Source organism: Pseudomonas rhodesiae (assembly GCF_013285305.1).
Classification (GTDB): domain Bacteria; phylum Pseudomonadota; class Gammaproteobacteria; order Pseudomonadales; family Pseudomonadaceae; genus Aquipseudomonas; species Aquipseudomonas rhodesiae.
On the sequence record NZ_CP054205.1, the window covers coordinates 575522 to 632630 of the forward strand.

Here is a 57109-nt window from a genome sequence, read left to right on the forward strand (position 1 = left end):
GAGGAACCGAGGGAATTTAAAGCGTATCGCCACTGCGCTTATCCAAAACGTACAGCCTGGAAGTTGCCGCAATGGTGCGGGGATGGCGGGTAAAAAACAATGGCACGATGAAATCACCGCCTATCAAATGACGGTATTTTTCGTCAGTAAATTGGCAGTTTTCCGCTCGTCTGAAAGGGTGGTGAATTTTTGATCAAAATAATGACACTCCATCGGGGCTGACACAGAATGCAGCCAATAAACACGCCAATAAGAACACGTACGGGAAGCCTTGATGGGCCGACCTTCCACGTCTTCCGATGGCGTTGCGAAGGAGCCCGGCCATGAGCCGCACCGATGATCTATTTGCCCTGTTCGGCAACAGCGTTTCTCGTGACCCGAAGGGCAAAAACGCCCGTTTACACTTTTTCGGCAGCATTCCATTTGATGATGGCACCCGGGTAAACCGTGAGGATGGTTCGCTCGTTCATCCTCATGGGGCTCAGGGCAATCAAGCATCCGCGCGTGCCGCTCCCGCCTCGCTGCGCGCCACCGTGGTGGCTGTGGTTTCGATCAACGGCGGCGTGGGCCGTAGCACGCTGGTCACGGCATTGAGCAGCGGGTTGCAACGCTTGGGCGAGTCGGTGGTGGCCGTGGATCTGGACCCGCAGAATGCGCTGCGCCAGCACTTCGGCGTCGATCATCAGCGGCCCGGCGTGGGGCGCAGCAGTTTGCTCAACGCGCCGTGGGCCGGCGCCTTGCAAACGGGGTTCGCCGGTTCCCAGGTGATCCCATTCGGCGACACCGACAGCCGCCAGAAGGAGGGCCTGCAACGCTGGCTTACGCGCGAGCCCACTTGGTTGGCCGAGCACCTGTCGGTCATGGGGCTGAGCGAAGCTCACACGGTGATCATCGATACCCCCGCGGGTAACAACGTTTATCTGCATCAAGCCCTGAACGTGGCCCATATTGTGTTGGTCATTGCTCAACCTAACGCCGCCTGCCTCGGCACCCAGGACCAGTTGGACGCACTGCTGGCGCCCTACCTTGAGCGTGCGCGCCCGCCCCGTTGCCACTTCGTGATCAATCAAGTAGATGACCAATCGGCGTTTAACCGGGAAATGCTGGAAGCCTTTACGCTGCGTCGCCAGGCTGACGCGTTGGCGGTCGTACATGACGACGCGCTGATCAGCCAAGCCCTGGCGTTTGCCACCGACCCGCTGGATAACGTGGCGTCCAGCCAGGCAGGTGCGGATATCAATGAGCTTTGCCGGCTATTGATTGCGCGTAAGCGAACCGCGTAAAGCGCGGTTTAGAGGCTAATCGTCATAGGCTTATGCACAATCGGATGGATGCGCCATTAAGAAACACTCTTTTTGTGGAGCGGTTCTCATCTGGGCTTAACTGCCTGTTTTACGTGCATTTTATTTTGTGAACAAAAAATGAACAGCTCGGGTTTTGGCCTGCGAGCTAGATGATTAAAGGCTTTGTAAAGAAACCATCAACAGAGTTATCCACAGGCTGCGCTGCGTCAATTTGCCTCTTAATCGCGCTCGGCAAGCACCATCAAGTTGCGCGGCGTCAGTGCGGCGTCGCAGAAGCTGCCCAGTTCAACGCGGTAGCCTTGTTCGGTCAGAAACAGCGCACGATCCAGCACCAGCCATATCTCCAGCGGTCGCCGAAACAGACCACGCACCAGTTCCAGGTTTCTCACCTCGGCCAAGCGAGCCCAGCCATAGGCCTCCAGCGCGGCCCAATCCTGCTCGCCTGTGGATAAACCTTTCAGGTTTGCCAATGCTCGGCAGTAGTCGGCGAACGGTACGCTCAACCACGCAGTGGGCAGTGAAGGGGTGGGCAGGTACTCGTCGCAACCCCGTAGCTGCCGTTGCAGTTGATCGAAGCCCAGACGGCGGGCCATGGATGTGTCCCGCTGCTGGCGTACGCGTCTGCCGGCAGTGACGGTTTCGCTGAGCGGCAGGCCGAGGTCTTCGATCGATAACTGTAGCGTTGAAGCGCGGCCCACCTCGGACAATGGTTGGTACGCCGGTGCGCTGATGCGGTTGTAACAGCAGGGCGCCAGGGCCAGCTGTTTGCAGCCTTGTGCACTGGCCAGTTGCAGCAGGCGCACATGCAGGTCACCACAGGCGTGCAGGGCGACGGGGGTGTGTTCGGCGCTGAGGGTGAGGTCCGCCGTGACGTCTTGCAGGCGATGGGCCGCGGCCAAGCCATGGTGGTCGCTCAGGGCCTGGCCTGCGGCGATCAGTGCCGGGTCGTATTCGAGGCAGGTCAGCTGTTGCCCGGTTTGCAGCAGCCGGCGGCCCAGGTGGCCCTTACCGGCACACCAATCCAGCCAGTGTGTAGGGGCTTGCGCAAACGACAGGGCGGCACCGAAGGCTTCGATTTGCTGCCACTTGCGGCCCGGTACATCGACATTCAAGCGATGGCGCGCGGGCGGCAGGGGCTGCGTCGGCAACTTATCCACAGCACTGAGCTGGCGCGCCTGTGCGGCAAGTTGTGCAAAAGGCGCGGGTGCCGGGAGATCATAGGGGGCGTTGTGGCTGGCTTCGGCGTCATCCAGCGAGCGCTGGCGCAACCAGTGTGCCAGCTCTGGATGTCGTGATTCCCAGGCCAATTGGCGATGAGTGAAGGGCCGTGGTTTCCACAGCCCTTGGTGCTCGATCAGAAAGGCATCCAGTGCCTGGAAGTGCGCCTTAACGTCCCTGGCAGGCATCGACGCGCAGCCAGCGTTCCAGCAGTTTGAAGCCGCGCACCAGGATGTAGGCCATCAACAGGTAGAACAGGCCGGCGGCGAAGAAGATCTCCACCGGCAGGTAGGTTCGGGCAATGATGGTTCGCGCCATGCCGGTCAGTTCCAGCAGGGTCACCGTACTGGCCAGGGCGCTGGCCTTGAGCATCAGGATCACTTCGTTGCTGTACGCCGGCAAGCCGATGCGCGAGGCGCGGGGCAGGACGATATAGAACAGCGTCTTGGGCTTGGACATGCCCAGGGCGCGGGCGGCTTCGATTTCGCCCGGTGGGATGGCCTGGATCGCCCCGCGCAGGATCTCCGCGATATAGGCGGCGGTGTGCAGGGTCATGGTGGCGGTGGCGCACCAGAACGGATCGCGCAGGTATGGCCACATAAAGCTGCTGCGCACCGCGTCGAATTGCGCCAGGCCGTAGTAGACCAGGAACAGCTGCACCAGCAGCGGCGTACCGCGGAAGAAGAAAATATAGGCATAGGGCAGGGCGCTTACGTACCAGCGGCGCGACGAGCGGGCGATGCCCAGCGGGATTGCCAGCAGCAGCCCGGCAATGACCGCAATGGCCACCAGTTCCAGGGTGAGGATGGCGCCCTGGGCCAATTTGGGCAGCCACTTGATGATCACGGCCCAGTTCAGGCCCAGGTCGAAATGCGCCAGCCAGCTGTAGTCGCCGCTCATTGGGTGCTCCTCGCAAAGCCGCGGGCGGCGCGTTTTTCCAGGAAGTGCAGGGTGGTCATCGCCAGGACGGTGAGCCCCAGGTACATGAACGCCGCAACCATAAAGAAGGTGAACGGTTGTTTGGTCACCGTGACGCCGATCTGCGCGTGGCGCATGATTTCTTCCAGGCCGATCACCGACACCAGCGCGGTGTCTTTCATCAGGATCATAAACAGGTTGCCCAGACCCGGCAGGGCGATGCGCCACATCTGCGGCATGATCAGGCGGGTGAAGATCCGAAACTTCGAAAGCCCCAGTGCCACGCCCGCTTCGCGGTGGCCTTTGGGAATGGCGAGGATCGCGCCGCGGAATACTTCCGTGGCGTAGGCGCCGAAGCACAGGCCCAGGGCAATGACCCCGGCGGCAAAGGCGCTGAGAGACAGGTCGGGGTTACCGAAAAACTCACCCAGGGCACGCATCATGTTGACCGTGCCGAAGTAAATCAGCAGTACCCACAGCAGTTCCGGGATACCACGGACCACGGTGGAGTAAGCACCGCCAAGCCATTGCAGCGGCTTGTACGGGGATGTTTTGGCCAGGGCGCCGGCCAGGCCGAGCAGCAGCCCCAGGCACAGGGCCGTGAGGGCCAGTTTGACGGTCATCAGCGCGCCGGCGGCGAGCGCGGGGCCGAATCCGTAAAGGTCGAAATTCATGGTTTAGTCGTTTCGCAAGGTAAAGCTCAGGACCGACGCGCTCGGGGGAGCGCGCCGGGCAGGCGTTCAGGTCATTCGATGCTGAACGGGAAGTACTTGTCGTTGATTTTCTTGTAGGTGCCGTCAGCCTTGATCTCTGCCAGGGCTTTGTTCAGGCGCTCGCGCAGTGGGTCGCCTTTGCGTACGGCGATACCGATCTTGTCGCTCTCGACAACCGGGTCACCCTTGAACTCGAAGGCCGAACCGTCTTTGCTCTTGAGCCATTCGTACTGCACGTACTTGTCGGCGAGGATCCCGTCGAGGCGGTTGGACGTCAGGTCAAGGTAGGCGTTTTCCTGGGTGTCGTAGAGCTTGGCTTCGGTATCTGGCAGCTTGTCTTCCAGGTAGGTACCGGCCAACGTCGCGCGTTGTGCGCCGATGACCTTACCCTTCAGGTAGCCGGCGTCGGTCTTGAAGTCTGTGGTGGTCTTGGGCGCGATGAACTGCAGCTTGTTGGAGTAGTACGGATCGGTGAAGTCGACGGCCTGCTTGCGTTCGTCGGTGATCGACAGCGAGGACACCAGGAAGTCGAATTTCTTGGCGTTCAGGGCCGGGATGATGCCGTCCCAGTCGGACGTCACCACTTCGCACTCGACTTTCATCTTGGCGCACAGCGCGTCGCCGATGTCTTTGTCGAAGCCGACCACTTGGCCACTGGCGTCTTTATTGTTGAACGGCGGGTAGGCCGCTTCGATCCCCATTTTCAATTTTTCGGCGGCAACGGCCGAGGCGCTGAACGCCATCGTGACGGCGGCGGCCAAAAGGAACTTTTTATAGTTCTGCATGCATGTTGCTCCGTTAGCGGTTGCTGGACATGAATTGTTTGCAGCGCGCCGAAAGCGGGTTTTCAAATACCTGCTGTGGCGATCCTTGCTCCTCGATCAGGCCTTGGTGAAGGAACACCACCTCACTGGACACCTGACGGGCAAAGCCCATTTCGTGGGTGACCAGCAGCATGGTGCGACCTTCTTCGGCCAGCGCGCGGATCACACTAAGTACTTCCTGAACCATTTCCGGGTCAAGGGCGGAAGTGGGCTCGTCGAACAGGATGACTTTGGGCTGCATCGCCAGGGTGCGGGCGATGGCGGCGCGTTGTTGCTGGCCGCCGGACAATTGTGCCGGGTAGGCGTGGCGCTTATCGGCGATGCCGACCTTGGCCAGCAGCGCTTCGGCCACTTCGATGGCTTCGGCCTTGCTCTGGCCGAGCACACGGCGGGGCGCCTCGATGATGTTGTCGAGGATGCTCATGTGCGGCCACAGATTAAAGTTTTGAAACACAAAACCGATTTCGCTGCGCAGGCGGTTGATCTGCTTGCCGTCGGCGGCCATCAGCTCGCCGTTCTTCGCGGCTTTGAGTTTGAGTTCTTCACCCGCCACCAGGATCTGGCCCTGATGAGGGTTCTCCAGCAGGTTGATGCAGCGCAGGAAAGTCGACTTGCCGGAACCGGAGGAACCCAGGATCGAGATCACATCGCCGTCGCGAGCGGTCAGCGAGATACCTTTGAGTACCTCCAGCTCACCATAACGTTTATGCAAGTTGCGGATTTCAAGCGCGGGCGTGGCCTCGGCCATGGGGGGTCCTCATTGTGTTCTGCGTGCCTGCTGTTGGGCCGCCTTCCTGGCGAGGCGCCAAGCTAGCATAGCGTCCGGATGGCAGCCAACAGCGCGGCGGGCGGTAAGCGGGCGGCATGCGGCAGGGTGTCGCATCGGCACAGCGACGTGTCGCGCCGTCAACAACCGAACAAGCGTTTGAACCCGGAAAGCCGCAGGCTTCGCGTCAAAAAGGGCGCGATGGTGCCAGCTTTGGCCAGGTGTTGGAAGGGTTAAACGGGCAAACGGTCGCTATCGGCGCTTTTATGGGGCGTTACTTATTTTGTGTGTGTGTTTTTGGTGCGCGTATTGGCCTGAATAGTGAGTCGCACGGTAACGCTATAGCGGAATGCCATTGTTCTCAATGACTTGCGTGCGCTGTGGAAAAGTCCTACAGCCCGCGTCAATCGCGGCTCTGTAACATTTTGGCGCAAATCTTGCGTAAAAAATAAAGAACGCCCTGTTGGTTTCTTTTCACGAGGAGGATCCCAGGTCGGGCGGACCGTTTTCGCAATTCCTCGCAAAGGTGTGTCAATGAGTAGTACGCAAAGCTCCAATGACCTCGAACAGGGGCTCAAACCGCGTCACGTCACCATGCTGTCGATTGCCGGTGTTATCGGCGCCGGTCTGTTTGTCGGCTCCGGCCACGCGATCGCTGCTGCCGGCCCTGCGGTGCTGCTGGCTTATGCCGCTGCGGGTACGTTGGTGGTGCTGGTGATGCGCATGCTGGCCGAAATGGCGGTGGCTTCACCGGATACCGGTTCGTTCTCCACTTACGCCGACCGTGCGATTGGCCACTGGGCCGGCTTTACCATCGGCTGGCTGTACTGGTGGTTCTGGGTGCTGGTGATTCCATTGGAAGCCAACGCTGCCGCCACTATCCTGCATGCCTGGTTCCCCGATGTGGCGATCTGGGTGTTCACGCTGGTGATCACACTGCTGCTGACCGCCACCAACCTGTTCAGTGTGAAGAACTACGGCGAGTTCGAGTTCTGGTTCGCGCTGATCAAAGTTGTGGCCATCGTTGGGTTTGTGATCCTCGGCCTGGCGGCGATTTTCGGTTTCCTGCCGACCAGTCAGGTCAGCGGCGTTTCGCACCTGTTCGACACCCAAGGCTTTATGCCGAACGGCATGGGCGCAGTGTTGGCTGCGATCCTGACCACCATGTTCTCGTTTATGGGCACCGAAATCGTCACCATCGCCGCGGCCGAGTCGAAGAACCCAGGCCAGCAGATCACCAAGGCCACCAATTCGGTGATCTGGCGTATCGGCTTGTTCTACCTGTTGTCGATTTTCATCGTCGTCTCCCTGGTGCCATGGAATGATCCGACCCTGGCGGCGGTAGGTTCCTACCAGACCGTGCTGGAACGCATGGGCATTCCGAATGCCAAGCTGATCGTCGACCTGGTGGTCCTGGTGGCCGTGACCAGCTGCTTGAACTCGGCGCTGTACACCGCGTCGCGCATGCTGTTTTCCCTCGGGCGTCGCGGCGATGCCCCGGCTGTGTCCAAGCGCACCAACAAAAGCGGCACGCCTTACTGGGCGGTGATGCTGTCCACTGGCGCAGCGTTCCTGGCGGTGTTCGCCAACTACGTGGCCCCGGCGGCAGTGTTCGAATTCCTGCTGGCCAGCTCCGGTGCAATCGCACTGCTGGTGTATCTGGTGATCGCGGTGTCGCAACTGCGCATGCGTCAGAAACGCACAGCGGCGGGCGAGAAGATTGTCTTCAAGATGTGGCTGTTCCCCGGCCTGACCTACGCGGTGATGGTGTTCATCGTGGGTACGTTGACCATCATGCTGTTCCAGGAAGCGCATCGCGTGGAGATCATCGCGACGGGCATCCTGAGCCTGCTGGTAGTGGCGGCGGGGTTGATGGTGTCGAGCCGGCGCAAGGCTCAGAGAGTAGGGGCGGCGGTGCTTAACTGACCGCCATTCCAATGTTGGGAGGGGACAGGCCCCTCCCATTTTTTGTCAGTCTTGCGAGTTGGTAAGGGCTTGGGAGGCGGCAACGTAGTCCGCTTGAAACTGCGGCGATTCGATCCACGCCAATGCGGCGGCTTCATCGTCGCTGTCCGTGGCCCACTGCCGATATTCGATCAGTGCCGCCAGGATAAAGTCGGTAGCCTCTTCTTCGCCTTCCTGCTCAAGTACCAGCGCGAGCAGCGGGTGGGCCAGGAATGCGGCGCACAGCGCTTGCTGACTGATCTCGCCGGCAACGCGCATCTCCACGAACAGCTCTGTTAAATCCACCGACTCCAAATCGATACGGCTGTCATCGCCGGCGAACGCATCCGGCTTAGTCGCGACCGCGCGCTGGGTGCGGTTCTGCTTGGCCTTGGCCTTGGCCCGATGGGCACGTTTTTGCTGCTTGTTCGGCGAGGCCATGGGCTCACGTCCTTGGGGTCAGGATCTGGGTTGGGTATTGAAGCGCAGGTTGGCGCAAATCCCAAGGGTATCCGCCATTAATTGGCTGACATGTTCTCGCCGTTCCAGCCGCTCGCCTGGTAATCACGCCAGTAGATGCTTAGGCTTGCGCTTTTGCGTTCCACCAGGGCGTTTCCATGACCCACGACACCCTCGAACATCACCAGATCCCTATCTACTTCGTCACCGTCCTCCTGGCTATCGGCTTCGGCCTGCTTGCGCCTTCGTGGGGGCACGGCCTGGCTGTGTGGATCACACCGGCCATCGCGGTGCTGATGTACGCGATGTTCCTGCAAATTCCGTTTCTGGACCTGCGCGAAGGTTTGAGCCACAAGCGCTTTATGGCGGCCTTACTGCTGGCTAATTTCATCCTGGTGCCCTTGCTGGTGTGGGGGCTGACCCTTGGCTTGGCGGAGCGTCCGGCGCTGCTGGTGGGGGCTTTGCTGGTGTTGCTGACGCCGTGCATCGATTACGTGGTGGTGTTTACCCATATCGGTAAGGGCGATTCACGCTTGATGCTCGCGGCGACGCCGGTGCTGCTTTTGCTGCAGTTGCTGTTGTTGCCGCTGTACTTGGGGCTGATGCTAGGGGCGCAATCCGGCGTAGTTATTGATGCGCAGCCGTTTGTGCAGGCATTTGTGCTGCTGATTGTGGTGCCGATGGTGGCGGCGGTGGCGACCACGTTTGTGGCGCGCAGGTCGGCAGTCGTCGGCGCTTGGAACGCGGCTTGGGCCTGGCTGCCGGTGCCGGCGATGGCGCTGGTACTGTTTGTGGTGATCGGTTCGCAGATCACGTCGGTGGTGCGCGATTTCAGCCTGTTGCTGCCGGTCATTCCGGCCTATGTAGGTTTCCTGTTGCTGGCGCCGCTGACGGGCGCCTTGGCCGCGCGGCTGTTCGCGTTGCCGAGTGCGCCCGCGCGGGCGGTGACGTTCAGCGCGTCGACGCGCAATTCGCTGGTGGTGCTGCCGCTGGCGTTGGCATTGCCCGAGGAGGTACGTGGGCTGGCCGCGACGGCGGTCATCCTGCAAACCCTGGTGGAGCTGGTCGGCGAGTTGATCTACGTGCGCCTGGTGCCCGCACTGGTATGGCGTGGTGGGCGCTGAAGGGTGAAATATTGAGGGTTGTTCAGGCGCTATTCAGCAGGGCGACCGGCACCATAGGTCGGCGCTTTCTACCTGACAGGTCAAACGATGGACCACCGCAACCGCTTTCGCCTGGAGTCCCTGGGCATTTTTCTGTTCGCCCTGATGCTGTTTACGCTGGGCATCTGGGACCAGCAGCCGCAGGGATTTGACGGGCGCTGGGCGCTGTTCCTGCAAGAAATGTATCGCCACGGCGCCAGTCTTTTTCCTACGACGTACGGCCAGCCTTACGCGGACTATCCTGGCACCGCGACCTTCTTCAGTTACCTGTTTGCCCGTCTGTTCGGCGCGCCCAATCATCTGGCCAACGTGCTGCCCACTGCGCTGGCTTCCGCCGGTATCGTAGCGCTGATGTATCGCTTGCTGGCCCCTACGAGTCGTCAGTGGGGGCTGCTCAGTGTGCTGCTGACATTGCTTACCACTCAATTGCTCGAAAAGTCCCGTTCGGTATGTCTGGATCAGATGGTGGCGTTGCTGTGTGTAGGTAGTTTCTATCTGCTGCACACGGGAGAGCGCTTGGGTTCACGATTCAGGCAACTGGCGGTCTTCCCGCTATTCGTGCTGGGCTTTGCGATACGCGGGCCGCTGGGGTTGATCGAGGTCTGCGGTGTGGTGTGCGTGTATTGGGCGTTGGGCAAGCCGGGCGAGCGGGTCAGGCAGGTGCTCGTCCATGGGGTCATCGGGTTGATACTGCTGGCGGCGTGCTGGTGGCTGCTGATGGAGCTCGCACGTTTGAGTGGGGGCGATGGGTTTGCCGCCGAGGTATTCAGAATGCAGGTGGGCGGGCGCCTGGATGAAAGCGGCGAGCCGTTCTATTTCTACTTCCAGTTGAGTTTGTACCGCTACTTCCCCGTGGTGCCCCTGGCGCTGGCAACGTTGTTTGCGTTGCGTCATCGCTGGTCTGCGCGCTGGGCGAATGATGATATGCAGCTCGTGGTGCGATTAGGCGCCTGCGGTTTGATGATCCTGCTCGGGTTGTCGGTGCCGCACTTCAAGCGGGCGTATTACATCCTGCCGATGGTACCGATGTTCGCCGCTGTCGCCGCCTACGGGCTACTCCAGGCGCAAGGCTGGCTGATCGGCGTGCGCCGCTGCTATGAGGTGCTTGTCGCGGCGCTGCCGACCTTGTGTGTGGTTGTGGTGTTTGTGTGTCGACACGCATGGAAGAAGCACGGCTACTGGCCAGACGTCTCATTGCCGTTGCTGATCGGCGCGCTGCTGGTGCTGCAAGTGGCCGCGCTGATCAGTTGGCGTCGGCCGCTGCGCCTGGTGTGGCTCAGTCTGATTGCGTTGCTGGGGCAATGGTTACTGCTGGTGAGCGTGGTGGAGCCGGCTAAAGATCTGCAATTCGATACACGCCATTTTGTCGGCCAGGTCGAGGCGTTGCGTGCCGCGCGTCCGGGGCCGTTGGTGTTCGTCAATCTAGGGCGGGACACCTGGGCGGTGCGCTACATGATGAACCTGGATCACGATGAACAGCCGCTGTTCGTCGGTCGTGATCAAGTACAGCGCCTGGCCACGTTACCGCGTCCAGCCTGGGTGATCGTCGCGCGCAAGGAAACCGCGCTGTTGAAGCAAACACCGTTGGAGCATCTGGCTCCGGCGTTCAATGGGCGGTTGAATGACAATCCGCTGATGGTGTTTTTGCTGGAGTGAGGTGAGTTTTTTGTCTCGCGGGAAAGCCTCGAAGGAGTGGGGCTAATGGAACGGTTCGTTGCTTCGAACAGGCCTGGGGGCGTCAAATCCCAGGCAATAAAAAACCCGCACTAGGCGGGTTTCTTATGTGTTTCAGATGATATTTGCACCACCTGAAACTAATGAGTGGTGCCCAGAGACGGAATCGAACCGCCGACACGGGGATTTTCAATCCCCTGCTCTACCGACTGAGCTATCTGGGCAACGGGGCGCATTAAACGGGTTTTTCAGGGGGTCGTCAAGCAAGTTTTCAAAAAATATTTAATTATTACCGTCGCTTACGTTCCGACCCCGGTTTTTGATCAGTTATTGAGCAGGTGGTACGTAGCCTTCGGCCTTGGCGTAATCCTCGCCGGAAAAGAACTTATCCATTTCGCCTTGCAGGTATTTGCGGTCTTCGGCGTTCATCATGTTCAGGCGTTTTTCGTTGATCAGCAGGGTCTGGTGCTTCTGCCAATCGGCCCAGGCCTTGGCGGAGACGTTTTCGTAGATGTCCTGGCCCTTGGCGCCCGGATACGGAGGGCGTTCCAGGGCGGGCAATTGTTCTTTGTACTTGCGGCACATTACGGTGCGGGTCATGACGACTCTCCTGCGTTCAATACATCGGCCGCGCGTTTGAGCAGTTTTTTCACCGGGGCGGCGAGGCCCAGGCGCGGCGGGGTGGCGAGGTTATACCAGAGCCAGTCGGCCTCGGCCACGTGATGGGCGGATTCCTGCACTTGGACCAGCCAGGGTTCGATGGCCAGTTGGAAGTGGCTGAAGGTGTGGATCAGCCCCGGCAGTTCCTGTTGCGTGCCCAGCTCAAGGGCATGCTGGTGGGCGAGGTGTTCCAGGTCTTGCAACTCGTCCAGTTCCGGCAGGCTCCACAGGCCGCCCCACAGACCGGTGGACGGGCGGCGGTAAAGCAGAATCGCGCCCTCGGCATTGGCCAGCATCGGCATCAACGTACGCTTTTGCGGAATGCTCTTGCGTGGCTTCGGAATCGGGTAGCGCGTCTCCAGGCCAAGCATGTGCGCCTCGCAGCTTTTTTCCAGCGGGCACAACAGGCAGCTGGGTTTGCTGCGGGTGCAGAGGGTGGCGCCCATGTCCATCATGGCCTGGGTGTAGGCGTTGACCCGGTCATGGGGCGTGAAGCGTTCGGCGGTGGCCCACAGCTGCTTGGCCACCTTGGGTTCGCCTGGGTAGCCCTCTTGCGCGGTAAACCTTGCCAGCACGCGCTTGACGTTGCCGTCGAGGATCGGTGCACGCAGGCCCATGCTCAGGCTGGCGATCGCGCCGGCGGTGGACAGGCCGATGCCGGGTAGCTCGGTGAGTTTTTCCACGTTCCGCGGAAACTCGCCGCCGTACTCGGCGACCACGATTTTCGCGGTTTTTTGCAGGTTGCGTGCGCGGGTGTAGTAACCCAGGCCGGTCCACAGGTGCAGCACCTCGTCTTCCGGCGCGGCGGCCAGGGCTTCGACCGTCGGCAGGGACGCCATGAACCGGTCGAAGTAATTGAGCACGGTGCTCACCTGGGTCTGCTGCAACATGATCTCCGAGACCCACACCCGGTAGGGCGTGATGCCCTGTTGCCAGGGCAGGTCATGGCGACCGTGGCGGTCGTACCAATCCAGCACCGCCGTTGAAAACTGCTCGTCTCTCATCGTTTGAACAGGCCTTTGAGCGCGTCTTTGAGTTGCGGGTTGACCTTATCGAGTTTCTCTTCGAGCTTCTCGTTGAGACGGTTGCCGGCGGCCTTGATAGCGACCTGACCGAGGCCGTCCTTGTCCAGGCGACACGCCTTGGCGCCCAACTCCAGCGGGCCACGGCAGCGCAGCGGTACTTCGATGCCCTGGAAGTTGGCACCCACTTCGCAGGCCGGGTCCGGCACTTCGCGCTGGTCGCCTTCGACAATGATGCCCACGCGGTAATCCATACCCAGCACCCGCAGGTCAACATCGCCGTTGCCATTGACCGTCAGGCCCGGGATGCGCACTTTCAGGTCCGGATTGTTGGCCACGCCATTACGGAAGGTCAGGTTGCCTTTGAGTTCCTGGAAAGGCGTGTCCTTGCCGCGTTGTTCGCCGCTCAAGGTCTTGCGATTGAGCAAGGCGATGCCGGTGCACAGTTGCTGTTCAAGGTTGGCGTTGAGCAGCACACCGTTGTTGATCACAAAGCTGGCGGTACCGTTGAGGCTGTCGATCAGGGCTTTCTGGCTGTTGCCGCGACCGGTGAGGTTGCTGTCGAGCGTCACCTGGCCTTTGACCGGCGGCGTTTGCCCCTGGGCTTGCAGGATGCGTTCGACAGGCACTTGCTTGATGCGGCTTTGCAGCGCCAGTACCGGAATGTCCTGGCGTACATCCAGATTGCCGTTGGCCTGGAAGGAGCCGTTATAGAGCCCGCCACTCAAGGTTTCGAGCTTGAGCTGGCCATCGATGCCGGATGCTTTGAGCACTGCATTCTGGATCGGCAGCTTGCTCAGGGTCAGTTGGCCGAAGGCGAGGTCGGCATTGACGTCGAGGGTGCGCAGGCGCGTCAGCGGCAGCAGTTTGTCGGTGCTCCAGGCGCCTTTGGTCGGAGCCTCCGGCAGTGGTGTGGTGCCGCCGGCGGCCATCGCGCCGGCTTCGCTGTTCTGGACTTCGGCCTGGCGTGCGGCGCTGGCGCCTTTGGCGGATTCGGATTTGGCCGGCAGGTAATTGTCGGCGTTGAAGGTGTCGCCTTTGAGTTGGACACGCAGCGACTGCTTGGCGAAGTCGTCCACGGCGACGCGACCGGTGAAGGTGCTGCCGTCGAGTTTCAGGTTCAGGTCTTCCAAGGCCAGGCTGGTGGGCGTGCCCTTGAGGCGGCTGACCAGTTCGACTTTGCTCAGGCTGCCTTCGGCCATCGGCGGCAGCGGGTTGCCCACGCTGTCGAGGAACTTGGCCAGGTCAAACTGAGCGATCGACAACGCGCCGCTGAGCTGTGGAGTCTTATCCAGGTCGTTGACTTTCAATTCACCCAGCGCGCGCAGCTGGTTGGCCGACAGTTTCAAATTGGTCCATTCGGCGATGTTGGCTGCTTGATCCACCAGCAGTTGGCCTTGGGTGGAGAAGGTCACGGTCTTGCCTTGCAGCGGTTCGCCGGTGGCTTCGCCGCTGATACGCATGTCTTCGAACTGGTAGCGCTTGAGGGCGCGCTGGATGCGCAGGTTGCCCGTCAGTTCGGTCTTGAGGCGCATCACTGGCTGGTTGCTGCCGAAGAATGCGGTGAGCTTGACCGGGATGCTGGCGCCTTCATGAATGGCACCGGCGCTCAACTGGATGCTTTCGGCGCTGAACTGCTTGCCGGTCTGCTCGTCGTTGTATTCGACCCGGGCGTTGTTGATGGTCAGGCTGTCGATGTCCAGGCGGATGGGTTGGGCCGGTTTTTCCGGTTTGACCTCAGCAGTTGGCTGCGCTGGCGTGGGCGCACTGGCGGTAGCCTCGGCGGGGTCGGGGACGTTCTTGCCGATGTCTTCCCAGTTGCCGTGGCCTTGCTTGTTGCGGTTCAGGCGCAGGTTTAAGCCTTCGACGCGTACATCGCTCATCTGTACTTCGCGGCGCAGCAGCGGCAGCACGCGCACCGACAGGCCAAGCATCTGCAGGTCGGCGAACGGTTGGGTCGGGTTGGTCAGGGTCGCCACGCTGGCTTCGTGCAGTTCCAGGCCAAGCCAGGGGAACAGGCTCCAGCCGATGTCGCCATTGAGCGTCAGCTCGATGTGGGCCTTGTCGCGGGCAATCTGGCGAATCTCTTCTTTGTAGTCGTTGGGATCGAAGAGGTGGGTCAGGGCAAAGCCGAGAGCCACAATGATCAGCAACAGCCCGAGAAGTACCAGACCCAGGATTTTGCCGAACGCTTTCATGGGCGAGTCCTTGTATGTCGATTTCAAAAATTAGCCGAAGAGTATAACGCCCGACGGCCTGCGTCAGTTCATCGATCGTTACATTGTATCCATGGCTGCAAGAACAGGTTTTTGACGTCAAACAAACCGAAATTCCTTAAAAAGGTGATGGCATTTTGGTTTTTCTCGCGCTTTTAGATGCTAATCTCTGCGCGTTCGTCTGCCTTCTGCGACGTATCGTCGCGCCAAAATGGAGTTTCACTCAATAAAACGGCCACGCTTTGCGTGCAAGGCCGATGGGGGAAGCGCGCCTGACGGACGCATACCAATAACTGGGGGAAACACTAATGAGCACTCGCACTGCGGCCGCTTCTACAGCCGCACAGCCCGCGTTCCTGTCCAAGGAGCGCATTATCGCCAAGCCCGGGTTCAACCGCTGGCTGGTTCCGCCGGCCGCCCTGGCCATTCACCTGTGCATCGGCATGGCCTACGGTTTCTCGGTGTTCTGGTTGCCGCTGTCCAAGGCGCTGGGTATCACCGCACCGGTTGCCTGCGCGCCGGACATGAGCTTCATCGCCCAAGTCTTCTCGTCCCAATGCGACTGGCCTATCTCGATGCTGGGCTGGATCTACACCCTGTTCTTTATCTTCCTGGGCTGCTCGGCAGCGATCTGGGGCGGCTGGCTTGAGCACGCCGGACCGCGCAAGGCTGGTGTGGTATCGGCGCTGTGCTGGTGCGGCGGCCTGCTGATCTCGGCGTTGGGGATTTATACCCACCAGATCTGGTTGATGTGGATCGGTTCCGGCGTCATCGGCGGTATCGGCCTGGGCCTGGGGTATATTTCGCCCGTCTCGACCTTGATTAAGTGGTTCCCGGACAAGCGCGGCATGGCCACCGGCATGGCGATCATGGGCTTCGGCGGCGGCGCGATGGTCGGTGCGCCGCTGGCTGCGGCACTGATGGGCCATTTCGCTTCGCCCACCAGCGTGGGCGTTTGGCAAAGCTTCCTGGTGATGGCTGCGATCTATTTCGTGTTCATGATCGGTGGCGCGCTGTCCTACCGCGTTCCGCCGACCGGTTGGAAGCCTGAGGGCTGGACCGCGCCGGCGAAAAAAGCCAGCAACGCGATGATCACCCACCGTCACGTACACGTGAACGTGGCGTGGAAGACCCCGCAATTTCGTCTGGTGTGGCTGGTGCTGTGCCTGAACGTTTCGGCAGGTATCGGCATCCTCGGCATGGCATCGCCGCTGCTGCAGGAAGTGTTCGGCGGCAAGCTGCTGGGCGTGGATGTGCCCTTCGGTCAGCTGGATGCCGGGCAACTGGCGTCCATCGCGGCCATCGCTGCGGGCTTCACCGGTCTGTTGAGCCTGTTCAACATTGGTGGCCGGTTCTTCTGGGCGTCGTTTTCCGACTACCTGGGCCGTAAAAACACCTACTTCGTGTTCTTCGCTCTGGGTTTCGCCCTGTACGCGCTGATCCCGAACCTGGGGCATCTGGGCAACGTATCGCTGTTCGTGGCGGCGTTCTGCATCATCCTATCGATGTACGGCGGTGGTTTTGCCACCGTGCCGGCATATCTGGCCGACTTGTTCGGCACCCAAATGGTCGGCGCGATCCACGGTCGTCTGCTGACCGCCTGGGCGGCGGCCGGTGTGCTCGGCCCGGTGCTGGTGAACTACCTGCGTGAATATCAACTGAGCATCGGCGTCGAGCGCGCCGCGGCCTATGACATCACCTTGTACATTCTCGCCGGCCTGCTGGTTCTGGGCTTTATCTGCAACCTGCTGGTGCGTCCGGTGGCCGACAAGTACTTCATGACCGACGCCGAACTGGCCGCCGAACAGGCGCTGGGCCATGACAAAGGTGCTGATGCCAGCACTTCCCTGGAGTGGAAGGCGTCTGCCGGTAGCAAGCCATTGGCTATCGCTGCGTGGCTGGTGGTAGGTATTCCGCTGGCGTGGGGTGTGTGGGTGACCCTGCAGAAGACCGCAGTACTGTTCCACTGACACCTTTATGAGGGGGCTCGGTTCCTGTGGGAGCCGGGCTCGCCCGCGATGGCATCACTGCGGTCAGTTGAATGACCCCAGGTAGTTGCATCGCAGGCAGCCAGCTCCCACATTCCCATCAGAAGATATTCCTTCAGCGCCCCATTCTGGGGCGCCCGCTTGTCTGCACATGTCTAACACAGACACTCCATCAGTCTTATCCCCTTCGATGTTTCTGTTTAGCGCCCGCGCCCCTATAATGGCTGCCTTTTTCGCCCAATGATTTTGCGGAGCTGGTGATGGCCGAACGTATGGCGTCCGTCGAGCGCGACACTCTGGAAACCCAGATCAAAGCCTCGATCAACCTGGATGGCACCGGAAAGGCCCGATTTGATATCGGTGTACCTTTTCTTGAGCACATGCTGGACCAGATCGCCCGTCACGGGCTGATCGACCTGGATATCGTCTGCAAGGGCGACCTGCACATCGACGACCACCACACCGTGGAAGACGTCGGCATCACCCTCGGCCAGGCGTTTGCCAAGGCCATCGGCGATAAGAAAGGTATCCGTCGCTACGGCCATGCCTATGTGCCGCTGGACGAAGCGCTGTCGCGCGTGGTCATCGACTTCTCCGGCCGCCCGGGCCTGCAGATGCACGTGCCCTACACCCGCGCCACCGTAGGTGGCTTCGACGTCGACCTGTTCCAGGAATTCTTCCAGGGTTTCGTCAACCACGCCCTGGTCAGCCTGCACATCGACAACCTGCGCGGCACCAACACCCACCACCAGATCGAAACCGTGTTCAAGGCCTTCGGCCGCGCGCTGCGCATGGCCGTGGAGCTGGACGAGCGCATGGCTGGGCAAATGCCATCGACCAAGGGCGTTCTGTAATGCAGACGGTCGCGGTTATCGATTACGGCATGGGTAACCTGCACTCGGTGGCCAAGGCCCTCGAACATGTAGGGGCCGGCAAGGTGCTGATCACCAGCGATGCCAAAGTTATTCGCGAGGCCGACCGGGTGGTGTTCCCCGGCGTCGGTGCGATTCGCGATTGCATGGCCGAGATCCGTCGCCTGGGCTTTGACAGCCTGGTGCGCGAAGTCAGCCAGGACCGGCCGTTCCTCGGCATCTGTGTGGGCATGCAAGCCTTGCTCGAACGCAGCGAAGAGAACGACGGCGTCGACTGCATCGGTCTGTTTCCTGGCCAGGTGAAGTTCTTCGGCAAAGACCTGCATGAAGACGGTGCCCATCTCAAGGTCCCGCACATGGGCTGGAACCAAGTCAGCCAGACCGTGGACCATCCGCTGTGGCACGACATCCCCGACATGGCGCGCTTTTACTTCGTGCATAGCTACTACATTGCCGCCGGTAACCCGCGTCAGGTAGTGGGTGGCGGGCACTACGGCGTCGACTTCGCCGCGGCGCTGGCCGAAGGCTCGCGTTTTGCCGTGCAGTTCCACCCGGAGAAAAGCCATACCCATGGCCTGCAATTGCTGCAGAACTTCGCCGCCTGGGATGGACGCTGGTAAATGGCCAGGAAGCCGAAGCCGCCGATCTTGACCCTCACTCCCGAGCAGGAGAGTGAGGCTACCGTCAAGATCAAGCGCTTCATGGAGGATCGCTTCGAGCTCAAGTTGGGCTCGTTCGAGGTCGCCGAGATCCTTGAGTTGTTCACTAACGAAGTGGCACCGCACTATTACAACAGGGCGATTTTCGATACGCAGACGCTCCTTAAAGAAAGGTTCGAAAGCATCGAAAGCGACCTGTGGTCGCTTGAAAAGAGCAGCTGAAAGCTTCAAGCCCAGGCTGCAAGAATTGATACGCGTGCTTGCTTGCAGCTTATAGCTTGCAGCTTGCAGCTCTTTGACGAAGGAAAAGCATGCTAATTATCCCCGCTATCGATCTCAAGGACGGCGCCTGCGTACGTCTGCGTCAAGGCCGTATGGAAGACTCCACCGTGTTCTCCGATGACCCGGTCAGCATGGCTGCCAAATGGGTGGAAGGGGGCTGCCGTCGTCTGCATCTGGTGGACCTGAATGGCGCCTTCGAGGGCCAGCCGGTCAATGGTGAAGTGGTTACCGCGATCGCCAAGCGCTACCCGAACCTGCCGATCCAGATTGGCGGCGGCATCCGCTCCCTGGAAACCATCGAGCATTACGTCAAAGCCGGCGTGAGCTACGTGATCATCGGCACCAAGGCCGTGAAAGACCCGGCCTTCGTTGCCGAAGCCTGCCGCGCGTTTCCCGGCAAAGTGATCGTGGGCCTGGATGCCAAGGACGGTTTCGTCGCCACCGACGGCTGGGCGGAAATCAGCACCGTGCAGGTGATCGACCTGGCCAAGCAGTTTGAAGCCGACGGCGTATCCGCCATCGTCTACACCGACATCGCCAAAGACGGCATGATGCAGGGCTGCAACGTGCCGTTCACCGCCGCATTGGCTGCGGCCACGCGCATCCCGGTGATCGCTTCGGGCGGCATTCACAACCTGGGCGATATCAAGTCGCTGCTGGACGCCAAGGCCCCCGGCATCATCGGCGCGATTACCGGCCGTGCGATCTATGAGGGCACGCTGGACGTGGCTGAAGCTCAAGCTTTTTGTGATGGCTACGCGGCCAGCTCCAAGTCGTAAGCTGCAAGCTGCAAGTAAAAGCAGATCTGCTTCTACTTGCAGCTTATAGCTCAAAGCTTGCAACTCTTATCGGAGATAAGCCCATGGCTTTAGCCAAGCGCATCATCCCTTGCCTGGACGTCGACAACGGTCGCGTGGTCAAGGGCGTCAAGTTCGAGAACATCCGTGACGCCGGCGACCCGGTGGAAATCGCCCGTCGCTACGATGAGCAAGGTGCCGACGAGATTACTTTTCTCGATATCACCGCCAGCGTCGACGGCCGCGACACCACCCTGCACACCGTCGAACGCATGGCCAGCCAGGTGTTTATCCCGCTGACCGTGGGCGGCGGCGTGCGCACCGTGCAAGACATCCGCAACCTGCTCAATGCCGGCGCGGACAAGGTGTCGATCAATACCGCGGCGGTGTTCAACCCGGAATTCGTCGGCGAAGCCGCGCAGCACTTCGGCTCGCAATGCATCGTGGTGGCCATCGACGCCAAGAAAGTTTCCGGCCCGGGCGAAACCCCGCGCTGGGAGATCTTCACCCACGGCGGCCGCAAGCCCACCGGGCTGGACGCGGTGGAGTGGGCGATGAAAATGGAAGGCCTGGGCGCCGGTGAAATCCTGTTGACCAGCATGGATCAGGACGGCATGAAAAACGGCTTCGACCTGGGCGTGACCCGTGCCATCAGCGATGCGCTGGGTATTCCGGTGATCGCCTCCGGCGGCGTTGGCAACCTGCAGCACCTGGCCGATGGCGTCATCGAAGGCCACGCCAGCGCGGTGCTGGCGGCGAGTATTTTCCACTTCGGCGAATACACCGTCCCTGAGGCCAAGGCCTACATGGCGGCACGCGGTATCGTCGTTCGCTAAACGTTGCTGGACACCATGGCAGGCGCGCGGCACTCTCTGCGCTTGCCATGGATTTCGGTAACCTTCATGTTCAAACACCTGCTGCTCACCCTCGCCAGTACTTGCGCCCTGTTGGTCGGTCCGGCCTACGCCGAAGAGGCGCCTGGCACCTCCCTGGTGCTGCTCACGGAGAATTTCCCGCCTTACAACATGGCGAAAAACGGCAAGAACTTCGCCAAGGACGAGAACATCGAAGGTATCGCCGTGGACATCGTGCGCGAGACCTTCAAACGCGCGGGCATTTCCTACAACCTCACCCTGCGTTTTCCTTGGGAGCGGATCTATAAACTCGCCCTGGAAAATCCTGGTTACGGTGTGTTCGTGATGGCGCGTCTGCCGGACCGCGAAGCGCTGTTCAAATGGGTCGGCCCCATCGGCCCGGATGACTGGGTGCTGCTGGCAAAGGCAGACAGCAAGATTCAGCTGGACGAACTGGGGCAGGCTCGGCGCTACAAGATCGGTGCCTACAAAGGCGATGCCATTGCCGAGACCCTGGAGAAGCAAGGTCTCAACCCCGTAGTGGTGCTACGGGATCAAGACAATGCGCAAAAACTGCTGGAGGGCCAGATCGACCTGTGGGCCACCGGTGATCCGGCCGGGCGCTACCTGGCGCGTCAGGTGGGGGTGACAGGGCTCAAGACAGTGCTGCGTTTTAACAGTGCCCAGCTGTACCTGGCCTTGAATAAAAACGTGCCCGATGACGTCGTCGCCAAGCTGCAAGCTGCACTGGATCAGTTGCGCAAAGACGGCGTGGTCAGCGAGATCATGGGGCGTTACCTCTAGCTACACCTGCCTGCGGTGTTGGCCTTTGTTGTTCCACTTGGAGATTGCCTTACCCGTTTTGTGGTTGGGTGATTAGCGTGGCTTGAGCAGGTCCACGCGCAGGGTCGACGGCTGATCCGCCTGGTCAAACGCATAGGTGCAGATCTTGTACGGCGTGCTCCAGGCATTGATGAGCTGAGCGTACTTTTCCTGAGAACCATCGGAAGCGTCATTGGGGGCGTAGAACAGATCGATGATGTCATCGTCTTCAGCCGGAACGGGTTCAGGGATGTTGTGGTAATCAACAGGCCGCAGACAATCGGTGGTGGCGGCCGGACCATATTTGTAGGTGTAGCGACTCATAAAGGGAGGGGCCAGGTTCCAGATAACCGTGTAGGCCGCCGAACCTTGTTTATCCAAGCTAATTGTCAGGTTGGGTGTGCGTGCCGGTCCAGGTTCGGCTAGTTCTACCGCCAGGGTCAGGGCGTTTCTCATCATGCCATGGGTGGTCCGCTGATCGGCGGAACTCACACCGACGATACACAACATGTGCATGCCGGTTTGCGGTCCGATGGGATCCTTCACAAAGGCGTCTGCCGCGCTGATGGGCGCGCTGTAGGACACCGGATTTTCGCAATCAATCGCGCGGCGAGTGGTTTTGTATCGATAGAACGGTGTGTTGACGGTGAACGCCAGGTTCCACCGCGGCACGATGTTCTGCTGTCGGCTGCCGGTTCTTTTCAGGAAGTATTGCTGGATAGGCTCAGGGTTCCTGAACGTAATGGACGTGGTCGGGTATAGCTCGCAGTGTTCGTCGTCGGCCTTGAGCATGCCATCGACGAAACACGCACTCAGAAAGGTCACCGGGCTGCCGTAGTTGGTATCCGGGTGCCAGAGGGGCATGCCATTCTGGATTTCACAGGGGGCGTCGCGTTGGCATTTGCGCTCCTCGGGCTGGCCGGCGGTGCTGGTGCTGAGGACGCCGAACAGGGTATTGGTGGCGCGGTCGAGCAAGGGCCCGCCGAAACCGCCGAGGCCGATGTTCTTGCATTGGTTCTTCATGGTGACGCGCCATACGAACGGTTGCTCCACCAATTCCTGTGAGACCTGTTGACTGCAAGCGGATAGATGCAAGGTGTCCCATTCCGGCGCAGCCAAGGCGAGAATGTCATCCCCCGTAGCCGGGACTTGGCTGGCCAGCTTCAGCGGGGTGATGCCGGCTTTAATTAAATCGGCCAGTGACGCCTGCAACTCAATGATCGCCAAGTCCACACCTTGGCTGCTGCCCCATTTCAAGGTTTTGAGGGGGAAGGTCTTGATGGTTTCGAGGGTGTCGTCAAAGTAATTGAAGCTGATACTGCCCTTGATCGGCAGATCCCGCTGCACGGCGCCGTTGAGGCGATGCAGGCAGTGGCTGCTGGTCAGCACATAGGCCGGCCCGGATATGCCTTCGGCGCTGCGAGTGTCCAGTAGGCTGGCGGTGCAGAGGGTTTGGTTTTCGTTTCTGATGCGACCCACGCCGCTCCAATGATCGTGCTGATGCTGTGCATTGCTCAGCAAGCGGGCTGAGTGGTGGTTGACCAAGCCTTCGCCGAAATCCTTGGGTGCGGCATACAGCAAGCCGCTGAGGCTACCGAGCAGCAGCCCCGAAATAACCACGCTGATGGTGTTCATGAAATGCCCTTGAAGAGTGAACGGAGGGTTCACTATTCAGGACCGGGAAGCGCGACGAGCTGTAGTTATCTAGGGGCCGGCCGGTAAGTGCCGTCTCGACCGTGGCCTGCCATCGCACGGTTGCTACGCACGCTGATCATCGACTTGATATCGATCCACTCGACGCCCTGAGCCTTGAGCTTGGGCAGCTCACGTTCCAGCACCGCCAGTGTCTGTGGATAAGGGTGGCCGATCATCACCGCTGAGCCCTGTTTGTGAGCGAGCTTGATCGCGGTTTGCAACTGCGTGGTGATGGCCGCTTCGGTGCGTTCGTCGTCGAGAAACACATCCCGCGAGACACTGGCCAGGCCGATTTTCTGTGCTTCGGCGGCGGCCACGGTTTGTGCGCTGGTGCGACTGTCGACGAAGAACTTGTGGCGCCGTTGCAATTCACCCATCAACCAGGCCATGGCCTGCGGTTGGGCGGTCATGCGGCTGCCCATGTGGTTATTGATGCCAGCGGTAAACGGCACAGCGTCGAACGCAGCCTCCAAGCGTTTGCCGAGTTCTTCGATCGGTAGCTCCGGGTGCCAGGCGAACGGGCCCGTGGCCGGGTCCATGGGCATGTGCAGGATCACGATCTTGCCGGCCTTGTGCGCTTCGCGGGCAAATTCGGCGGCGTGGGGCGTGTCGGGCATGATCGCGGTGGTTACCGGGCCGGGTAGGGCCAGCACGCGACGATCCCTGGGCAGGTTTTGCCCGAGGTCGTCGATGATGAGGGTCAGGTAGGCTTTGTGTGTCTCGCTGGCAGGCGTCGCATGGGCGACGCCTGCCAGGCTGCACAGCACGGCGATGATCAGGGCAAAACGCATATCAACGGCTGCGCGTGATGCTCAAGCCCTTGAGCAGGCTCAGCGCCTGGGCCAGTTGGTAATCATCGTCCTGGGGCATCGGCTTGGCTTTGGCGCCGCTGCCGGTCGGCTGATCGGCGCCGCCGTTGCCATTGCCCAGGTGACCTTGCAGGTCGGCCTCTTTGTAATACTCGCTGTCGATCTCGTTGGTGATCTTGGCTTTGCGCACTTCGATGTCCGGCACGATGCCCTGGGCCTGGATCGAACGGCCGTTCGGCGTGTAGTACAGCGCGGTGGTGATCTTCAGGGCGCGCTCATTGTTCAGCGGCAGCACGGTCTGTACCGAGCCTTTGCCGAAGCTGGTGGTGCCCATCAGTACGCCGCGTTTCTGGTCTTGCAGAGCGCCGGCGACGATCTCCGAGGCCGAGGCACTGCCGCCGTTGATCAGTACGGCCAATGGCACGTTCTCGCTGAGGTCGTTACCGGTGGCCGAGAAGCGCAGCTCGGAGTTGGCGATACGGCCCTTGGTGTACACGATCAACCCTTTGGTGATGAAGTGGTCCACCACTTCCACCGCCGACTGCAAGACGCCGCCTGGGTTGTTGCGCAGGTCGAGCACAATGCCGTTGAGTTTCTTGCCGTTGTCCTTGCGCAGCTTGGCCAGGGCCTTGGCTACTTCGTCGCCGGTCTTGACTTGGAACTGGGTGATGCGGATGTAGCCGTAGCCCGACTCCAGCAACTGGCTCTTCACGCTCTTGACCGTGATGGTCGCGCGGGTCAGCGTCACGTCGAACGGGTTACCGCCGTCGCGCACCAGGGTCAGGGTGATTTTCTGGCCGATCTTGCCGCGCATCTTGTCGACGGCTTCGGTCATGCTCTGGCCGCGGGTCGGCTGACCGTTGATCTTGACGATAAAGTCGCCAGCCTGGATGCCGGCCTTGGAAGCAGGGGTGTCGTCGATCGGCGAGACCACTTTGATATTGCCGTCTTCGGAGCCGACCTCGATGCCCAGGCCACCGAATTCACCGCTGGTGCTCTCCTGCAGCTCGGCGAAATCTTCCGGGCCCAGGTAGGCGGAATGTGGGTCGAGGTTGCTGAGCATGCCCTTGATGGCATTTTCCAGCAGGGTCTTGTCGTCCACGGGTTCGACATAGGCTGCCTTGATCCGGTCCATGACCTCGGCGAACGTGCGCAGCTCATCCAGCGGCAACGGCGCCTTGGTGGTCGCGGCGGTGGCGGCGGGTGCAGCCGGAGCGGCCTGGTCGGCCAAAGCCAGAGGCGCGCCGATCACCAGAGCGATCGTCAGGGCCAGCGAAGTGAGGCGGGACAAATGCAGCATGTCGAACGAACTCCTAATGTAGATGCGACCCTTATCCTTGGGTTCTGCACCATTGTGCGGGATCGCTCGGGCGACCCTGCTGACGAATAGCGAAGTACAGCGCCGGGGTGTCCTGGCCGCCACTGTTACCGACAGTGGAGATGGACTCACCGGCTTTTACAACATCACCTGCCGACTTGAGTAATGTCTGATTGTGGCCGTAAAGGCTCAAATAGCCATTGCCATGGTCGAGAATCACCAACAAACCGGCGCCGCGCAACCAATCGGCAAACACCACGCGCCCGCCGTGTACGGCGTGGACCGGGCTGCCGGCGGCGGCGCTGATCATCACCCCGTCCCATTTGGCGCGGGTGTCATCGCCACGGGTTTCCCCAAAGCGTGCCAATAGTCGACCATCAACTGGCCATGGAAGTTTGCCTCGCGCCGAAGCAAAGGGGCCGCCGAAGGACTCGCCGGCGCTGGAAACCAGTGGCCCCGGCGCTGTATGTGCCGGTTTGCGCGGTGCCGGAGCGTCGGTGGTGGCCGCCAGTTCAGCTTCGCGCTGACGCTTTTTTTCCGCTTCCTGCTGGGCGATCAGCGCTTTTTGCCGCGCTTCTTCGGCCTCGCGCGCCTGGCGGGCCAGGGTCTCTTCGATGGTCTTTAGTACTTTGGCCAGGTCGGCCTGGTCCTGCTCGCGGGCCTGCAACTTGGCATCGCGGGCTTTTACGTCGTCGTTGAGCTTGGCCAGCGCCAGTTGGCGTTCCTTGCGAACCTTGTCCAGTTCGTCGCGCTGGGCATTGAGGCTGCTTTTCTGGTCCTCCAGCTGAGACTGCTGGTTGGCGATTTCCTGCTCCACGTTCACCAACTGGCGCAGGGTCTCGTTGAAGCTCTTCAATTGCTCCAGACGGGCCTTGCTCAGGTAATCGTAATAGGTAAGGGTGCGCGCGAATTTTTCCGGGTTTTGCTGGTTGAGCAGCAGCTTGAGGTACTCCTGGCGGCCGCTCTGGTAAGCGGCGCGGGCCTGGATCGCGATCAGGCGTTGCTGTTCAACGCGTGCGCTCTGGAGTTTTTTTTTCTCAGCGTCGAGTCGCTCCAGTTCCGACTCGCTCTTCTTTAGTTCTTTTTGCAACTCCTGGACTTGCTTCTCCAGCTTGCCCATTTCGGTTTCTGTACCGCGCAGGTCCTTTTGCACTCCGGATTTTTCTTCCTGGAGTTTGCCAAGCAGCTTCTTCAGCTCGGCAATGTCCTGACGCGTAGCGTCCAACTGTTGTTGGGTTTGTGCGCGCTCGTCGGCAAACGCCGGTTGGAGCAGGCAGACAAGAACAAGGGTAATCAAGGCGCGAAGCATAGAGGCGGGCGACACCAGGGGAAAGGGACGGCCTAGTATGCCCGCCAAGCGCTGCAAAAAAAACGCCCAATTCGGGCAAGCGGACAAGATAGGCGCCGAGTGGCGGTGGTATGGCAAAAAGATATCTGCCAAACACTTATAAGCCAGTGTGGGAGGGGCAAGCCCTCTCACACTGTTGTTTGGATCAGACCAGGATTGAGGTGCCAGTCATCTCTTTGGGCTTCTCCAGCCCCATCAGCATCAGCATGGTCGGTGCCACATCCGCCAGCACGCCGCCTTTACGCACTTTGAAATCGCGCTTGCCGACGTAGATGAACGGCACGGGCTCGGTGGTGTGGGCGGTGTGAGCCTGGCCGGTGGATTCGTCGGACATCTGCTCGCAGTTGCCGTGGTCCGCCGTGATCAGCGCTTCGCCGCCGACTTTTTCCAGGGCGTCGACGATGCGGCCGACGCAGGTATCCAGGCATTCCACCGCCTTGGTTGCGGCTTCCAGGTTGCCGCTATGGCCGACCATGTCCCCGTTGGCGTAGTTGACCACGATCACGTCGTAACGCTGGTGGTCGATGGCGTCGACGATTTTGTCGGTGACTTCCGGTGCGCTCATTTCCGGCTGCAGGTCGTAGGTGGCGACTTTCGGCGATGGAATCAGGATGCGCTCTTCGCCTGGGAACGGTTCTTCACGACCGCCGGAGAAGAAGAAGGTCACGTGAGCGTATTTCTCGGTTTCAGCGATACGCAGTTGGGTCTTGCCGTTTTTCGCCAGGTAGTCGCCCAGCACGTTGTCCAGGCTGCCCGGCGCGAAAGCTGCGGGGGCGGGAATGCTGGCGGCGTATTGGGTCAGGCCGACGTATTGCACTTTCGGCTGGCGGGCCCGTTCGAATTCCTTGAAGTCGTCTTCAACGAATACGCGGCTCAGCTCGCGGGCACGGTCGGCACGGAAGTTCATGAACACCACGGCATCGCCGTCTTCGACTTTGACCGGCTCGCCGATGGTGGTGGCCTTGACGAACTCATCGCTCTCGCCGCGGGCGTAGGCGGCTTCGAGACCTTCCTGGGCGGTGGCGGCGTTGAACTCGGCCTGGCCGTCGACGATCAGGTTGTAGGCTTGGGAGACGCGGTCCCAGCGATTGTCGCGGTCCATGGCGAAGTAACGGCCGATCAGACTGGCGATGCGGCCCTTGCCCAGAGCGGTGAAGGTGGCATCCAGCAGTTCGATGGACGATTGCGCGCTTTTAGGCGGTGTGTCGCGACCGTCGAGGAAGGCGTGCAGGTAAATCTTTTCGGCGCCGCGCTTGAAGGCCAGTTCGGCCATGGCCACCAAATGGTCCTGATGGCTGTGCACGCCGCCGTCGGACAGCAGGCCCATGAAGTGCACGGCCTTGCCGGCCGCGACTGCTTTATCCACCGCCGCGCAGATGGTCGGGTTCTCGAAGAACTCGCCATCGCGGATCGCTTTGGTCACGCGAGTGAAGTCCTGATAGACCACTCGTCCGGCGCCGAGATTCATGTGGCCGACTTCCGAGTTGCCCATCTGGCCGTCCGGCAGGCCCACGTCCATGCCCGAACCGGAGATCAGGCCGTTGGGTACGCTGGCCGTGAGGCGGTCGAGGACGGGCTTGTTAGCCGCGTATACGGCGTTGTCGTGGTGGCTTTCACTGTGTCCGAAGCCATCGAGAATTATCAGGACCAAAGGTTTAGGCGTGGTAGTCATAGATCCTCTCGCGGCGTTAATAAAGGAAGGCAATTGAAAAGGGAGTGGCAGTTTAAAGCGAAGTTCCGAGCACGTCACCGCTTTACGGGGGTTGGCCCCCCCTGGCGGCTGTGTATACTTACCGCCATTTTAACGCCCTGGAACCTCCTTGATGGTTGATCACCTGATTGCATTTGCCACTGCCCATTATCTGCTCGTGGGTGCCTTTGTCATTCTGCTGGCGCTGCTGATCGCTCATGAAATGAGCCGTGGTGGCCGCAGCCTGAGCACGTCGGAACTGACCGCACTGGTTAACAAGGATGAGGCCGTTGTGGTGGATATCCGCCCGGCCAAGGATTTCGCCACCGGCCATATCGTCGGCGCATTGAACATCCCCCAGGACAAGCTGATCGCCCGCCTGGCCGAGCTGGAAAAGCACAAGGCCAAGACCATCATCCTGGTCGACGCCCAGGGCCAGCACGCCGGTACCCATGCCCGCGAGATGCTCAAGAGCGGCTTCACCGCCGCCAAGCTCTCCGGTGGCATCAGCAGCTGGCGCGCCGATAACCTGCCGCTGGTGAAGTGATATGAGCCAGGTCGTCGTATATTCCAGCGATTGGTGCCCGTACTGCATGCGGGCCAAGGCCCTGCTTGAGAAGAAGGGCGTTGCGTTCGAAGAGATCAAGGTCGACGGCAAGCCCCAGGTGCGTGCCGAAATGGCCCAGAAAGCGGGGCGTACGTCCGTGCCGCAGATCTGGATCGGCACCCGGCACGTCGGTGGTTGCGATGACCTGTTTGCTTTGGAGCGCGCCGGTAAACTCGATGCGCTGCTGTCCGCCTGACTCCCAAACCCTTAAAGACCCCAAGATAGAGAAGGATCTGCGATGACTGATCAACAGAACACTGAAGCAGCAGAAGCCCAAGGCCCGCAATTCTCGCTGCAACGGATCTATGTGCGTGACCTGTCCTTCGAAGCGCCGAAAAGCCCGGCCATCTTCCGTCAGGAGTGGACCCCAAGCGTTGCCCTGGACCTGAACACCCGTCAGAAAGCCCTGGAAGGCGACTTCCACGAAGTGGTGCTGACCCTGTCGGTTACCGTCAAGAACGGCGAAGAAGTGGCCTTTATCGCTGAAGTGCAACAGGCCGGTATCTTCCTGATACAGGGCCTGGACGAAGCTTCCATGAGCCACACGTTGGGTGCGTTCTGCCCGAACATCCTGTTCCCGTACGCTCGCGAGACCCTGGACAGCCTGGTGACCCGTGGTTCGTTCCCCGCATTGATGCTGGCGCCGGTGAACTTCGATGCCCTGTACGCGCAAGAGCTGCAGCGTATGCAGCAGGAAGGCGCGCCGACGGTTCAGTAATCTGCAACCGACGCAGCACCCAATGTGGGAGGGGGCTTGCCCCCGATTGCGGTGGATCAGTCACACATAAGTTGACTGACACTTCGCCATCGGGGGGCAAGCCCCCTCTCACATTTGTTTTGTGTATTACTTGAAACCGAGTTGGCGCCAGCCTTCATAGACCGCCACGGCGACGGTATTGGACAGGTTCAGGCTGCGGCAGCCCTCGCGCATCGGCAGGCGCAGGCGATGGCCGTCGGGCAGGGCGTCGAGCACGTCGGCGGGCAAGCCACGGCTTTCCGGACCGAACAGAAACGCGTCGCCTTCGGCAAAACGGGCATCATGAAATGGGCGCGAGCCTTTGGTGGTAAACGCGAACAGCCGTGGATGGCCGAGGCTTTCCAGGCAACTGGCCAAATCGGCATGGCGCTTGAGGGTGGCGTACTCGTGGTAGTCCAGTCCCGCGCGACGCAGACGCTTGTCGTCCATGTCAAAGCCCAGGGGCTCGATCAAATGCAGGTGGCAGCCACTGTTGGCGCACAGCCTGATAACGTTGCCGGTATTCGGCGGAATTTCTGGTTGAAAAAGGATGACGTGAAACATGCACGGCTCCGAAGGCAAAGATGCGCTGCATTCTACCCCCGAAGAGGATCCAAGGCCGAAGCTATTGCCGAGGGTTATGGGGTCATTGGCGATTGTCGGCTTGATGGTGGGCCTGATGATCGGCCGCCTGACCATTCCCGACCCGGTTGAGTTGCAGCAGGTCGAAACGGCGCCGGACGGCGTGGTGGTGTGGTTCAACAGTGAGCCCCAACTGCACGGCGAACATATCGACGGCACCGTGGCGCTGTTATTCGACGCCCAGGGCAAGGCTGCCAGTGGGCAGCTCAAGGTCAACGATAAGGACGTGAATTGGCGCATTCGCAAGACCGATGGTGGCTTGCTGCTGAACCTGGTGGCGGCGCGGCCGTTGCGCGGAGAGTGGAAAGGCGCTGAGGTCGACGGCCGCTGGCGGCTGGAGATCCATCTCCAAGGGCAATAAAAGAGGGAGTTCCCGGCCTGCCTGTACCAGGGCTCCCAAAACGGGGTGAAGCCGTGAAGGCTTCGGTGTTAAAGAGGGGATTCTCGGCCTGCCTGTACCAAGGTCCCCGAAACTGGGTAGTACCAGGGTTATTGCAGGGCGCGTGCCAGAGTTTGCAAGTTTCGCCAAAAAATCATGCCGAAAAGCGCAAAGCCCCGGAATTCGGGGCTTTGGCGGTTTAAACTCAGCAGCGTTGCTTAGCGGTGGTGGTGTTCAGGCGCTCGTATCGGTGCCCGATGCCGGTTCATGGTGCATTGAATCGGTGCACGACCGTGAAGCTCTGTGACGGTCAAAATGTGAGAGGGGGCTTGCCCCCGATGGCGGTGTATCAGGCACAGAGGTTGTGACTGATCTACTGCTATCGGGGGCAAGCCCCCTGCACATTAGACCTCGGTAGATTGGAGATCAGGCGTCGTCGCCCTCGTCATCGTCACCGCCATCCACCTTCATGCCCAGTTCCTTGATCTTGCGCGTCAAGGTATTGCGCCCCCAACCCAGCAATACAGCGGCATCGCGGCGGCGACCGGCGGTGTGCTTGAGGGCGGTTTCGATCATGATCCGCTCGAAGGCCGGTACGGCGCTGTCCAGCAGGTTCGACTGGCCGCGTGCCAGGGCCTGGTCGGCCCACTGGCGCAAGGCCTGTTCCCAGTTGGTCACCGGCGCGGAGTCCTGCGGCAGGCTCAGCAGCTCCGGGGGCAAGTCGCTGATGTGCACTTCGCGCCCGGACGCCATCACCGTGATCCAACGGCAGGTGTTCTCCAATTGGCGCACGTTGCCGGGCCACGGCAGGTTCTTCAGGTATTCCTCGGTTTCGCTCTTGAGCAGCTTCGGCTCGACGGCCAGCTCCTGGGCGGCACGGCTGAGGAAGTGGCGGGCGAGGGTCGGGATGTCTTCGCGACGATCCGACATGCGTGGGATATGGATGCGGATCACATTGAGGCGGTGGAACAAGTCCTCACGGAATTTGCCCGCGTGCACAAGGGTTTCCAGGTTCTGGTGGGTGGCGGCGATGATTCGCACATCGACCTTCACCGGGGTATGCCCGCCGACGCGGTAAAACTCGCCATCGGCCAGCACGCGCAGTAAGCGGGTCTGGGTGTCGGCCGGCATGTCGCCGATCTCGTCGAGGAACAGGGTGCCGCCGTCGGCCTGTTCGAAGCGACCGCGACGCAGGTTGGCCGCGCCGGTGAAGGCGCCTTTTTCGTGGCCGAACAGTTCCGACTCCATCAAATCCTTGGGGATTGCCGCCATGTTCAAGGCGATAAACGGCGAGGCCGCCCGTGGGCTGTGACGATGCAGGGCGTGAGCCACCAGCTCTTTACCGGTACCCGATTCGCCGTTGATCAACACGGTGATGTTTGAGTGACTCAAGCGCCCGATAGCGCGAAACACTTCTTGCATCGCCGGCGCTTCGCCGATGATTTCCGGGGTGCGCGTCAGTGTCGGCGGCGCTTCCTGGTTCTGCTGTTCCTGGGCGTGCTGGTTGGCGCGCTTGACCAGCGCCACGGCCTCGTCCACATCGAAAGGCTTGGGCAGGTATTCAAACGCGCCGCCCTGATAAGACGCCACGGCGCTGTCCAGGTCGGAGTGGGCGGTCATGATGATCACCGGCAGGCGCGGGTGCTGCTCGCGAATCCGCGCCAACAGGTCGAGGCCGCTGGCGCCGGGCATGCGGATGTCGGAGATGATCACATCGGGTTGCTGGCGCGCCAGGCGGCTCATCACGCCGTCGGCGCTGTCAAAGCTCTGGGTGGTCATGCCTTCCTGTTGCAAGGCTTTCTCCAGGACCCAGCGGATAGAACGGTCGTCATCGACGATCCACACAGTTTCACTACGGCTCATGTCGATGGGGCTCCTTGTTCCAGTGGCAGAAAGATCGAGAACGTGGTGTGGCCGGGATGGCTCTCACATTCGATCAGGCCCTGGTGCTGGCTGATGATGTTCTGGGTGATGGACAGGCCCAGCCCGGTACCGTCCGGGCGGCCGCTGACCATGGGAAAGAAAATGGTTTCCTGCAGTTCCGCAGGAATGCCCGGGCCGTTGTCGATGATTTCGACTTTAGTCACCAGGCGATGGCGCACGTGACCAATAGTGAACTGACGCAGGGCGCGGGTACGCAGGCAGATGCGGCCCAGGCGCAGTTCGTTCTGACTGCTGATGGCCTGCATGGCGTTGCGCACAATATTGAGCACTGCCTGGATCATCTGCTCGCGGTCGATCAACACGTCGGGGATGCTTGGGTCGTAGTCGCGCACCAAGGTGATGCAGCCCTGGCTTTCGGCTTCGACCAGTTGGCAGACGCGCTCCAGCACTTCGTGCACGTTGGTCAGCGCCAGCGACGGCAACTTGTTGGAGCCGAGCATGCGATCCACCAGATTACGCAGGCGGTCGGCTTCTTCGATGATGACGTTGGTGTAGTCCTTGAGGTTCTCGTCCGGCAGCTCGCGGGCCAGTAACTGCGCCGCGCCACGGATTCCGCCGAGTGGGTTCTTGATCTCATGGGCCAGGCCGCGCACCAGCATCTTGCTGGTTTCCTGCTTGGACAGCTGCGCTTCCTCTTTGGTAATGCGCAGCAGGCGATCGCGGGGGTGTACTTCAAGCAGTAGCAGGGTGGCGCCGTTGCTCAAGATCGGGGTTACGGCGTAGTCGACGGTGAGGGTCTGGCCGGTAAGGGCGGTGAGCATCGCTTCGCGCTTGGTGAAGGGATGCGCCTGTTCAACTGCCTGGCGCAACGAACTCAAGGCCTCGGCCGACTCGGTGAACAATTCGCTGATGAACTGCCCATGGCTGCGCTGGCCGCTGATGGCCAGGAGCATTTCCGCCGCCGGGTTCATGTACTCAAGACGTAGATCGTCATTGAGCAGGATGGTCGCGGTGGTCAGGTTGTCGAGTAGCAAACGGTGCAGTGCATCGCTGATGGTCATCAGGACCTCTTTTGGAGCAAGGCGCGGGCTTGAGGCACACGCTGATACCAAGAAAATGCAAAAACCAAACCAAGGCTCCGAAAAGAAGCGCGCAGGCCCTGAAATAAGGGGTTTTGGCGCGAAACTGTGGCGTTCTGCCAGCTTTATCGTGAAGTTTCGAACCAAAATGGGTTGGCGGGTTGGGTAGGGTGCAACTTGTCGCACCAATATAGTGCGAAATGGTTGTGTTTGTTCAGCAAGTGCGAAGGCAGGATCGTTTGTGGCAAACGATCCTGCGTTGCGTAAGGCGGTCAGTGGGTTTGCGAAAGCGGTATACCGGGGCTACCGGCATAGAACACCAGCAGTTCGACCGGCGTGTCGCCCGTACTGCCGCGATGCTCGATGCCCACCATTTCGGCCAGCGTATCGCCTTGGCGCAATGTGCGGGTGGCACCGCTCTCACGGGCTTCGACCAGCAGTTCGCCGGAAAGGATATACGCCGCATTGGGAATGGGATGGGAGTGCCACGGCAATTGGGTATTGGCAGGGATGTTGAGACGTATCAGGGTCAACTGTGGAGCGCCCGAAGGGTAAGCCGTGTAAGGCGTGCCGTCCCATGACTCGCTGCTTTGCAGCAGTAACTCGGTTTTGATGGGGGCCGTATTCGGTTGTGGGGTGGTGCAGCCGAGCGCGGACAAGCACGCGGCTGCAGCGATCAAGCCGTGGAGGGAGTTCATGGGGCCATCCTGTGTGGTCAATGACCCGTCAGGCTAGGGTGAGCCCCCAATCGGAAGATGCCGGAAAGTGCCTAGGATGAGGTAGTCCACGTATTTATTTGCTGGCGGGTGCCTGGAGGCATAGCTCGCCAGTGGCGCGGGCTCTTGCTATCTGCATCAAGGGCTCGTGCAGCGGCTCGTGAATCGCCCTGGCCACCCATTGAGGGCATTGCGGGTTGTTGCGCTGTGGGGCGAAGTCGGCTAATTGCTGCAAGAGGCGTTTTTGCAACTGATCCAACTGCGGGCGGATTTTACCCACCAAGTCCGGGCGTGGCAGATCCGGGGCCTTGCCCATGAACTGCCAGTCGGACAAGCGCGTGTATTGCACGAGTTTGTTGGCCTCGATCTGCGCGGCGAAAAACTGCTCGGCAACGGCGGGGTCGAGTTTGTAGTTGGGCGCCTGGGCGGCGACGTTGGCGAGCACTTCCTGTTCGCGCTGTTTATCTTCTACCGGCTTTTTGCTGTCCCATTTGCTCAGCGCGACCTGGTCGGCGATGGCCAGGCGTTCGGTGATGCTGTTGAGTAAAGGTTCCAGGCTGGGCGGCGCAGCGCTGGCGCTGGCGCTGACCAATAACAAAGCGAACACAAGTCGACGTTTCAAGGCTGTTCTCCTTGTGGGAGGGGCTACACCCGATGGCAGAGTGTCAGCCAGCACCTGTATCAGCTGATCCACCGCTATCGGGAGCAAGCTCCCTCCCACCTTTTTGATTGGGTTTGCAGATACGGAGCTATGTAATTTCCGGGCAAAAAAAAGACCTCCCGAAGGAGGCCTTTTTCATCGCGCTACGTCAAGCAGCGCAACCGGATCAGCAGCTGTAGTACAGCTCGTATTCCAGTGGGTGTACGAAGGTGCGTACTTTGATTTCTTCTTCGCTTTTCAGGGCGATGTAGGCATCGATAAAGTCGTCGCTGAACACGCCGCCTTTGGTCAGGAACGCACGGCCCTTGTCCAGCTCTTCCAGGGCTTCTTTCAGGCTGCCGCACACTTGTGGGATCTCTTTGGCCTCTTCAGGCGGCAGGTCATACAAGTTTTTGTCGGCGGCGTCGCCAGGGTGGATCTTGTTCTGGATGCCGTCCAGGCCAGCCATCAGCAGGGCGGCAAAGCCCAGGTATGGGTTGGCTGCCGGATCCGGGAAGCGAGCTTCGATACGGCGAGCGCGAGGGCTGGACACGTAAGGAATACGGATCGAAGCCGAACGGTTGCGAGCCGAGTAGGCCAGCATTACCGGTGCTTCGAAACCTGGGACCAGACGCTTGTAGGAGTTGGTCGAAGGGTTGGTGAAGCCGTTCAGGGCCTTACCGTGCTTGATGATGCCGCCGATGAAGTACAGGGCGGTGTCGGACAGGCCGGCATAACCTTCGCCAGCGAAGGTGTTCTTGCCGTCTTTGGCGATGGACAGGTGAACGTGCATACCCGAACCGTTATCGCCGTACAGAGGCTTAGGCATGAAGGTAGCGGTACGGCCGTAAGCTACGGCAGTGTTGTGTACGCAGTATTTCAGGGTCTGAACTTCGTCAGCCTTGGCTACCAGGGTGTTGAACTTCACACCGATTTCGTTCTGGCCGGCAGTGGCCACTTCGTGGTGGTGCACTTCGATGACCAGGCCCATGTCTTCCATGGCGTTGCACATGGAGGTACGGATTTCGTGGTCGTGGTCGAATGGCGGAACTGGGAAGTAGCCACCTTTGATACCTGGACGGTGGCCATGGTTGCCGCCTTCCACGTCCTGGTCGGACATCCACGAACCTTGTTCGGAGTAGATTTTGAACATGGAGCCGGAGATGTCGGATTTGAACTTCACTTCGTCGAAGATGAAGAACTCTGGCTCCGGGCCTACGAATACGGTGTCACCGATACCGGTGGACTTGAGGTATTCCTCGGCACGCTTGGCGATCGCACGTGGGTCGCGGTCGTAGCCTTGCATGGTCGAAGGCTCGATTACGTCGCACACCAGGATCAGGGTCGGCTCTTCGGTGAATGGGTCCAGCACGGCAGTGCTGTCGTCCGGCATCAGGATCATGTCGGAGGCTTCGATGCCTTTCCAGCCAGCAATGGAGGAACCGTCGAACATTTTGCCTTCTTCGAAGAAAGCTTCATCCAGCGCGTCGCGAGCCGGCATGGTCACGTGGTGCTGAGTGCCTTTGGTGTCCGTGAAGCGCAGATCAATCCATTTAACGTCATGATCTTTGATGAGTTGAACCGACTTCGACATAGTGTCCTCCGGGTGGCTTCGGGCTGGGGTAGTGGAGTTAGCCCTTAGAATGTGGGTGATGCCGGCGCGGATACTCCGCCATGGCAACCTGCCTCACAAGAGAGCAAATTGCATGCCAGTGCGCCAACATGGGTTTTCTGTTCCAAAAACGCCCCTATAAAGGTGCATTGCGACAAAACCGCAAAAACAGCGCACCGCAATGTGGCGCAGCTCGTGTTAAACGCACTGCTTTAGTGCGTGGCGTTTGAGGTGCATATTAACTGGTTAAACCTTGAGCGATTTCCGCTATAATCCGCGCCCCCCTTTTTCGGCAGGCCCTGCGCGCGCTGTTTCCATGAAATTAATCGTTAAAGTCTTCCCCGAGATCACCATCAAAAGCCGACCGGTACGGACGCGTTTCATCCGTCAGTTGGCCAAGAACATCCGTGCCGTGCTCCGCGATCTGGACCCGGCTGTGGTGGTGAACGGCGTGTGGGACAACCTCGAACTGGAAACCCGTGTTACCGACCCCAAAGCCTTGAAGGATATGACCGAGCGCCTGAGCTGCATGCCGGGCATCGCGCATTTTCTGCAGGTGGACGAATACCCGCTCGGCGACTTCGACGACATCACCGAGAAGTGCAAACGGCACTACGGCAGCTCGCTGGAAGGCAAGATTTTTTCCGTGCGCTGCAAGCGTGCCGGCAAGCATCCCTTCAGCTCGATGGACGTCGAAAAATACGTCGGCAGCAAGCTGCGTCGCGAGTGCGGCGCCGCCGGAATCTCCCTGAAAGCGCCGCAAATTGAAGTGCGCATGGAAATTCGCGACCAACGGTTGTTTGTGATCCACAGCCAGCACAACAGCATCGGCGGCTACCCGCTGGGCGCCCTGGAACAGACCCTGGTATTGATGTCCGGCGGTTTCGATTCCACGGTGGCGGCCTACCAGATCATGCGCCGCGGCCTGATGAGCCACTTCTGCTTCTTTAACCTGGGCGGGCGTGCACATGAATTGGGCGTGATGGAAGTCGCGCACTATATCTGGAAGAAATACGGCAGCTCCCAGCGTGTGCTATTTGTGAGCGTGCCGTTCGAGGAAGTGCTGGGAGAAATTCTCGGCAAAGTCGATAACAGTCATATGGGCGTAGTATTGAAGCGTATGATGTTGCGCGCTGCGTCCCGAATTGCCGATCAATTGCAGATCGACGCGCTGGTGACCGGTGAAGCGATTTCCCAGGTGTCCAGCCAGACGCTGCCCAACCTGTCGATCATCGACTGCGTCACCGAGAAACTGGTGTTGCGTCCGCTGATCGCCAGTCACAAGCAGGACATCATCGACCTGGCAGAGCAAATCGGCACCGCCGACTTTGCCAAACATATGCCGGAGTACTGCGGGGTCATTTCGGTGAACCCCAAGACCCACGCCAAGCGTCACCGCGTGGAGCATGAAGAGAAAGAATTCGACATGGCGATTCTGGAGCGTGCGCTCGAGAACGCCAAACTGGTCCCGATCGATCGCGTGATCGACGAGTTGGGCCAGGATGTGCAGATCGAAGAAGTCAGCGAAGCCCTGGCCGGCCAGATCGTCATCGACATCCGTCACCCGGATGCCGCCGAGGACGAGCCGCTGGAGATTCCTGGCATCGACGTACAAACGCTGCCGTTCTATGCATTGAACGCGCGTTTCAAGGAACTGGATAACAGCCGTCAGTACCTGTTGTATTGCGACAAAGGCGTCATGAGTCGCCTGCATGCTCACCATTTGCTCAGTGAGGGGCATGCCAATGTGCGCGTTTATCGACCGAGCTAAGAGCCCGGGGCTGTTTGCCTGTGGCCTGCGTCACCGGCCCCCCGACTCTGCCGTCAAGCTGTAACGGCAAGGCCTGACTCTACTGTTAATCGCTGCCACGACCTGACAGCACACCGAATCCTCTGATCGAGATACACAAGTGATCGAAAATCTACGTAACATCGCCATCATTGCTCACGTTGACCATGGTAAGACCACCCTGGTAGACAAACTCCTGCGTCAATCCGGCACCCTGGAGCGCAACGAGCTCAACGACGAGCGCGTGATGGACTCCAACGACCAGGAAAAAGAGCGCGGTATTACCATCCTGGCGAAAAACACCGCCATCAACTGGAACGGCTACCACATCAACATCGTGGACACCCCGGGCCACGCCGACTTCGGCGGCGAAGTAGAACGCGTGATGTCGATGGTCGACTCCGTGCTGCTGCTGGTTGACGCTCAAGACGGCCCTATGCCGCAAACCCGTTTCGTGACCAAGAAGGCGTTCGAAGCCGGCCTGCGTCCGATCGTGTGCATCAACAAGGTTGACCGTCCAGGCGCGCGTCCGGACTGGGTTCTGGACCAGATCTTCGACCTGTTCGACAACCTGGGTGCCACCGAAGAACAGCTGGACTTCAAAGTCGTCTACGCCTCGGCCCTGAACGGCATTGCCGGTCTGGACCACAACGACATGGCCGAAGACATGACCCCGCTGTACCAGTCGATCGTCGACAACGTACCAGCACCGGCTGTTGACCGTGACGGCGCGTTCCAGATGCAGATCTCCGCACTGGACTACAACAGCTTCCTGGGTGTTATCGGCGTTGGCCGTATCGCTCGTGGTCGCGTCAAGCCGAACACCCCGGTTGTGGCTATCGGCGCCGACGGCAAGAAGCGCAACGGTCGTATCCTGAAGCTGATGGGTCACCACGGCCTGCACCGCATCGACGTCGAAGAAGCTGCAGCCGGCGACATCGTGTGCATCAGCGGTATGGACTCGCTGTTCATCTCCGACACCCTGTGCCACCCGGACACCGTAGAAGCGATGAAGCCGTTGACCGTCGACGAGCCAACCGTTTCCATGACCTTCCAGGTAAACGACTCGCCGTTCTGCGGTAAAGAAGGCAAGTTCGTGACCTCCCGTAACATCAAGGAGCGTCTGGACAAAGAGCTGCTGTACAACGTTGCACTGCGCGTTGAAGAAGGCGACTCGGCCGACAAGTTCAAGGTCTCCGGCCGTGGTGAGCTGCACCTCTCGGTACTGATCGAAACCATGCGTCGCGAAGGCTTCGAAATGGGTGTTGGTCGTCCGGAAGTGATCATCCGTCAGGTTGACGGCGTGAAGCAGGAACCGTTCGAAAACGTCACCATCGACACCCCTGAAGAATCCCAGGGCAAGGTCATGGAAGAGATGGGCCTGCGTAAGGGCGACCTGACAAACATGGTGCCGGATGGCAAAGGCCGTGTTCGTCTGGAGTACAACATCCCTGCTCGCGGTCTGATCGGTTTCCGTAACCAGTTCCTGACCCTGACCAACGGTGCTGGCATCCTGACCTCGATCTTCGATCGCTACGACACCATGAAGTCCGGCGACATGTCCGGCCGTCAGAACGGTGTTCTGGTTTCGGTTGAAACCGGCAAGGCGCTGACCTACTCCCTGGAAACCCTCCAGGCACGCGGCAAGCTGTTCGTTGAACACGGTCAAGAGATCTACAACGGTCAGATCGTTGGTCTGAACAGCCGTGACAACGACATGGGCGTCAACCCAACCAAAGGTAAGAAGCTCGACAACATGCGTGCTTCGGGTAAAGACGAAACCATCGCCCTGGTTCCACCTGTTCGCTTCACCCTGGAACAGGCCCTGGAATTCATCCAGGACGACGAGCTGTGCGAAGTCACGCCGAAGTCGATCCGCCTGCGTAAGAAGATCCTGGACGAAGGCGAGCGTACCCGCGCTGCCAAGAAAGCCAAGAACTGAGTTAACTCAGGCTGAATGAAAAACGCCCCCGGTCGAAAAGCCGGGGGCGTTTTTTTATGCCTGCAGATTTTGGGGTGGCTGTTCTAGCCTCATCGGGGGCAAGCCCCCTCCCACCTTTGAATGTGTTCACAGATCAAAATGTGGGAGGGGGCTTGCCCCCGATAGGGCCCTCAAGCCCCCCACAAAACCCGGATCAGAACTTATCGAGGGTCTTGAAGTTAGTCTCGCGCACCACTTCCTTGGGCTTATACGCGCAATACCCCGGCCGCGGCCCGATCTTCGGGTGGTTGCGGCAAGTGTCCGGGCGTTTGTCATAAATAGTGCAGAAGCGGGTTTTACGATCCAGGTACAGGCAGTCGTTGTTGCTCATGCGCTGCAGGGTAAAAATCTCGGATTTGTTGTTGTAGCGCTCGACGATGCCTTCCTTCTGCAACCGCTTGGCGATGTTCTTCGGCGGGTCGCCGCGTTCGAACTCATCGACGATACCAATGCGGATCAGGTCCTTGATCTTCACCTCAACCGGCAGCGTGCAGCAGCTGGACACGCAGCCGCCGCACATATGGCTGGAGTATTTCTGCCAGGTTTCGAGACGGTCGAGTTCCGCGGCGGCGATCAGTTGAGGCTTCATCAGGGTTCCAGGGTGGGGCGGTATCAGGGCGCGCGATCATACCGGGATTGGTGCTTTTTTGAACAATATTTTGCGGTTTTCGGCTAAAAGGCGGCGCGGCGCAGGATCGGGCACGGCCCCTGCATCTAATTCCGGCAACGGTGAATGAGTTAAAAAACTGCCGAACCAGAGCCTCTGCCGTCTGTCAGACCGACTAGGCTCTAGCAACTCCTTCAATCTCGCCCGAGGTCACACCGATGTCTCAGGAACCGCTTGCACGAGAAGCAGAGGTAGCCGCGTTTCGCGATGCTGTCTTGACCAAACTCACCTATGCGGTGGGCAAGGACCCCGATCATGCCTTCGACCACGACTGGTTCGAAGCCATTGCTCTGGCCGCCCGCGACCAAATGGTCGACCACTGGATGGATCACACCCGACGCATCTACCGTAAAGGCCAGAAGCGGGTGTACTACCTTTCCCTTGAATTCCTTATTGGCCGCCTGCTCTACGACAGCCTGAGCAACCTGGGCGTGCTGGAAATCGCCCGCGATGCGCTGGCCGAGCTGGGCGTCGACCTGGAGCGCATTCGTCTGCTGGAGCCCGACGCGGCCCTCGGCAACGGGGGCCTCGGCCGTCTGGCGGCGTGTTTTATGGAAAGCATGTCGACCTTGGGCATTGCCGGCCACGGTTATGGCATCCGCTATGAACACGGCCTGTTCCGCCAGGCCGTTGTCGACGGCTGGCAGCAAGAGCAGACCGAACGCTGGCTGGATTTCGGCAACCCTTGGGAATTCGAACGGGCAGAAGTGATTTACCCGATCGGTTTTGGCGGCAGCGTCGAAACATTGGCGGATGCCTCCGGCAAGATGATCCAGGTCTGGTCGCCCAACGAAACCGTACGCGCCGTGGCCTATGACACGCCGGTGGTCGGCTGGCGCGGCGCCAGCGTCAACACCCTGCGCCTGTGGCGTGCCCGCGCGGTGGAAGACTTGCACTTGGAGCGCTTCAACGCCGGTGACCACTTGGGTGCGGTGGCTGAAGTGGCCCGTGCCGAGAGCATCTCCCGCGTGCTGTACCCGGCCGACAGCACCGAAGCGGGGCAGGAACTGCGCCTGCGTCAGGAGTACTTCTTTGTTTCGGCCTCGCTGCAAGACCTGCTGCGTCGCCACAAGAACATGCACGGTTCGGTCTTGAGCCTGGGCGAACACGCCGCCATCCAGCTCAACGACACCCACCCGTCCATCGCCGTGGCGGAGTTGATGCGTCAATTGGTCGACTTGCACGATATTCCGTGGGAAGCCGCGTGGGACGTGACCGTCGAAACCCTGTCCTACACCAACCACACGTTGCTGCCCGAGGCCCTGGAAACCTGGCCTGTAGGCTTGATGGAACGCATGCTGCCCCGGCATATGCAGATCATCTACCTGATCAACGCCCAGCATATCGACTCGCTGCGCGCCAAGGGCATCCACGATTTCGACGTGTTGCGCGCCGTGTCGCTGATCGAAGAAGACAACGGCCGCCGCGTGCGCATGGGCAACCTGGCGTTCCTCGGGTCCCATAGCGTCAACGGCGTGTCCGGCCTGCACACCCAACTGATGCGCAGCACGGTGTTCTCCGAACTGCACAAGCTGTACCCGGAACGTATCAACAATAAAACCAACGGCATTACCTTCCGCCGCTGGCTATATCAGGCCAACCCCCAGCTCACCCAGATGCTGGTGGACGCGCTGGGTCCTGACATCCTCGACAACATGGAGACGCGCCTGGGCGAGCTGGAAACCTTCGCCGAGAAACAGGCGTTCCGCAAATCCTTCGCCGAGCAGCGTCTGCACAGCAAGCGTGCCCTGGCCGAGATCATCCACGAGCGCCTGGGCATTTCGGTAAACCCGGCGGCTATGTTCGACGTGCAGGTCAAGCGCATCCACGAATACAAACGCCAGTTGCTTAACCTGCTGCACACCGTGGCGCTGTACCAGGCGATCCGTGCCGAGCCGGAAACCGACTGGGTGCCGCGTGTGAAGATCTTCGCCGGCAAGGCTGCGGCGAGTTATCACCAGGCCAAGTTGATCATCAAGTTGACCAACGACATCGCCCGCACCGTCAACAACGACCCGACCGTGCGCGGCCTGCTCAAAGTGGTGTTTTTGCCTAACTACAACGTCAGCCTGGCCGAGAGCATCATCCCGGCGGCGGATTTGTCGGAGCAGATCTCCACGGCAGGCTTCGAAGCCTCGGGCACCAGCAACATGAAGTTCGGTCTCAACGGCGCGTTGACCATCGGCACCATGGACGGCGCCAACGTGGAAATGCACGAGCGCGTGGGCGCCGACCACATGTTTATCTTCGGCCTCAGCGCCCAGCAGGTGGAAGCACGCAAACACGCCGGTGAATTCCACGCCGGGCCGGACATCGCCGCGTCCCATCGCCTTAACGATGTGCTGCAAGCGATCCGGGGCGGGGTGTTCTCGCCTGACGATCCGGGCCGCTATGTGGGCTTGATCGACGGACTGATCGATTACGACCGCTTCCTGGTGTGCGCCGACTTCGATTCTTATTGGGAGGCCCAGGCCCGGGTCGAAGCGCATTGGCACGATTCCAAGGCATGGTGGCGTTCGGCGGTGCTCAATACCGCACGAATGGGGTGGTTCTCGTCGGACCGGACCATCCGCGAATACGCCACCGAGATCTGGAAAGCGCTCGACTAAACAGCGCAATTTGAAAGTGTGGGAGGGGGCTTACCCCCGATGGCAGTGTGTCAGTTTGCAGATCTGTGGACTGGTACACCGCTATTGGGGGTAAGCCCCCTGCCACATTGGTTGCGCGTCGATATACTGAGCGCCGGTTTGCTTAGGGAATATCGTTCATGCAATGGATTTTCATGCTGATAGGGCTGGTGCTCGGCTGGACGCTCGATGAGTCGTTCTATGATGCGGGCATCGGTGCGCTGTTGGGGTTGGGCATTGGCCAGGCGATCCGCCTGTCGATGCTGTCGTCCCAGGCGGACCAACAGGCTCGTCAGCTGGAGGCCGCGCAAAAAGCTCTGAGCGCCGTCGAGCAGCGTCTGGCGCAGTTGGAAAGACCCGCGCGACAACCTGATCCCACACCTGCGCCGCCGGTATTTGTCGAAACGCCTGTGGCCGAAGCTCCCCAAGCCGTACCGCCACCCAAGGCAGTCGAACTGGTTTGGGAATTACCGCCTGAACTGGCCCCGGTGGCCGTCACCAAGCAAGCCAGCCAGCCGTTGCCCGCCGACGTGTGGGCACCGGCCCCTACACCTGCGCCTGCACCGCTCCCCAAAGAACCGGTCGTACCCCGTGGCCCCACCCTGATCGAGCGCGCTCTCGGCGGCGCGCGGGATTGGCTGTTTGGCGGCAATACCGTGCTGCGCGTCGGGGTGGTGCTGTTGTTTCTCGGCCTGGCGTTCCTGCTGCGCTATGCCACCGAAGGCATGGTGGTGCCGATCGAAGTGCGTTACGCCGGTGTGGCGGCGGCGGCCATCGGCCTGCTGGGTTTGGGCTGGTGGTTGCGACTGCGCAACAGCAACTATGGGTTGATGCTGCAAGGCACCGGGATTGCGGTGCTGTACCTCACGGTGTTCGCCGCGATGCGCCTGCATCCGCTGATCGATCCGAGTGCGGCGCTGGGTCTGTTGGTGGCGGTGACGGTGTTCTCGGCGATCCTGGCGATTACCCAGGACGCGCTGGGGTTGGCCTGCGCAGCGGCGCTTGGCGGGTTCGCCGCGCCGATTCTGACCTCTACCGGTTCAGGCAACCATGTGGCGTTGTTCAGTTACTTTGCCTTGCTCAACACTGGCATCCTCGCCATCGCCTGGTTCAAGGCCTGGCGCTTGCTCAACCTGATCGGTTTTGTCGGCACCTTCGGCATTGGCTTTGCCTGGGGCTTGCGTTCCTACACCCCGGAATTGCTGTGGAGCACCGAACCGTTTCTGGTGTTGTTCTTCCTGATGTACCTGGCCATCGGCCTGTTGTTTGCGCGCCGCAAATTGCTGCAGATGCGCGACGCGCCGCAAGACGATAGCCGTGGCGCACTGTTGCGCTGGTCGGCGGCCAAAGGTGATTACGTCGATGGCAGTATGCTGTTCGGCCCGCCGCTGGTGGGCTTTGGCTTGCAATTCGCGTTGGTGCAGCACTTGGAATTCGCGGCGGCGTTCAGCGCGTTGGGCCTGGGCATCATCTATATGGGCTTGGCCCGAGTGCTCAGCAGCGGGCGCGCCTTGCTGCTGGCGGAAACCTGTCTGGCCCTCGGTGTGATCTTCGCCAGCCTGGCTATTCCACTGGGGCTGGACGCACGCTGGACCGCTGCCGCCTGGGCCGTGGAAGGCGCCGGGATCTTCTGGCTGGGCTTGCGCCAGCAGCGGCCATTGGCGCGAGCATTTGGCCTACTGCTGCAATTGGGTTCGGCGCTGGCGTTCCTCAGCGAATTGCAGCTGGGCGAGCGTACCTTGCTGCAAGGCGCGCCACTGGGCGCACTGCTGCTGGGCGTGGCGTTGCTGTTCAGCTTCGACCAATTGCGCAAAGCCTCGGCCGAGCAGGCCGCAGAATGGGAGCGCAAGGGCCTGCCGCTACTGGCGAGCCTCGGTTTGAGCTGTCTGTACCTGCTGGCACCGTTGTTGTTGCTGACCCAAGGCACCGCGATCAGTTGGGCCATCGCCGGCCTGGCGACCCTATTTGTCGGCCTGCGCATCGGCTCGCGGACTTTCCTGTTTACTGCGTTCGCCGTGCAATTGTTGGGCGGCGCACTGTTCCTGCTGCGCCTGCGAAGCGGTGAAGGCGCTGCGGTGTTCGACGCCGGTTGGAGCGGTTTGCTGACCGCATCATTGATCGGCCTGGCCTTGATCGGCGGCATGTTGCTGGCAGTACGTGACGATACGGTGCGCGGCGATGTGCGGTTGTTGCGTGGGTTGTCGGTGGTGCTGCTCGCCGGCCTGGTATTGATCAACCTCGCGGTGCTGTTTGTGCTGCCTTGGGCCAGCGCCAGCGGCGTGTGGGCGGTCAGTGGTCTGTTGATCATCTGGCTGAGCCTGTACCTGCAACAACGCGTGAGTTTTGTGTTTGGGTTGTTGCTGCAACTGATCGGTGGCGGTTCGTTCCTGCTGTCGGTGCCGGCGCTGCTCGGGCCGTTGTCCGGTGAAGATCTGCGGCCATTGGGCCACAGCGGCTTCTGGACCCCGATGGTGCTGGGCCTGGCCGCGCTGGTCGGCGCTTGGCGCCTGCAACGTCAACCCCAAGCGCCCTTGTTTGCCGCCCTGAAGCTGCAACGTCTGTCCGACCTGTTGCTGGTGTGGGGCGCGGCCTGGTGGACCCTGGCGGTGAGCGGCGAGGTGCTGCGGTTTATTCCCGACGAACTGCAGGGCGCATTCTGGCTGGGAATCGCGGCGCTCAGCGTGGCGATCTGGAGTGTCTGTGCAACGCGCCTGCGCTGGGCTTCCCTGGGTATGCTATGCACCCTGCTGATGCCGGCGGCGGGCATGGTGCTGCTGGTGTCCGCCCATACCTATTACCACCCAGCGGCGCATTACGGCTGGCTGGCTTGGCTGGCGGTGTTTACCGTGCATTTCCTCTCGCTGCGGCGGTTGGCGCCAGTGGTGCCGGGCAAGGTGCTGAGCGTCGCCCATGTGCTGGGCTGCTGGATGCTGATCGGCGTGCTGGCCTTGGAGCTGCGTTACGGCCTGTTGAGTCTATCCAGCGAATACAACGCCTGGCGTTGGCTGGGTTGGGCGATTCTGCCGAGCCTGTACCTGGTGCTGGCCGCCACGCCGCGCCAATGGCCCTGGCCGGTGGCGGCGTATCCACGGGAATATCGTGTGCTGGCCGCGCTGCCGTTGGCGGTGCTGATGCTCGGTTGGTTCTGGCTGGCCAACACGTTCAGCGACGGCACGGCCGAGCCGCTGCCCTATATACCGTTGCTCAACCCGTTGGACTTGGGCCTGCTGTTCGCCTTGTTGGGTGTGTACCTGTTGTCGCGTAGTGTGGCGCCCCAGCGTGGGCCGCGGGCGCAGTTGATCGCACAGGGTGTGGCGGGGCTGTCGCTGTTTGCGTTCTTCACCGCGCTGGTGATGCGCACTGCACACCATTGGGGCGGCGTGCCGTTTCATCTGGATGCGCTGCTGGCGTCGATGCTGGTGCAGGCTAGCCTGTCGATCGTGTGGACGCTGATCGCCCTCGGCCTGATGATCGGCGGCCATCTGCGTCACCGTCGCGACGTGTGGCTGATCGGTGCGGCGCTGATTGCAGTGGTGGTCGCCAAGCTGTTCTTTGTCGAATTGAGCAACCGTGGCGGCCTGGCGCGGATCGTGTCGTTTATCGGTGTGGGCGGGTTGTTGCTGGTGGTGGGTTATTTCGCGCCGCTGCCGCCCAAGCGTGCCGAACCTGTGTTGGAAACGGAAGGAGCAAGCTCTTGATCGGTAAGTTGAGTGTGGCCTTGGCCGGCGTGTGTGTGGCGCTGTGTGTGGGGGCCCAGGAGGGCCCGGCTGATTTCACTACGCAGGTGCCACTGGCAGTCAGCGGCAACGGCCCCTGGTATCGCCTGGAATTGCCCTTGGCCGTGCAACTGAACGCGCGCCAGGCCGATCTTAGCGACGTGCGCGTGTTCAACGCCGCTGGTGAGCCCCAGGCGTATGCGTTGTCGCGCCAGACCGCCTCAAGCACGGAAAACCGCTCGGTCACCGACGTGAAGTGGTTCCCGCTGTACGCGGCCGATACCCGCGAAACCTTGCCCGGCGTGGTGATGAAAACCACCACCGAAGGCACCCTGGTGGAAATCAAACCGTCCTCGGTCGCCAAGCCCGGTACGCAGGTGTTGCGTGGCTGGGTGCTGGATGCCAGTGCGATCAAGGCGCCGTTGCAGCAGTTGAACCTCGACTGGAGCCGTGAGCAGGAAGGCTTCCAGCGCTTCACTATCGAAGCCAGCGATGATTTGCAGCACTGGGAATCCTGGGGCGATGGGCAAGTGGCGCGATTGTCGTTCGCCGACGAGCGGGTCGAGCAGCATGATGTCAGCCTGCCCGGGCAATCGGCGCGTTACCTGCGCCTGCTGTGGCAGGGCCAGGCCGCGCCACTGCTGACTTCGGCCAAGCTGGTGAGCGCCACCCGCAGCAGCCTGCCGCAGCCGTTGGTGTGGTCGCCGCCGCTGGCGGGCACGCGGCTGGGGGCCGGTGAATACAGTTGGCAACTGCCCACGGGCCTGAGTGCCGAGCGTGTGCGCATCGAATTGTCGCAGCCCAACACCCTTGCGCCGGTGAGTGTGTCGGGGCGCCGTGACAACAAGCAGACCTGGCAACCACTGAGTTCGGGCCTGCTGTACCGCCTGACCCAGAATGGCCAGGACGTGGTGCAGGATGAGTTGGCATTGCCGGGCCAGGTGCTGAACCAGATCCGCTTGCAGGTCGACGAACGCGGCGGCGGCCTGGGCGCCGAAGCGCCGGCCTTGCGCTTTGCGGTGCGTGCCACGCAAGTGGTGTTCCTGGCGCGGGGCGAACCGCCGTTCACCCTGGCGTTGGGCAATGCCACGGTGAAGGCGGCGAACTTGCCGTTGTCCACGCTGATTCCTGACTACAGCGCCGAGCGTCTCAAGTCCCTGGGGCAAGCCAAGGTGGTGGGGGCGGCAGTGGTCAAGGCGCCTGCCATCACCGTGGCGCCAAAGGAGGGGCGCGACTGGAAGAAACTCGGTTTGTGGGCCGTGCTGCTGCTGGGCGTGGCGGCGCTGGGGGCCATGGCCTACAGTTTGTTGCGCAAACCGCAGGGCCAGCCGTGAACTCTATTGGGGTTAAATCCTCTGATGAGAGGAAATTAGCCCCGACTCGCGCTAAACTGCGCGGGTTTTTAAGCCCCCCCATTCATCGGAGCCTTCCATGTCCCGCGTTACCTTGAGTCGCTATTTGATCGAGCAGACCCGCAGCAACAACACGCCTGCCGATCTGCGCTTCCTTATCGAAGTGGTGGCGCGTGCTTGCAAGGAAATCAGCCACGCCGTGTCCAAAGGCGCACTGGGCGGTGTCCTGGGCAGCATGGGCACTGAAAACGTGCAGGGCGAGGTGCAGAAGAAACTCGACGTGCTGTCCAACGAGATTCTGCTTGAAGCCAACGAATGGGGCGGTCACCTGGCCGGCATGGCGTCCGAAGAAATGGACAATGCCTACCAGATTCCCGGCAAATACCCGAAAGGCGCCTACCTGCTGGTGTTCGACCCACTGGATGGCTCCTCCAACATCGACATCAACGCGCCGGTTGGCACCATCTTCTCGGTGCTGCGTTGCCCGAACGAATACCTGAGCCAGAACGAAGCGCTGAACGAAAAAGCCTTCCTGCAGCCAGGCACCGAGCAGGTTGCCGCCGGTTACGCGATCTACGGCCCCCAGACCATGCTGGTACTGACCCTGGGCGATGGCGTCAAAGGCTTCACCCTGGACCGTGAAATGGGCAGCTTCGTGTTGACCCACGAGGACATCTCGATCCCTGCGTCCACCCAGGAATTTGCGATCAACATGTCCAACCAGCGCCACTGGGAAGCCCCGGTACAGCGCTATGTCAGCGAGTTGATGGAAGGCGAAGAAGGCCCGTTGAAAAAGAACTTCAACATGCGCTGGGTCGCGGCGATGGTGGCCGACGTGCACCGTATCCTCACCCGTGGCGGTCTGTTCATGTACCCACGCGACAGCCGCGAGCCGTCCAAGCCGGGCAAACTGCGCCTGATGTACGAAGCCAACCCGATGTCGTTCCTGGTCGAGCAGGCGGGCGGTGCGTCTACCGACGGCCACCAGCGCATTCTCGACATCCAACCCGAGGGCCTGCACCAGCGTGTGGCGGTGTTCCTGGGTTCGAAGGAAGAGGTTGAGCGCGTAACGGCCTACCACAAGCAGTAACCTGCTGCGACCGGTAACCGGTGTGGTTGTGAGCCGGTTCACCCTTAAAGAAGCCCCGAAACGTTTCAGCGTTTTCGGGGCTTTTTTTGTTTTCGTCCGTCGGGAACCAGACACCTCTTTTCCCTTCTAAGCTTCTGGCAGATACCCAAGCCGCTTCGCCCCTCCAGGAGTTTCCCCATGTCGTTACGCCGTCTCGCCCTGCTGACTTTTTGTGTTGTGTTGGCCGCTTGCAGCAAGGTCAACCAAGAGAACTACGCAAAGCTGTCGGCCGGGATGCCAAAGGCCGAGGTGGAGTCGCTATTGGGTAAGCCAACGGATTGTTCCGGCGCACTGGGCATGTCCAGCTGCACCTGGGGCGATAAAAACAGCTTTATCAGCGTTCAATATGCCGGTGACAAGGTTCTGATGTTTTCCGGGCAAGGCCTGAAGTAAACCGGGGCGAGAGCCTACGGGAGAAGAAGAATGATGCGTTTTGTTTTGTTTCTTTGTGCCAGCCTGTTTTTGGCGGGCTGCGCCAGTCATTCTGGCGATGATCTGCAACCCAAGACCGCGAGCAACGTCAACCTGCATCGCTACCAGGGCACCTGGTATGAGCTGGCTCGCTTGCCGATGTACTTCCAGCGCAACTGCGCACAATCTGAAGCCCGCTACACCTTGCTGCCTGATGGTGACATGTCGGTGTTCAACCGTTGCCTGACCAACGAGTGGAAGTGGGAAGAAGCCCGAGGCACGGCCACGCCGCAAGTGCCGGGCAAGACCGACAAGCTTTGGGTCGAATTCAATAACTGGTTCACCGCGCTGTTACCGGGCGTCGCCAAGGGCGATTACTGGGTGTTGTACGTCAGCGATGACTACAAGACCGCCATCGTCGGCAGCCCAAGCCGTCGCTATATGTGGATTCTCTCGCGCACGCCGACGGTGAATGCCGACACCCGCGAAGACCTGCTGAGCAGGGCGCGTCAGCAAGGGTATGACACCACCCGATTGATCTGGCGTACGCCGGACAAGCAGATGGCCAAGAGTTCGCAGTAACCCTGGATCGCTACAGAATGTGGGAGGGGTCAAGCCCTCTCCCACATTGGTTATGGGCTAACTGTTAGCCCAACAAATCCTTCAGGACTTGCGTGAATGCACGGCGGCTATCTTCCTCCCCGGCATGCCGCCCATCGCGCACCACCCACTGGCCGTTGACCAGCACATCGCGCACCTGGCGATCACCACCGGCAAATAACCAGCGATTGAGAATGCCATCCTCTGTGGCGGTTGCCAGGTACGGATCATTGCCGTCCAGCACGATCCAGTCCGCGCGTTTACCCACTTCCAACCGGCCTATCGGCTGTCCCAGCGCCTGGGCGCCACCGTCCAGTGCCGCATCGAATAAAGTGCGTCCAACCATCGGCTGATCGCTGCGATACAAGCGGTTGCGTCGCTGATCGCGTAGACGCTGGCCGTATTCCAGCCAACGCAGCTCTTCGACCACACTCAACGACACATGGCTGTCGGAGCCAATCCCCAGGCGCCCGCCCTGTGCAAGAAAATCCACCGCCGGGAAAATCCCATCGCCCAGGTTCGCTTCGGTGGTCAGGCACAGGCCGGCAATCGCGCGGCTCTTGGCCATGCGTGTAACTTCATCCGCGTCGGCGTGAGTGGCGTGCACCAGGCACCAGCGCTCATCAACTTCAACATGGTCATACAGCCATTGCAGCGGGCGCTTGCCGCTCCAGGCCAGGCAGTCGTCGACTTCCTTTTGTTGCTCGGCGATGTGGATATGCACCGGGCATGCCTTGTCGCTGGCGGCCAGAACTTCATTGATCTGTTGTGGCGTGACGGCGCGCAAGGAGTGAAAGCACAAGCCCAAATGCTGCGCCGGTTGTGCCGTCAGGATCGGTTGCAGTCGCGCTTGCAGATCCAGGTAGTTTTCCGTGCTGTTGATAAAGCGCCGCTGCCCGTCATTCGGCGCCTGCCCGCCAAATCCGGAATGGCTGTAGAGCACCGGTAGCAAGGTCAAGCCGATGCCGCTGGCGGCGGCCGCCTGGCTGATTTGTCGCGACAGTTCCGTGGGGTCGGCATAGGGCTGGCCCTGGGTGTCGTGATGCACGTAGTGAAATTCGGCGACTGAGGTGTAACCCGCTTTGAGCATTTCGATATACAGCTGAAGTGCGATCACCTGGAGTTGCTCCGGGTTGATCCTGCCGACCATGCGGTACATCAGGTCGCGCCAGGTCCAGAAACTGTCGTTCGGGTTGCCGGCCACTTCCGCCAGGCCCGCCATGGCGCGTTGGAACGCGTGGGAATGCAGGTTGGGCATACCCGCCAACACCGGGCCTCTTAGCCGTTCGGCATGGTCTGCACTGGCATTGGACTCAACATGGGTCAACAGGCCGTCGGCGCTGACCTCAAGACGTACATTGTTGGCCCATCCACTAGGCAGCAGCGCGCGTTCGGCGAAGAAAGCGGACATGATTAGAGCACCCCGGTCGTGTGTTTATTTGTATATACATATACAGACGTTTGCCTGCTCGGTAAACTCCGGCAATCTATGCATCTTTTCCTACTGCAAGGATCCCCCGTGCCGACTCCGCCCGCCAACTCTTCGCTGGCTGCCCACATGGACGAAAGTCCGGCGCCCTTGTATGCCCGCGTCAAACACATGATCAGCCAGCAAATCCTCAACGGTAACTGGCCGCCTCACTATCGCGTGCCATCGGAAAGCGAGCTGGTCAGCCAATTGGGCTTCAGCCGCATGACCATCAACCGCGCGCTGCGCGAGCTGACCGCCGAAGGTCTGCTGGTGCGCATGCAGGGCGTCGGCACCTTCGTCGCCGAGCCGAAAAGCCAGTCGGCGCTGTTCGAAGTGCACAACATCGCCGATGAAATCGCCTCCCGTGGCCACCGGCATACCTGCCAAGTCATTACCCTGGGCGAGGAGGCCGCCGGTTCCGAGCGCGCCGTCGCCCTGGAAATGCGCGAAGGCGGGCGGGTCTTTCATTCGTTGATCGTGCATTACGAAAACGACATACCCGTGCAAATCGAAGACCGTTTCGTCAACGCCCTGGTCGCACCGCAATACCTGCAACAGGATTTCACCCTGCAAACCCCCTACGCGTACCTCAACCAGGTAGCGCCGCTGACCGAAGGCGAGCATGTGGTGGAAGCCATTCTTGCCGACGCTTCTGAATGCCAGCTGCTGCAGATTGAACCCAGCGAACCGTGCCTGTTGATTCGTCGTCGCACTTGGTCAGGCCGCCAACCGGTGACCGCCGCACGCTTGATCCACCCCGGTTCCCGTCACAGCCTGGAAGGACGTTTCAGCAAATGAGTGCAGTAAAAGTCTGGCGCGCCACCGAATACGTGCGCATGCCGTGGAAGAACGGCGGCGGCAGCACCGAAGAAATCGCCCGCGATGCTGGCGAGGGCCTGGAAGGCTTCGGCTGGCGCCTGTCGATTGCCGATATCGGCGAGTCGGGCGGGTTTTCCACCTTTGCCGGTTACCAGCGTGTGATCACCGTGATCAAAGGCGCAGGCATGGTGCTGACAGTGGATGGTGAGGAGCAGCGCGGGTTGTTACCGTTGCAACCGTTCGCCTTCAAGGGCGACAGCCAGGTTTCATGCCGCTTGATTACCGGGCCGATCCGCGACTTCAACCTGATCTACTCGCCCCAGCGTTACCATGCACGGTTGCAGTGGGTGGATGGTGTGCAGCACTTCTTCAGTACTGCGCAAACCGTGCTGGTGTTCAGTGTTGCGGATGAAGTGAAGGTGCTGGACCAGGTGTTGGGCCATCACGACTGCCTGCAAGTGGACGGTAACAGCGGCCTGCTGGATATTTCCGTCACGGGTCGCTGTTGCATCATCGAACTGACCCCGCGCGGTTAAACATGTGGGAGGGGGCAAGCCCCTCCCATATTTGTTTCTCAATGTTCTTGCGATCTGTTTCCAGGCCTCGCACCAATTTGTTACCGAACGCCCCAGCGTGGCGCAAAACCCCGCTGTCTTGCCTCACCTCCCTCGCAATAAAACGTCGTCGTAAGAAATTTCATCATGCCTTGAAGCCTTAATTTCCAAGGCTCTCACGCGCTTTCAAAAAATAACCAAACACCTCGCTCGGAAAGTTGGCCGCTTGATTGCATATGCTTGTATGTACAAGTAAAGATGTGTGCGTAAGACCCTGCCTTGCACCATCCCTGTTCGCGCATCGATCGCCGAGGAGTTTGAGTTGTGACCAAGCCTACAAAATACCGTGACGTTGAAATCCGCGCCGCCCGCGGTAACAAGCTCACCGCCAAAAGCTGGCTGACCGAAGCGCCGCTGCGCATGCTGATGAACAACCTCGACCCGCAAGTGGCCGAGAACCCGAAAGAGCTGGTGGTGTACGGCGGTATCGGCCGTGCCGCGCGCAACTGGGAGTGCTACGACCAGATCGTCGAGAGCCTTACCCACCTGAACGACGACGAGACCCTGCTGGTGCAATCCGGCAAGCCGGTCGGCGTGTTCAAGACCCACAGCAACGCCCCGCGCGTGCTGATCGCCAACTCCAACCTGGTACCGCACTGGGCCAGTTGGGAACACTTCAATGAGCTGGATGCCAAGGGCCTGGCCATGTACGGCCAGATGACCGCCGGCAGCTGGATCTATATCGGCAGCCAGGGCATCGTCCAGGGCACGTACGAAACCTTCGTCGAGGCCGGTCGCCAGCATTACGACAGCAATCTCAAAGGCCGTTGGGTGCTCACCGCCGGTCTCGGCGGCATGGGCGGCGCGCAGCCGCTGGCCGCGACCCTGGCCGGTGCTTGCTCGCTGAACATCGAGTGCCAGCAGGTCAGCATCGATTTCCGCCTGAACAGCCGTTACGTCGACGAGCAAGCCACCGACCTCGACGACGCGCTGGCCCGCATCGCCAAGTACACCCAGGAAGGCAAGGCCATCTCCATCGCGCTGCTGGGTAACGCAGCGGAAATCCTGCCGGAACTGGTCAAGCGCGGCGTGCGCCCGGACATGGTCACCGACCAGACCAGCGCCCACGACCCGCTCAATGGCTACTTGCCTGCCGGCTGGACCTGGGACGAATACCGCGCCCGCGCCAAGACCGAACCCGCCGCCGTGATCAAAGCCGCCAAGCAGTCGATGGCCGTGCACGTCAAAGCCATGCTGGAATTCCAGAAGCAAGGCATCCCAACCTTCGACTACGGCAACAACATCCGTCAGATGGCCCAGGAAGAGGGCGTCGAAAACGCGTTCGACTTCCCAGGTTTCGTACCGGCCTACATCCGCCCGCTGTTCTGCCGTGGCATTGGCCCATTCCGCTGGGCGGCGCTGTCGGGCGACCCGCAGGACATCTACAAAACCGACGCCAAAGTCAAAGAGCTGATCCCCGACGACGCGCACCTGCACAACTGGCTGGACATGGCCCGCGAGCGCATCAGTTTCCAGGGCCTGCCGGCGCGTATCTGCTGGGTTGGCCTGGGCCAGCGTGCCAAGCTCGGCCTGGCATTCAACGAAATGGTGCGCAGCGGTGAGTTGTCGGCACCGGTGGTGATCGGTCGCGACCACCTGGACTCCGGCTCGGTGGCCAGCCCGAACCGTGAAACCGAATCCATGCAGGACGGCTCCGACGCCGTGTCTGACTGGCCGCTGCTCAACGCCTTGCTCAACACCGCCAGCGGCGCCACCTGGGTTTCGCTGCACCACGGCGGCGGCGTCGGCATGGGCTTCTCCCAGCATTCGGGCATGGTGATCGTCTGCGACGGCACCGATGAAGCGGCCGAGCGCATCGCCCGCGTGCTGCATAACGACCCGGCCACCGGGGTGATGCGCCACGCGGACGCCGGTTACCAGATTGCTATCGATTGCGCCAAAGAGCAGGGCCTCAATCTTCCGATGATCAAGTAACCCAATGTGGGAGGGGCCAAGTCCTCTCCCACCGTTGATCGGCAGCGAACCCAAGACAATCCATCAGAGGTTGAAAGTAAATGGCTGACACGCGTGCAACCACCCCGTTGATCGAAAAGCGTTCGATCGATTACATCCCGGAAGCGGAAAGACACGGTCGTCTCTTGAGCCAGTTCACCTTGTGGATGGGCGCCAACCTGCAGATCACCGCCATCGTCACCGGGGCCCTGGCCGTGGTGTTGGGCGGCGATGTGTTCTGGTCGTTGATCGGTCTGCTGGTCGGCCAACTGCTGGGCGGTGGCGTGATGGCGTTGCACGCGGCGCAAGGCCCCAAGCTGGGGCTGCCGCAGATGATCTCCAGCCGGGTGCAGTTCGGTGTCTACGGTGCGGCCATTCCGATCGTGCTGGTGTGCCTGATGTACCTGGGCTTCACCGCCACCGGCACGGTGCTGTCCGGGCAGGCGCTAGGCCAGCTGTTCGGGGTCAGCGACAGCGTCGGCATTCTGATCTTCGCCAGCGTCATTGTGCTGGTCACTGTGCTCGGCTACCGCGTGATCCACTTTATCGGGCGCGTGGCCAGTGTCATGGGGGTGATCGCCTTCGTGTACCTGTTCAGCCGTTTGATGAGCCAGACCGACGTGGGCGCGCTTCTGCAGATTCGCCACTTCAGTTGGAGCAGCTTCTTGCTCGCGGTGTCCCTGGCCGCGTCCTGGCAGATCGCGTTCGGCCCGTACGTGGCGGACTATTCGCGCTACTTGCCAAGTCGAACGTCGTCGGTGAAGACCTTCTTTGCCGCCGGTGCCGGTTCGGTGATCGGCGCCCAGGTGGCAATGGTTCTGGGCGTGTTCGCTGCTGCGTCGGCCAACGGTCAGTTCGCCGGCCATGAAGTGGCCTATATCGTCGGCCTGAGCGGCACCGGCGCCACGGCGGCGCTGCTGTACTTCAGCATCGCGTTCGGCAAGGTGACCATCTCCACCTTGAACTCCTACGGCAGCTTTATGTGCATCGCCACCATCATCAGCGGCTTTCGCGGCCACCTGCGGGTTACGCACTGGCAGCGCCTGGCCTTTGTGCTGGCGATTGTCGGCGCGGCGACCTTGATCGCCTTGCTCGGCCAGCACTCGTTCCTGGGGGCGTTCAAGTCATTCATCCTGTTCCTGCTGGCGTTCTTCACGCCCTGGAGCGCGGTGAATCTGGTGGACTACTACTGCATCACCCGTGAGCGCTATGACGTGCCAGCCTTGGCGGACCCGAATGGCCGTTACGGTCGCTGGAACCTGTTGGGGATCAGCGTCTATGTGTTCGGTGTGTTGGTGCAACTGCCGTTTATCTCCACCAAGTTCTACACCGGCCCGCTGGTGGATGTGCTCGGTGGCGTGGATATTTCTTGGATCATCGGCCTGGTCGTGCCGGGCGCGCTGTACTACCTGTGCGCGAAAAAATGGCACGCCGCCGTGCCCGATCACCTGATTCTGCCGCCTGAGCAGAGCAGCGTTGTACAACCTAAAACAAGCGGGACCGGTCGCGCTGCGGCGCAGGCCTGACTGGACGTGGACAGGGCTGGATGCCTCTTGACTGCCGTAAGCCCATTCATGATTAGGAGCGTCACACAATGAAATCGAACAAGACCCTGCTGACCACCGTGATTTCCCTGGGCCTGCTGGCCAGCGCCGGCGCCACCCAGGCGG

The 57109-nt window shown here is 60.7% G+C and carries 51 protein-coding genes and 1 tRNA gene (2 of these 52 cut by a window edge); 28 read left to right on the plus strand and 24 right to left on the minus strand.

Annotation, left to right across the window (positions count from 1 at the left end; genetic code table 11):
• A protein-coding gene (gene lapG, locus HRH33_RS02465; protein WP_034095420.1) for a cysteine protease LapG crosses the window boundary here: on the minus strand, window positions 1-33 show its 5' end (the start). Its footprint begins 660 nt before the window's first position; the window shows 33 of its 693 coding nt (coding positions 1-33); it begins with the start codon at window positions 31-33; its stop codon lies beyond the left edge, outside the window.
• Between the two features lie 290 nt (window positions 34-323).
• On the opposite strand from lapG, the gene bcsQ reads away from it, so the two are divergent.
• On the plus strand, window positions 324-1283 hold the full coding sequence (gene bcsQ / locus HRH33_RS02470; protein WP_167416717.1) for a cellulose biosynthesis protein BcsQ: 960 nt from the start codon (window positions 324-326) through the stop codon (window positions 1281-1283).
• A gap of 239 nt (window positions 1284-1522) precedes the next feature.
• Here the strand turns inward: bcsQ and HRH33_RS02475 are convergent, their stop codons facing one another.
• From HRH33_RS02475 to HRH33_RS02495, 5 genes are all read right to left on the minus strand, one after another.
• Window positions 1523-2710: a methyltransferase gene (locus HRH33_RS02475; protein ID WP_167416718.1), complete on the minus strand. Its 1188-nt coding sequence runs from the start codon at window positions 2708-2710 to the stop codon at window positions 1523-1525.
• Window positions 2691-3380 carry an ABC transporter permease gene (locus HRH33_RS02480; RefSeq protein WP_034095706.1) on the minus strand — a complete coding sequence of 230 codons (690 nt, stop codon included), beginning with the start codon at window positions 3378-3380 and terminating at the stop codon, window positions 2691-2693. Before HRH33_RS02480 ends, HRH33_RS02475 begins: the two co-directional genes overlap by 20 nt.
• A 38-nt stretch (window positions 3381-3418) precedes the next feature.
• On the minus strand, window positions 3419-4114 hold the full coding sequence (locus tag HRH33_RS02485; protein WP_034136521.1) for an ABC transporter permease: 696 nt from the start codon (window positions 4112-4114) through the stop codon (window positions 3419-3421).
• A gap of 71 nt (window positions 4115-4185) precedes the next feature.
• On the minus strand, window positions 4186-4938 hold the full coding sequence (locus tag HRH33_RS02490) for an ABC transporter substrate-binding protein (protein WP_167416719.1): 753 nt from the start codon (window positions 4936-4938) through the stop codon (window positions 4186-4188).
• Window positions 4939-4951: 13 nt separating this feature from the next.
• A complete protein-coding gene (locus HRH33_RS02495) occupies window positions 4952-5725 on the minus strand; it encodes an ABC transporter ATP-binding protein (RefSeq protein ID WP_034095425.1) in 774 nt (257 codons plus the stop codon).
• Window positions 5726-6277: 552 nt separating this feature from the next.
• On the opposite strand from HRH33_RS02495, the gene gabP reads away from it, so the two are divergent.
• A complete protein-coding gene (gene gabP / locus HRH33_RS02500; protein ID WP_034136523.1) occupies window positions 6278-7669 on the plus strand; it encodes a GABA permease in 1392 nt (463 codons plus the stop codon).
• 45 nt (window positions 7670-7714) lie between these two features.
• On the opposite strand, the gene HRH33_RS02505 is transcribed toward gabP, so the two are convergent.
• Window positions 7715-8128, minus strand: coding sequence for a hypothetical protein (locus HRH33_RS02505; protein WP_034111372.1), 414 nt, complete (start codon window positions 8126-8128; stop codon window positions 7715-7717).
• A gap of 176 nt (window positions 8129-8304) precedes the next feature.
• Between HRH33_RS02505 and HRH33_RS02510 the strand changes: the two genes are divergently transcribed.
• Entirely contained in the window at window positions 8305-9270 is a 966-nt protein-coding gene (locus tag HRH33_RS02510; protein WP_167416720.1) for an arsenic resistance protein, read from the plus strand.
• 87 nt (window positions 9271-9357) lie between these two features.
• A complete protein-coding gene (locus tag HRH33_RS02515; RefSeq protein WP_167416721.1) occupies window positions 9358-10965 on the plus strand; it encodes an ArnT family glycosyltransferase in 1608 nt (535 codons plus the stop codon).
• Window positions 10966-11131: 166 nt separating this feature from the next.
• Here HRH33_RS02515 and HRH33_RS02520 read toward each other — a convergent pair.
• The 4 genes from HRH33_RS02520 to HRH33_RS02535 form a co-directional block, all read right to left on the minus strand.
• Window positions 11132-11207: transfer RNA gene (locus tag HRH33_RS02520), tRNA-Phe, on the minus strand.
• 103 nt (window positions 11208-11310) lie between these two features.
• Window positions 11311-11583, minus strand: a complete 273-nt coding sequence (locus HRH33_RS02525) for an oxidative damage protection protein (RefSeq protein ID WP_034095430.1) — start codon at window positions 11581-11583, stop codon at window positions 11311-11313.
• Window positions 11580-12647 carry an A/G-specific adenine glycosylase gene (mutY, locus tag HRH33_RS02530; protein WP_094065195.1) on the minus strand — a complete coding sequence of 356 codons (1068 nt, stop codon included), beginning with the start codon at window positions 12645-12647 and terminating at the stop codon, window positions 11580-11582. The genes HRH33_RS02525 and mutY overlap by 4 nt, the downstream gene beginning before the upstream one ends.
• Window positions 12644-14863, minus strand: coding sequence for an AsmA family protein (locus HRH33_RS02535; protein WP_167416722.1), 2220 nt, complete (start codon window positions 14861-14863; stop codon window positions 12644-12646). The genes mutY and HRH33_RS02535 overlap by 4 nt, the downstream gene beginning before the upstream one ends.
• A gap of 326 nt (window positions 14864-15189) precedes the next feature.
• Here HRH33_RS02535 and HRH33_RS02540 point away from each other — a divergent pair, with 326 nt between their 5' ends.
• The 7 genes from HRH33_RS02540 (at window position 15190) to HRH33_RS02570 (ending at window position 21137) form a co-directional block, all read left to right on the plus strand.
• Window positions 15190-16851, plus strand: coding sequence for an OFA family MFS transporter (locus HRH33_RS02540; protein WP_034095433.1), 1662 nt, complete (start codon window positions 15190-15192; stop codon window positions 16849-16851).
• A gap of 278 nt (window positions 16852-17129) precedes the next feature.
• A complete protein-coding gene (gene hisB, locus HRH33_RS02545) occupies window positions 17130-17723 on the plus strand; it encodes an imidazoleglycerol-phosphate dehydratase HisB (protein ID WP_034095434.1) in 594 nt (197 codons plus the stop codon).
• The gene (gene hisH, locus HRH33_RS02550; RefSeq protein ID WP_034095435.1) at window positions 17723-18361 is read left to right on the plus strand and encodes an imidazole glycerol phosphate synthase subunit HisH; all 639 of its coding nucleotides are present in this window, start codon (window positions 17723-17725) and stop codon (window positions 18359-18361) included. The genes hisB and hisH overlap by 1 nt, the downstream gene beginning before the upstream one ends.
• Complete coding sequence (locus HRH33_RS02555) at window positions 18362-18622, plus strand: DUF2164 domain-containing protein (RefSeq protein WP_034136530.1); 261 nt, start codon at window positions 18362-18364, stop codon at window positions 18620-18622.
• An 89-nt stretch (window positions 18623-18711) separates the two neighbouring features.
• The gene (gene hisA, locus HRH33_RS02560) at window positions 18712-19461 is read left to right on the plus strand and encodes a 1-(5-phosphoribosyl)-5-[(5-phosphoribosylamino)methylideneamino]imidazole-4-carboxamide isomerase (protein WP_020299544.1); all 750 of its coding nucleotides are present in this window, start codon (window positions 18712-18714) and stop codon (window positions 19459-19461) included.
• 83 nt (window positions 19462-19544) lie between these two features.
• A complete protein-coding gene (gene hisF, locus HRH33_RS02565; protein ID WP_003171107.1) occupies window positions 19545-20315 on the plus strand; it encodes an imidazole glycerol phosphate synthase subunit HisF in 771 nt (256 codons plus the stop codon).
• A gap of 66 nt (window positions 20316-20381) precedes the next feature.
• Window positions 20382-21137, plus strand: a complete 756-nt coding sequence (locus HRH33_RS02570) for a substrate-binding periplasmic protein (RefSeq protein WP_167416723.1) — start codon at window positions 20382-20384, stop codon at window positions 21135-21137.
• Between the two features lie 72 nt (window positions 21138-21209).
• Here the strand turns inward: HRH33_RS02570 and HRH33_RS02575 are convergent, their stop codons facing one another.
• The 5 genes from HRH33_RS02575 to gpmI form a co-directional block, all read right to left on the minus strand.
• Window positions 21210-22790: a trypsin-like peptidase domain-containing protein gene (locus HRH33_RS02575; RefSeq protein WP_167416724.1), complete on the minus strand. Its 1581-nt coding sequence runs from the start codon at window positions 22788-22790 to the stop codon at window positions 21210-21212.
• A gap of 65 nt (window positions 22791-22855) precedes the next feature.
• Window positions 22856-23641: a divergent polysaccharide deacetylase family protein gene (locus HRH33_RS02580; protein ID WP_034136534.1), complete on the minus strand. Its 786-nt coding sequence runs from the start codon at window positions 23639-23641 to the stop codon at window positions 22856-22858.
• Between the two features lies 1 nt (window position 23642).
• Window positions 23643-24959, minus strand: a complete 1317-nt coding sequence (locus HRH33_RS02585; protein ID WP_034095441.1) for a S41 family peptidase — start codon at window positions 24957-24959, stop codon at window positions 23643-23645.
• Between the two features lie 31 nt (window positions 24960-24990).
• Window positions 24991-26286 (minus strand): murein hydrolase activator EnvC family protein, encoded by a 1296-nt coding sequence (locus HRH33_RS02590; protein WP_034095442.1) that lies wholly within the window; start codon window positions 26284-26286, stop codon window positions 24991-24993.
• Between the two features lie 184 nt (window positions 26287-26470).
• Window positions 26471-27997 carry a 2,3-bisphosphoglycerate-independent phosphoglycerate mutase gene (gpmI, locus tag HRH33_RS02595; protein ID WP_034136536.1) on the minus strand — a complete coding sequence of 509 codons (1527 nt, stop codon included), beginning with the start codon at window positions 27995-27997 and terminating at the stop codon, window positions 26471-26473.
• 151 nt (window positions 27998-28148) lie between these two features.
• Here gpmI and HRH33_RS02600 point away from each other — a divergent pair, with 151 nt between their 5' ends.
• From HRH33_RS02600 to secB, 3 genes are read left to right on the plus strand one after another with little or no spacing between them, the layout of a single operon-like run.
• Window positions 28149-28562, plus strand: a complete 414-nt coding sequence (locus HRH33_RS02600) for a rhodanese-like domain-containing protein (RefSeq protein ID WP_034095444.1) — start codon at window positions 28149-28151, stop codon at window positions 28560-28562.
• 1 nt (window position 28563) lies between these two features.
• Window positions 28564-28818, plus strand: a complete 255-nt coding sequence (grxC, locus tag HRH33_RS02605; RefSeq protein WP_094065191.1) for a glutaredoxin 3 — start codon at window positions 28564-28566, stop codon at window positions 28816-28818.
• A 42-nt stretch (window positions 28819-28860) separates the two neighbouring features.
• Window positions 28861-29340: a protein-export chaperone SecB gene (secB, locus tag HRH33_RS02610; protein WP_014716520.1), complete on the plus strand. Its 480-nt coding sequence runs from the start codon at window positions 28861-28863 to the stop codon at window positions 29338-29340.
• A 126-nt stretch (window positions 29341-29466) separates the two neighbouring features.
• On the opposite strand, the gene HRH33_RS02615 is transcribed toward secB, so the two are convergent.
• Window positions 29467-29922 carry a tRNA (cytidine(34)-2'-O)-methyltransferase gene (locus HRH33_RS02615; protein WP_167416725.1) on the minus strand — a complete coding sequence of 152 codons (456 nt, stop codon included), beginning with the start codon at window positions 29920-29922 and terminating at the stop codon, window positions 29467-29469.
• Between HRH33_RS02615 and HRH33_RS02620 the strand changes: the two genes are divergently transcribed.
• A complete protein-coding gene (locus HRH33_RS02620) occupies window positions 29921-30361 on the plus strand; it encodes a hypothetical protein (RefSeq protein WP_034095447.1) in 441 nt (146 codons plus the stop codon). The two genes, HRH33_RS02615 and HRH33_RS02620, sit on opposite strands and share 2 nt — an antisense overlap.
• Window positions 30362-30805: 444 nt before the next feature.
• Here HRH33_RS02620 and ntrC read toward each other — a convergent pair whose 3' ends face one another.
• The 5 genes from ntrC to glnA all read right to left on the minus strand — a co-directional run bounded on the left by ntrC (window position 30806) and on the right by glnA (window position 36292).
• On the minus strand, window positions 30806-32242 hold the full coding sequence (ntrC, locus tag HRH33_RS02625; RefSeq protein WP_034095448.1) for a nitrogen regulation protein NR(I): 1437 nt from the start codon (window positions 32240-32242) through the stop codon (window positions 30806-30808).
• Window positions 32239-33324: a nitrogen regulation protein NR(II) gene (gene glnL / locus HRH33_RS02630; RefSeq protein WP_034095449.1), complete on the minus strand. Its 1086-nt coding sequence runs from the start codon at window positions 33322-33324 to the stop codon at window positions 32239-32241. The genes ntrC and glnL overlap by 4 nt, the downstream gene beginning before the upstream one ends.
• 290 nt (window positions 33325-33614) lie before the next feature.
• Complete coding sequence (locus tag HRH33_RS02635; protein ID WP_123479625.1) at window positions 33615-34040, minus strand: cupin domain-containing protein; 426 nt, start codon at window positions 34038-34040, stop codon at window positions 33615-33617.
• 94 nt (window positions 34041-34134) lie between these two features.
• Window positions 34135-34680, minus strand: a complete 546-nt coding sequence (locus HRH33_RS02640; RefSeq protein WP_167416726.1) for a chorismate mutase — start codon at window positions 34678-34680, stop codon at window positions 34135-34137.
• 205 nt (window positions 34681-34885) lie between these two features.
• Entirely contained in the window at window positions 34886-36292 is a 1407-nt protein-coding gene (glnA, locus tag HRH33_RS02645; protein WP_034136542.1) for a type I glutamate--ammonia ligase, read from the minus strand.
• Window positions 36293-36626: 334 nt separating this feature from the next.
• On the opposite strand from glnA, the gene thiI reads away from it, so the two are divergent.
• A complete protein-coding gene (gene thiI, locus HRH33_RS02650) occupies window positions 36627-38081 on the plus strand; it encodes a tRNA uracil 4-sulfurtransferase ThiI (RefSeq protein ID WP_034095453.1) in 1455 nt (484 codons plus the stop codon).
• 139 nt (window positions 38082-38220) lie between these two features.
• On the plus strand, window positions 38221-40041 hold the full coding sequence (typA, locus tag HRH33_RS02655; protein WP_016972267.1) for a translational GTPase TypA: 1821 nt from the start codon (window positions 38221-38223) through the stop codon (window positions 40039-40041).
• 193 nt (window positions 40042-40234) lie between these two features.
• Here the strand turns inward: typA and HRH33_RS02660 are convergent, their stop codons facing one another.
• Window positions 40235-40669, minus strand: coding sequence for a YkgJ family cysteine cluster protein (locus tag HRH33_RS02660; protein WP_034095454.1), 435 nt, complete (start codon window positions 40667-40669; stop codon window positions 40235-40237).
• A gap of 236 nt (window positions 40670-40905) precedes the next feature.
• On the opposite strand from HRH33_RS02660, the gene HRH33_RS02665 reads away from it, so the two are divergent.
• The 6 genes from HRH33_RS02665 (at window position 40906) to HRH33_RS02690 (ending at window position 50564) form a co-directional block, all read left to right on the plus strand.
• A complete protein-coding gene (locus HRH33_RS02665) occupies window positions 40906-43356 on the plus strand; it encodes a glycogen/starch/alpha-glucan phosphorylase (RefSeq protein ID WP_034095455.1) in 2451 nt (816 codons plus the stop codon).
• A 158-nt stretch (window positions 43357-43514) separates the two neighbouring features.
• A complete protein-coding gene (locus HRH33_RS02670) occupies window positions 43515-47072 on the plus strand; it encodes a DUF2339 domain-containing protein (protein WP_167416727.1) in 3558 nt (1185 codons plus the stop codon).
• The gene (locus HRH33_RS02675; RefSeq protein ID WP_167416832.1) at window positions 47072-48424 is read left to right on the plus strand and encodes a DUF3999 domain-containing protein; all 1353 of its coding nucleotides are present in this window, start codon (window positions 47072-47074) and stop codon (window positions 48422-48424) included. The genes HRH33_RS02670 and HRH33_RS02675 overlap by 1 nt, the downstream gene beginning before the upstream one ends.
• Before the next feature lie 97 nt (window positions 48425-48521).
• Window positions 48522-49532 carry a class 1 fructose-bisphosphatase gene (locus tag HRH33_RS02680; protein WP_034095457.1) on the plus strand — a complete coding sequence of 337 codons (1011 nt, stop codon included), beginning with the start codon at window positions 48522-48524 and terminating at the stop codon, window positions 49530-49532.
• A gap of 177 nt (window positions 49533-49709) precedes the next feature.
• On the plus strand, window positions 49710-49964 hold the full coding sequence (locus tag HRH33_RS02685; RefSeq protein ID WP_034095458.1) for a lipoprotein: 255 nt from the start codon (window positions 49710-49712) through the stop codon (window positions 49962-49964).
• Between the two features lie 30 nt (window positions 49965-49994).
• Window positions 49995-50564 carry a lipocalin family protein gene (locus HRH33_RS02690; protein WP_034095459.1) on the plus strand — a complete coding sequence of 190 codons (570 nt, stop codon included), beginning with the start codon at window positions 49995-49997 and terminating at the stop codon, window positions 50562-50564.
• Between the two features lie 64 nt (window positions 50565-50628).
• On the opposite strand, the gene HRH33_RS02695 is transcribed toward HRH33_RS02690, so the two are convergent.
• Window positions 50629-51993, minus strand: coding sequence for a formimidoylglutamate deiminase (locus tag HRH33_RS02695; RefSeq protein WP_167416728.1), 1365 nt, complete (start codon window positions 51991-51993; stop codon window positions 50629-50631).
• A gap of 147 nt (window positions 51994-52140) precedes the next feature.
• On the opposite strand from HRH33_RS02695, the gene hutC reads away from it, so the two are divergent.
• From hutC to HRH33_RS02720, 5 genes are all read left to right on the plus strand, one after another.
• Window positions 52141-52851 (plus strand): histidine utilization transcriptional repressor HutC, encoded by a 711-nt coding sequence (gene hutC, locus HRH33_RS02700; RefSeq protein ID WP_371263978.1) that lies wholly within the window; start codon window positions 52141-52143, stop codon window positions 52849-52851.
• Window positions 52848-53408: a HutD/Ves family protein gene (locus HRH33_RS02705; RefSeq protein WP_034095462.1), complete on the plus strand. Its 561-nt coding sequence runs from the start codon at window positions 52848-52850 to the stop codon at window positions 53406-53408. The genes hutC and HRH33_RS02705 overlap by 4 nt, the downstream gene beginning before the upstream one ends.
• A 342-nt stretch (window positions 53409-53750) precedes the next feature.
• A complete protein-coding gene (gene hutU / locus HRH33_RS02710) occupies window positions 53751-55421 on the plus strand; it encodes a urocanate hydratase (protein WP_034111390.1) in 1671 nt (556 codons plus the stop codon).
• An 80-nt stretch (window positions 55422-55501) separates the two neighbouring features.
• The gene (locus tag HRH33_RS02715) at window positions 55502-56965 is read left to right on the plus strand and encodes a purine-cytosine permease family protein (protein ID WP_040265738.1); all 1464 of its coding nucleotides are present in this window, start codon (window positions 55502-55504) and stop codon (window positions 56963-56965) included.
• Window positions 56966-57033: 68 nt separating this feature from the next.
• Window positions 57034-57109, plus strand: partial view of an ABC transporter substrate-binding protein gene (locus tag HRH33_RS02720; protein WP_167416729.1) — the start only. It continues 893 nt past the right edge of the window; only the first 76 of its 969 coding nucleotides appear in the window; its start codon is at window positions 57034-57036; its stop codon lies off the right edge, out of view.

Coding starts and splice junctions, on each gene's coding strand:
- bcsQ (WP_167416717.1), top strand. CDS start 324: ATGAGCCGCACCGATGATCTATTTGCCCTGTTCGGCAACAGCGTTTCT.
- HRH33_RS02475 (WP_167416718.1), bottom strand. CDS start 2,710: ATGCCTGCCAGGGACGTTAAGGCGCACTTCCAGGCACTGGATGCCTTT.
- HRH33_RS02485 (WP_034136521.1), bottom strand. CDS start 4,114: ATGAATTTCGACCTTTACGGATTCGGCCCCGCGCTCGCCGCCGGCGCG.
- HRH33_RS02490 (WP_167416719.1), bottom strand. CDS start 4,938: ATGCAGAACTATAAAAAGTTCCTTTTGGCCGCCGCCGTCACGATGGCG.
- HRH33_RS02495 (WP_034095425.1), bottom strand. CDS start 5,725: ATGGCCGAGGCCACGCCCGCGCTTGAAATCCGCAACTTGCATAAACGT.
- gabP (WP_034136523.1), top strand. CDS start 6,278: ATGAGTAGTACGCAAAGCTCCAATGACCTCGAACAGGGGCTCAAACCG.
- HRH33_RS02505 (WP_034111372.1), bottom strand. CDS start 8,128: ATGGCCTCGCCGAACAAGCAGCAAAAACGTGCCCATCGGGCCAAGGCC.
- HRH33_RS02510 (WP_167416720.1), top strand. CDS start 8,305: ATGACCCACGACACCCTCGAACATCACCAGATCCCTATCTACTTCGTC.
- HRH33_RS02515 (WP_167416721.1), top strand. CDS start 9,358: ATGGACCACCGCAACCGCTTTCGCCTGGAGTCCCTGGGCATTTTTCTG.
- HRH33_RS02525 (WP_034095430.1), bottom strand. CDS start 11,583: ATGACCCGCACCGTAATGTGCCGCAAGTACAAAGAACAATTGCCCGCC.
- mutY (WP_094065195.1), bottom strand. CDS start 12,647: ATGAGAGACGAGCAGTTTTCAACGGCGGTGCTGGATTGGTACGACCGC.
- HRH33_RS02535 (WP_167416722.1), bottom strand. CDS start 14,863: ATGAAAGCGTTCGGCAAAATCCTGGGTCTGGTACTTCTCGGGCTGTTG.
- HRH33_RS02540 (WP_034095433.1), top strand. CDS start 15,190: ATGAGCACTCGCACTGCGGCCGCTTCTACAGCCGCACAGCCCGCGTTC.
- hisB (WP_034095434.1), top strand. CDS start 17,130: ATGGCCGAACGTATGGCGTCCGTCGAGCGCGACACTCTGGAAACCCAG.
- hisH (WP_034095435.1), top strand. CDS start 17,723: ATGCAGACGGTCGCGGTTATCGATTACGGCATGGGTAACCTGCACTCG.
- HRH33_RS02555 (WP_034136530.1), top strand. CDS start 18,362: ATGGCCAGGAAGCCGAAGCCGCCGATCTTGACCCTCACTCCCGAGCAG.
- hisA (WP_020299544.1), top strand. CDS start 18,712: ATGCTAATTATCCCCGCTATCGATCTCAAGGACGGCGCCTGCGTACGT.
- hisF (WP_003171107.1), top strand. CDS start 19,545: ATGGCTTTAGCCAAGCGCATCATCCCTTGCCTGGACGTCGACAACGGT.
- HRH33_RS02570 (WP_167416723.1), top strand. CDS start 20,382: ATGTTCAAACACCTGCTGCTCACCCTCGCCAGTACTTGCGCCCTGTTG.
- HRH33_RS02575 (WP_167416724.1), bottom strand. CDS start 22,790: ATGAACACCATCAGCGTGGTTATTTCGGGGCTGCTGCTCGGTAGCCTC.
- HRH33_RS02580 (WP_034136534.1), bottom strand. CDS start 23,641: ATGCGTTTTGCCCTGATCATCGCCGTGCTGTGCAGCCTGGCAGGCGTC.
- HRH33_RS02585 (WP_034095441.1), bottom strand. CDS start 24,959: ATGCTGCATTTGTCCCGCCTCACTTCGCTGGCCCTGACGATCGCTCTG.
- HRH33_RS02590 (WP_034095442.1), bottom strand. CDS start 26,286: ATGCTTCGCGCCTTGATTACCCTTGTTCTTGTCTGCCTGCTCCAACCG.
- gpmI (WP_034136536.1), bottom strand. CDS start 27,997: ATGACTACCACGCCTAAACCTTTGGTCCTGATAATTCTCGATGGCTTC.
- HRH33_RS02600 (WP_034095444.1), top strand. CDS start 28,149: ATGGTTGATCACCTGATTGCATTTGCCACTGCCCATTATCTGCTCGTG.
- grxC (WP_094065191.1), top strand. CDS start 28,564: ATGAGCCAGGTCGTCGTATATTCCAGCGATTGGTGCCCGTACTGCATG.
- secB (WP_014716520.1), top strand. CDS start 28,861: ATGACTGATCAACAGAACACTGAAGCAGCAGAAGCCCAAGGCCCGCAA.
- HRH33_RS02620 (WP_034095447.1), top strand. CDS start 29,921: ATGCACGGCTCCGAAGGCAAAGATGCGCTGCATTCTACCCCCGAAGAG.
- HRH33_RS02615 (WP_167416725.1), bottom strand. CDS start 29,922: ATGTTTCACGTCATCCTTTTTCAACCAGAAATTCCGCCGAATACCGGC.
- ntrC (WP_034095448.1), bottom strand. CDS start 32,242: ATGAGCCGTAGTGAAACTGTGTGGATCGTCGATGACGACCGTTCTATC.
- glnL (WP_034095449.1), bottom strand. CDS start 33,324: ATGACCATCAGCGATGCACTGCACCGTTTGCTACTCGACAACCTGACC.
- HRH33_RS02635 (WP_123479625.1), bottom strand. CDS start 34,040: ATGAACTCCCTCCACGGCTTGATCGCTGCAGCCGCGTGCTTGTCCGCG.
- glnA (WP_034136542.1), bottom strand. CDS start 36,292: ATGTCGAAGTCGGTTCAACTCATCAAAGATCATGACGTTAAATGGATT.
- thiI (WP_034095453.1), top strand. CDS start 36,627: ATGAAATTAATCGTTAAAGTCTTCCCCGAGATCACCATCAAAAGCCGA.
- HRH33_RS02660 (WP_034095454.1), bottom strand. CDS start 40,669: ATGAAGCCTCAACTGATCGCCGCCGCGGAACTCGACCGTCTCGAAACC.
- HRH33_RS02665 (WP_034095455.1), top strand. CDS start 40,906: ATGTCTCAGGAACCGCTTGCACGAGAAGCAGAGGTAGCCGCGTTTCGC.
- HRH33_RS02670 (WP_167416727.1), top strand. CDS start 43,515: ATGCAATGGATTTTCATGCTGATAGGGCTGGTGCTCGGCTGGACGCTC.
- HRH33_RS02680 (WP_034095457.1), top strand. CDS start 48,522: ATGTCCCGCGTTACCTTGAGTCGCTATTTGATCGAGCAGACCCGCAGC.
- HRH33_RS02685 (WP_034095458.1), top strand. CDS start 49,710: ATGTCGTTACGCCGTCTCGCCCTGCTGACTTTTTGTGTTGTGTTGGCC.
- HRH33_RS02690 (WP_034095459.1), top strand. CDS start 49,995: ATGATGCGTTTTGTTTTGTTTCTTTGTGCCAGCCTGTTTTTGGCGGGC.
- HRH33_RS02695 (WP_167416728.1), bottom strand. CDS start 51,993: ATGTCCGCTTTCTTCGCCGAACGCGCGCTGCTGCCTAGTGGATGGGCC.
- hutC (WP_371263978.1), top strand. CDS start 52,141: ATGGACGAAAGTCCGGCGCCCTTGTATGCCCGCGTCAAACACATGATC.
- HRH33_RS02705 (WP_034095462.1), top strand. CDS start 52,848: ATGAGTGCAGTAAAAGTCTGGCGCGCCACCGAATACGTGCGCATGCCG.
- HRH33_RS02715 (WP_040265738.1), top strand. CDS start 55,502: ATGGCTGACACGCGTGCAACCACCCCGTTGATCGAAAAGCGTTCGATC.